Annotated in this window: 31 protein-coding genes and 1 pseudogene (2 of these 32 only partly in view); 25 read left to right on the forward strand and 7 right to left on the reverse strand. The window is 60.7% G+C overall.

Annotated features, from left to right (window positions below; translation table 11 throughout):
• Positions 1–1,521 carry the 3' portion of a cyclic di-GMP receptor LapD gene (gene lapD / locus BLU48_RS29090; protein WP_057025709.1) on the forward strand. Its footprint begins 432 nt before the window's first position, so only the last 1,521 of its 1,953 coding nucleotides appear in the window; the start codon falls outside the window, past its left edge; it ends in the stop codon at positions 1,519–1,521.
• A gap of 36 nt (positions 1,522–1,557) precedes the next feature.
• Here lapD and BLU48_RS29095 read toward each other — a convergent pair whose 3' ends face one another.
• Together BLU48_RS29095 and BLU48_RS29100 are read right to left on the reverse strand one after the other, a co-directional pair.
• Positions 1,558–1,896 carry a hypothetical protein gene (locus tag BLU48_RS29095; RefSeq protein ID WP_057025710.1) on the reverse strand — a complete coding sequence of 113 codons (339 nt, stop codon included), beginning with the start codon at positions 1,894–1,896 and terminating at the stop codon, positions 1,558–1,560.
• Between the two features lie 151 nt (positions 1,897–2,047).
• A complete protein-coding gene (locus BLU48_RS29100; RefSeq protein ID WP_083348208.1) occupies positions 2,048–17,851 on the reverse strand; it encodes a LapA family giant adhesin in 15,804 nt (5,267 codons plus the stop codon).
• A gap of 335 nt (positions 17,852–18,186) precedes the next feature.
• On the opposite strand from BLU48_RS29100, the gene BLU48_RS29105 reads away from it, so the two are divergent.
• The 7 genes from BLU48_RS29105 to BLU48_RS29135 all read left to right on the forward strand — a co-directional run bounded on the left by BLU48_RS29105 (position 18,187) and on the right by BLU48_RS29135 (position 28,526).
• Positions 18,187–19,542 carry a TolC family outer membrane protein gene (locus tag BLU48_RS29105; protein WP_046070313.1) on the forward strand — a complete coding sequence of 452 codons (1,356 nt, stop codon included), beginning with the start codon at positions 18,187–18,189 and terminating at the stop codon, positions 19,540–19,542.
• A 41-nt stretch (positions 19,543–19,583) separates the two neighbouring features.
• Positions 19,584–21,740: a type I secretion system permease/ATPase gene (locus BLU48_RS29110; protein ID WP_057025722.1), complete on the forward strand. Its 2,157-nt coding sequence runs from the start codon at positions 19,584–19,586 to the stop codon at positions 21,738–21,740.
• Positions 21,730–23,094: an HlyD family type I secretion periplasmic adaptor subunit gene (locus tag BLU48_RS29115; protein ID WP_043049191.1), complete on the forward strand. Its 1,365-nt coding sequence runs from the start codon at positions 21,730–21,732 to the stop codon at positions 23,092–23,094. The genes BLU48_RS29110 and BLU48_RS29115 overlap by 11 nt, the downstream gene beginning before the upstream one ends.
• Positions 23,095–23,334: 240 nt before the next feature.
• Positions 23,335–24,255 (forward strand): LysR family transcriptional regulator, encoded by a 921-nt coding sequence (locus tag BLU48_RS29120; RefSeq protein ID WP_057025712.1) that lies wholly within the window; start codon positions 23,335–23,337, stop codon positions 24,253–24,255.
• Between the two features lie 219 nt (positions 24,256–24,474).
• On the forward strand, positions 24,475–26,010 hold the full coding sequence (locus BLU48_RS29125; RefSeq protein WP_057025713.1) for an MFS transporter: 1,536 nt from the start codon (positions 24,475–24,477) through the stop codon (positions 26,008–26,010).
• Between the two features lie 15 nt (positions 26,011–26,025).
• The gene (locus BLU48_RS29130) at positions 26,026–27,084 is read left to right on the forward strand and encodes an HlyD family secretion protein (protein ID WP_057025714.1); all 1,059 of its coding nucleotides are present in this window, start codon (positions 26,026–26,028) and stop codon (positions 27,082–27,084) included.
• A complete protein-coding gene (locus tag BLU48_RS29135) occupies positions 27,081–28,526 on the forward strand; it encodes an efflux transporter outer membrane subunit (RefSeq protein WP_057025715.1) in 1,446 nt (481 codons plus the stop codon). Before BLU48_RS29130 ends, BLU48_RS29135 begins: the two co-directional genes overlap by 4 nt.
• Positions 28,527–28,559: 33 nt before the next feature.
• On the opposite strand, the gene BLU48_RS29140 is transcribed toward BLU48_RS29135, so the two are convergent.
• The 4 genes from BLU48_RS29140 to BLU48_RS29155 form a co-directional block, all read right to left on the reverse strand.
• Positions 28,560–29,858, reverse strand: a complete 1,299-nt coding sequence (locus BLU48_RS29140; RefSeq protein WP_231989003.1) for a type II toxin-antitoxin system HipA family toxin — start codon at positions 29,856–29,858, stop codon at positions 28,560–28,562.
• Entirely contained in the window at positions 29,800–30,159 is a 360-nt protein-coding gene (locus BLU48_RS29145) for a helix-turn-helix domain-containing protein (RefSeq protein ID WP_057025717.1), read from the reverse strand. The genes BLU48_RS29140 and BLU48_RS29145 overlap by 59 nt, the downstream gene beginning before the upstream one ends.
• A 108-nt stretch (positions 30,160–30,267) precedes the next feature.
• Positions 30,268–30,972 carry a DUF3142 domain-containing protein gene (locus BLU48_RS29150; RefSeq protein WP_057025718.1) on the reverse strand — a complete coding sequence of 235 codons (705 nt, stop codon included), beginning with the start codon at positions 30,970–30,972 and terminating at the stop codon, positions 30,268–30,270.
• Entirely contained in the window at positions 30,969–33,131 is a 2,163-nt protein-coding gene (locus BLU48_RS29155) for a PA5441 family protein (protein ID WP_057025719.1), read from the reverse strand. Before BLU48_RS29155 ends, BLU48_RS29150 begins: the two co-directional genes overlap by 4 nt.
• 169 nt (positions 33,132–33,300) lie before the next feature.
• Here BLU48_RS29155 and BLU48_RS29160 point away from each other — a divergent pair, with 169 nt between their 5' ends.
• The 4 genes and pseudogenes from BLU48_RS29160 to BLU48_RS29175 all read left to right on the forward strand — a co-directional run bounded on the left by BLU48_RS29160 (position 33,301) and on the right by BLU48_RS29175 (position 36,459).
• Positions 33,301–34,881: a glycosyltransferase family 39 protein gene (locus tag BLU48_RS29160; protein ID WP_057025720.1), complete on the forward strand. Its 1,581-nt coding sequence runs from the start codon at positions 33,301–33,303 to the stop codon at positions 34,879–34,881.
• Positions 34,882–34,913: 32 nt separating this feature from the next.
• Positions 34,914–35,159 (forward strand): DUF2789 domain-containing protein, encoded by a 246-nt coding sequence (locus BLU48_RS29165; protein ID WP_057025721.1) that lies wholly within the window; start codon positions 34,914–34,916, stop codon positions 35,157–35,159.
• A 178-nt stretch (positions 35,160–35,337) separates the two neighbouring features.
• Positions 35,338–35,962 (forward strand): annotated as a pseudogene (locus BLU48_RS29170) (Fic family protein); the annotation flags it as partial.
• A gap of 74 nt (positions 35,963–36,036) precedes the next feature.
• The gene (locus BLU48_RS29175; RefSeq protein ID WP_169718284.1) at positions 36,037–36,459 is read left to right on the forward strand and encodes a hypothetical protein; all 423 of its coding nucleotides are present in this window, start codon (positions 36,037–36,039) and stop codon (positions 36,457–36,459) included.
• A gap of 334 nt (positions 36,460–36,793) precedes the next feature.
• Here the strand turns inward: BLU48_RS29175 and BLU48_RS29180 are convergent, their stop codons facing one another.
• A complete protein-coding gene (locus BLU48_RS29180; protein WP_057025743.1) occupies positions 36,794–37,918 on the reverse strand; it encodes an IS481 family transposase in 1,125 nt (374 codons plus the stop codon).
• A 589-nt stretch (positions 37,919–38,507) separates the two neighbouring features.
• Here BLU48_RS29180 and BLU48_RS29190 point away from each other — a divergent pair.
• The 13 genes from BLU48_RS29190 to BLU48_RS29255 form a co-directional block, all read left to right on the forward strand.
• Positions 38,508–38,927 carry a MarR family winged helix-turn-helix transcriptional regulator gene (locus BLU48_RS29190; RefSeq protein ID WP_046070329.1) on the forward strand — a complete coding sequence of 140 codons (420 nt, stop codon included), beginning with the start codon at positions 38,508–38,510 and terminating at the stop codon, positions 38,925–38,927.
• Positions 38,924–41,002, forward strand: a complete 2,079-nt coding sequence (locus tag BLU48_RS29195) for an FUSC family protein (protein ID WP_057025566.1) — start codon at positions 38,924–38,926, stop codon at positions 41,000–41,002. Before BLU48_RS29190 ends, BLU48_RS29195 begins: the two co-directional genes overlap by 4 nt.
• Entirely contained in the window at positions 40,999–41,208 is a 210-nt protein-coding gene (locus tag BLU48_RS29200) for a DUF1656 domain-containing protein (protein ID WP_003187469.1), read from the forward strand. The genes BLU48_RS29195 and BLU48_RS29200 overlap by 4 nt, the downstream gene beginning before the upstream one ends.
• Positions 41,205–42,095 carry an efflux RND transporter periplasmic adaptor subunit gene (locus BLU48_RS29205; protein WP_057025565.1) on the forward strand — a complete coding sequence of 297 codons (891 nt, stop codon included), beginning with the start codon at positions 41,205–41,207 and terminating at the stop codon, positions 42,093–42,095. Before BLU48_RS29200 ends, BLU48_RS29205 begins: the two co-directional genes overlap by 4 nt.
• Entirely contained in the window at positions 42,092–43,534 is a 1,443-nt protein-coding gene (locus BLU48_RS29210; protein WP_057025564.1) for an efflux transporter outer membrane subunit, read from the forward strand. The genes BLU48_RS29205 and BLU48_RS29210 overlap by 4 nt, the downstream gene beginning before the upstream one ends.
• 81 nt (positions 43,535–43,615) lie before the next feature.
• The gene (locus tag BLU48_RS29215) at positions 43,616–44,248 is read left to right on the forward strand and encodes a hypothetical protein (protein WP_057010456.1); all 633 of its coding nucleotides are present in this window, start codon (positions 43,616–43,618) and stop codon (positions 44,246–44,248) included.
• 146 nt (positions 44,249–44,394) lie between these two features.
• On the forward strand, positions 44,395–45,891 hold the full coding sequence (locus BLU48_RS29220; protein WP_057025563.1) for a YdgA family protein: 1,497 nt from the start codon (positions 44,395–44,397) through the stop codon (positions 45,889–45,891).
• 302 nt (positions 45,892–46,193) lie between these two features.
• Positions 46,194–48,674 (forward strand): poly-beta-1,6 N-acetyl-D-glucosamine export porin PgaA, encoded by a 2,481-nt coding sequence (gene pgaA / locus BLU48_RS29230; RefSeq protein ID WP_057025561.1) that lies wholly within the window; start codon positions 46,194–46,196, stop codon positions 48,672–48,674.
• Positions 48,675–48,686: 12 nt separating this feature from the next.
• Positions 48,687–50,690, forward strand: a complete 2,004-nt coding sequence (gene pgaB, locus BLU48_RS29235; RefSeq protein WP_057025560.1) for a poly-beta-1,6-N-acetyl-D-glucosamine N-deacetylase PgaB — start codon at positions 48,687–48,689, stop codon at positions 50,688–50,690.
• 3 nt (positions 50,691–50,693) lie between these two features.
• A complete protein-coding gene (gene pgaC / locus BLU48_RS29240) occupies positions 50,694–52,034 on the forward strand; it encodes a poly-beta-1,6-N-acetyl-D-glucosamine synthase (RefSeq protein ID WP_057025559.1) in 1,341 nt (446 codons plus the stop codon).
• Positions 52,035–52,036: 2 nt separating this feature from the next.
• Positions 52,037–52,519 carry a poly-beta-1,6-N-acetyl-D-glucosamine biosynthesis protein PgaD gene (pgaD, locus tag BLU48_RS29245; protein ID WP_043049161.1) on the forward strand — a complete coding sequence of 161 codons (483 nt, stop codon included), beginning with the start codon at positions 52,037–52,039 and terminating at the stop codon, positions 52,517–52,519.
• A gap of 469 nt (positions 52,520–52,988) precedes the next feature.
• Positions 52,989–54,707 carry a ShlB/FhaC/HecB family hemolysin secretion/activation protein gene (locus BLU48_RS29250; protein WP_057025558.1) on the forward strand — a complete coding sequence of 573 codons (1,719 nt, stop codon included), beginning with the start codon at positions 52,989–52,991 and terminating at the stop codon, positions 54,705–54,707.
• Positions 54,708–54,738: 31 nt separating this feature from the next.
• Positions 54,739–57,671: the start of a two-partner secretion domain-containing protein gene (locus tag BLU48_RS29255; RefSeq protein WP_231989004.1), read on the forward strand. It continues 5,173 nt past the right edge of the window; the window shows 2,933 of its 8,106 coding nt (coding positions 1–2,933); it begins with the start codon at positions 54,739–54,741; its stop codon lies off the right edge, out of view.

The following is a 57,671-nucleotide window of genomic DNA, read 5'->3' on the forward strand; positions in this document are numbered from 1 at the left end:
TGGCAGAGCGCGTTGGGTAGCCTTGGCTGGTTGCTGCTGTGCGGCGCGGTGAGCGTGGTGCTAGGTGGGCTGTTGCTGCGCCGGCAATTGAAGCCGTTGGACTATATGGTCAAGCAGTCCCATGCCATTGCCCGCCGGGAGTTCCTCAGCCTGCCTGATTTGCCACGCACGCCGGAACTGCGTCGGGTGGTGCAGGCCATGAACCAGATGGTGGAAAAGCTCAAGGCGCTGTTCCAGGAACAGGCCGAACGCAGCGAAAAACTGCGCACCGAGTCCTATCAGGACAACCTCACCGGCCTCGCCAACCGACGTTATTTCGAGATGCAGCTCAACGCCCGTGTCAGTAACCCGGAAGAGACCAGTTCCGGCTACCTGCTGTTGCTGCGGGTCAAGGACCTGGCGGGCCTCAACCAGCGCCTGGGCGGCCAGCGCACCGACCAGCTGTTGCAAGCGGTGGGCGAACAACTGCTGCGCCAGTGCGAGCCATACCCGGAAACCCATAACCTCGTCACTCGTATCCGCGGCGGCGAGTTCGCCGTGCTGGCGCCGGGTTTGATGCGTGAGGAGGCGCTGCAATTGGCGCAAAACCTCGAAAGCACTTTGCTCAGCCTGCAAGCGACCGGTGCCAGCGATGTTACGCCGGTCGCCTATATTGGCCTGGCGCCGTTCAACCATGGCGACGCGCCCCAAACCCTGCTGACCCTGGCCGACCAGGCCCTGGCCCAGGCCGAAGCGCAGGGTGACAGCAGTTGGGTGTGCCTGGACCACAGCGCCGCCGCCAGCGTCGGTGACGATCATCATGCCTGGCACAGGTTGTTGGACCAGGCCCTGACCCAGCAGCGCTTTGAGCTGTACTTCCAGCCTGTCGTTGCCAGTCAGGACACACAGTTGGTCTTGCACTACAAGGTCCTGTCGCGCCTGCAGGACGAAGACGGCCACACAATACCGGCCGGGCGCTTCCTGCCCTGGTTGGAACGCTTCGGCTGGTCGGCCCGCCTGGACCGCCTGATGCTCGAGCAAGTACTCAAGCAGATGGCCAACCACAGCCATAACCTGGCGCTGAACCTCTCGGCCGCAACCTTGCAGGACACCCAGGCGCTGAACCGGATTTATGACTTGCTACGCCAGCACAGCAACCTGGGCCCGCGCCTCACTCTGGAGATCGGTGAAGAGCAACTGCCTGAACAGCACGTGCTGGAACAGATGACCCAGCGCCTGCGCGAGTTGGGTTTCTCCCTGAGCCTGCAACGTTTCGGTGGGCGCTTCAGCATGATTGGCAACCTGGCGCGCCTGGGCCTGGCGTACTTGAAGATCGATGGCAGCTATATTCGCGCCATCGACCAGGAGAGTGACAAACGCCTGTTTATCGAAGCTATCCAGCGCGCAGCCCACAGCATCGATCTGCCGTTGATTGCCGAGCGTGTGGAGACCGAGGGCGAGTTGAGGGTGATTCGCGAGATGGGGATTTTTGGTGTGCAGGGTCAGCTGTTTGGCGAGCCTGCGCCCTGGAAATCACACTGACATCAGAACATTCAAATGTGGGTTCGGCTCCAGGGCTCAGATAAGTCCTTTCTCGTCATCATCGATCAACTGGCTCAACCCACCCAACGCTTCCCGCGCGTGGCTACGGTCCATCAACTTGGCCTGAGCTGCCGGCGGCAGGTCGGTCACGCTGATTACGCCTTTGCGGGTCAACACCTGGATCAAGTCATCCAGTACCCGGATCATCTCCAAGTCGCTCTGCTTGAGCTGGGCCAGGCTGGTTTCCACCACTTCGTTGGCGTACCAGGCCTGGATCTCATGGTGATCGGCCGGCAGGGTTTCGGTGGACTCGACAAAGGCGGTAGCCTCTACGCGAATCAGCGCGCCCAGCGCATCACGTTGCACGTAAAACATAAGAACCCCTCGAATATGAGCCACATGCGTTCAACAGCATAGGCCAACGCTGCGTGTATGGGCGTGAGTATGCGACGCACCGTCCGCCAGGGCCAGCGGCCCATAAGGCAAAAAAATCGGCCGCCTGGGAAGGCGGCCGATCAATTGCATCTTAGCTATGGTCGATCTTGATGGTTGGGTCGGCGCCAGTGATCAGCGAGTTGATGCTGACATGGGACCAATCATTGCCTTCCAGCTTGATTGTCACATCGGCATTGGCCACGCCACCGGCAGCGTTGAGCTTGCCTTCACTGCTGACTTGCAGGGTCGACACGCCATCTACCGTAGTGATCTTCAGGTAATTGTCGATGGTGCTATCGGTCTCACCTTTCAACAAGTCACGCAGATCAATCCGGTCGCCTTCCGAAGCCTTGAAATCCTTGATCACATCGTTGCCGATGTCACCCGCCTTCCACACAAAGGTGTCGGCACCCGAACCACCGATCAAAATGTCGTTGCCCTGGCCGCCAATCAACGTGTCGTTGCCGGTGCCGCCCAGCAGGATGTCATTGCCTTTGCCGCCGTCCAGGAGGTCGTTGCCGCCCTGGCCGAACAGGATGTCATCGCCAGCGCCACCCAGCAGCGTGTCGTTGGCATCCTTGGCGCCGGACACATCGAAGTCCACGTAGTGCTCGGTAACGTACTGGTGAACGTTGGAGGCGGTCACCGAAGAGACGGCTACGCCGGTCTTCTGCGCCACAAACGCCTGCAGTGCGTTGTAACCCTCACCGTTGATCCCGCTGAAGCTCACCAGGTCGCCGAAGAGGATGTCGTTGCCATCGCCCCCGATGACGGTGTCTGCGCCAGGCAACGTCGCCTCGGTGTGGCCGAGGATCGCGTTGGCCAGGTCCTTCGGATCGATATTGGCTTGCGGTTTACCATCGCTGTCGTACGGTGCCAACTGATTCAGGCTGACCCCGCTGTTGAGGCCGATGGCTTCTACGCCACCTGTGGACAGGCCTTTGAGCAGTGCGAACGCGCTGTTGGAGTTGAGGGTGGTGGAGTAGTCGGTATCGTACCCGAGGCCGCCTTGTACCGATATTTCATAGGTGCCATCCCCTTGGGCATGGATTGTTCCCGGGTTGGACTGCCCCCAGCCCCACCAGTTGTTGGTCCACAGGGTTACCTTGCCAACAGAGTCGATATCAATTAAGTGATTCGAGTCGATGTTGATCCGGGTGGCGGTACCTATGGTGTAGTTGTTCATGGTGACAACATCATCGAGCCTGACGTTGCCGTACAAGTACGGGTTGGTCTGCTCGGCCCCCTGGTAAAACGTCGGCTGACCATCGGTGATGAAGTACGTTGTATTGATCGCGCCGGTGTTGCCAGTCGCCTGGGCACTTTTGAAGAAGTTGGACGCGGCCTTGAACACGTCTTCGTAGTTGGTCCCGCCGGTAGATACCATGGAATCCAGGACTTTCTGCAGCGAATTCAGTGCGCCTGGGTCTTTCAGGTCGACTGTCACCGTGCGATTGACCTGGTCACTGAAGTCCGCCAGGAAGATATTCACGGTGCCAGAGGTGCTGGAGCCGATACTGTTTTTCAGCGAATTGAACGTGGTGGTCAGCGAGGCTTTCGCCGCTGCTATCGAGTTCGAGCCCATACTGCCCGATGTATCGATCATGAACGCAATGTTGTAGTTCTTGCCCTGCACCACGTTCAGGCCGCCGACGTCGGCCACGACGATGTCGTTGCCATCGGTGCCGTTGATGGTGTCGCTGCCCGAGGTGCCGGTAACCGGGTTATAGGTCGCCGGGTGCACCGTGACGGGCAATTGCGCGGTGGTGGTGGCCGAACCACCGATGCTTTCGGTGGAGGTCGAAGTGACCGTCAGGTTGAACTGGCCGCTGTAGTAGGTCGGCGGCTTGATGGTCAGGGTGCCCAGGTCCCAGCCGGTGACGTTGACTTCGCCCGTGGTCTTGCTCGCGGTGAAGGTATGCCCCGACGCGTCGGTGAGTACCGAGCCTGCCGGGATGCCACTGATCTTCACACTCAGGGTTTCCGAACCGTCGGTATCGGTCAGCGCCGTGGTGACCTTGGACAGCTTCACGGTGCCGTTTTCCTGGCCTTCGTTGAGCTTGTAGCCCACGTAGTAACCGTCGCCGTTGCTGCCATGCAGGTCGGACACGGTGACACCGGCGTTGGTCAGGTCGGTGATGCCGGTGTACAACGGCACGGTGCTGGTGCTCAGGTTCTGCACCGCCCCGCCGTTGACCGACAGGTTGACGTCAAAACTGCCAGGCCCCGCCTGGTTGGCCTGGTAGATCTCAAGGCTGTAATAGCCGCTGACCGATGGCGTGAACGAGCCGCTGAACTTGCCGCTGTTGGTGCCCCACAGTCCGCTGGCAATGTCTTTACCGCCAACGTTGACCACTACGCTGTCATCGGCGATGCCGCTGAAGGTGTAGCTCTTGCCGGCTTCCATGTAGATCAGGCCGGAAATCTTGGAGCCAGAGCCAGCATTGACGTTATCGACGGATTCGACATTGGTCACCACAGAAGTGCTGTTCGGTGTACCGGCGTTATCGATGGCTTTTTTCAGTACGTCTGGCGCAGCGCCGTTGCCGTTGTTGCCGAGGCCGGCAATGCTGTTCCAGCCCTGTTTGACCAGGCCGGTCGAGGCGACGTTGTTATCGGCCACGTTCAGGGTCGGTGCGTCGGCCACCGGGGTGATATCGACTTTCACCGTAGCTGTCGTACCCAGGTCCTTGCCGTCGCTAGGCTGGAACTTGAACTGCGCGTAATCGGCCTGTTTGTTGCCAATGCCGGTGCCGCCATAACCATCGGCGCCTGATTCGTTGGCGTTAGGCATAAAGCGCAACTGGCCGCCGTCGATCTGGGCCTTGGTGAAGGTCTGGCCGCTGGACACGTTGGTCCAGGTGCTGCCGTCCGCCGCCAGGAACTGCAGTTTGCCGGCTACCGGCAGTTCGGTGATTTTCACGCTAAGGCTGGCTTGTGGCGAGTCCACATCGGTCACGCCGAAGTTGGCCCAGGTCAAGGCCAGCGCGGTGTCTTCCGTACCGGTCACGGCACCGCCGGTGGCCACTGGCGCATCGTTAACGGCCACCACGTTGACGGTGGTGGTCGCGACGTTGGAGTAGTTGCCACCATCGGTCACGCTCACGGTAATCGTGCGTGGCGTGGTGCTTGGGTCATGGCTGTTATTGGTGAACGTGATGTTCTTGATCTGCTGCATGTAGTCAGCCAGCGACGCCGTGCCGGTCAGGGTCAAGGTGATTTTGCCGGTGACAGGGTCGGTGCTCGGGGTCACGTTGATGCCCGTCACGCCGCTGAAGTTCAGCGAGTCGCCTGGCTGGCTGTTGGTCAGTACCACGGTGGCGCCGGTCAGTTGGGTGCTGTCCGGGTCGGTGATCTTGATGTCAGTGTCAGCAATCGACACGCCAGTGCCGCCTTCGGTGAAGGTGGTTTTGAAGTCAGCTCCGATGGCGCCGCTGGAGTTGTTGGCATCCAGGTCGATGACCGGCGGCGCATCGTTGTCGATGATATCGGTGCTGACGCTGCCATTGCCCACCACCAGGTTTTCGAAGTTGCCCCCGGTGGCCTTGTCGATGGTGATGACGATCTTTTCCGTTGGCTCGGTGATCTTGTCGTCGAGTGTGCGGATATCAAACGGCACGCTGCTGGAGCCGGCCGGGATCTTCACGGTGTACACGCCGTTGAAGTCCGAACCGTCGGTGGCGGTGCCGCTGTACTTGAGCGTCACGGTTACGTCGGTCAGCGGCGGGTTGCTCAGCGTCAGGGTGTAGTGTGCCGTGCCGCCTTCAGTCACCGACGCGTCGCCGGTGATGCCGATGGTGGTGTTGTTGACTACATCCGTCACCTTGGTGACCACGGTGCTGCCATCGAGGATCAAGTGTTCGTACTTGTCGCCACCGCTGACCACGCCGGTGATTTTGGTGGTGACGTCATTGGCGCCGACATACGCATCGTTAGGCGCGGTTGCGGTGATGAAGCTGGTGGACTTGCCATTGCCGATGGTGATGGTCGAGCCGTTATCCAGCCTTACCACCAGGTCGGAGCCAACGTTGTTCACAGCCACGCCGTTCTTGTCGACCAGGGACGCGGTATAGACGATCTGCCCGCCCTCGCTGACCGAGCCAGTGGCCTTGAGTACAACGGTCACGTCATCGATGGTGTCGTTGATCGTGGTGGTCGCGCCGCCCGGGGTGATGCTTACACCCTCGAAATTACCGCCGGTAGTGCCGGTGATCTTGACGGTCTGGGTGCTCTTGTCGATGAACACATCATCGGTAGGTGCAGGGACGGTGACAGTGCCCGCGGTTGCACCCTGCTTGATGGTGATGCTGGAACCGTTATCGAGCTGGACCACCATGTCGCTGCCGGCCTTGTTGCTCAAGGTCGCGTTGTAAGTGATCTGGCCACCTTCGTTGACGGCCGTCGGGGCGGTCAGGGTGACGCTGGTCAGATCGGTGGAGCCCGGGGTGTCGGTCACGGTGGTGCTCACCGCAGTCGTGCCTGGCACCAGATTTTCAAAATGTTCGCTGCCGGTCACGCCTTTGATTGCCGTGGTGACGGTCTGGTCGCCCTTGTAGACATCATTTGGCGCGACGGTGGTGATTGTGCCGCTGGACTGGTTAACGCCGATAGTGATGGTCTTGCCGTTATCCAGGGTGACGGTGAGCGGGTTGGTGATGTTGGTCACCGGCACGCCGTTTTTATCCACAAGGCTGGCGGTATAGACGATATTGCCGCCTTCGCCGACAGTCGTGGTGGCGGTCAGAACCACATCGACCTTATCGATGGTGTCGTTGATCGTGGTGGTTGCGCCGTTGCCTGCAACTTCCAACTTCTCGAAGTTGCCGCCAGTGGTTTCGGTGATCTTGACCGTCTGGGTGCTCTTGTCGATGAACACATCATCGGTCGGTGCAGGTACGGTCACGGTGCCGACGGTGTCGCCAGCCTTGATGGTGATCGAAGAGCCGTTGTCCAGCTTCAAGGTGACGTCGGTGCCGGCCTTGTTGCTCAAGGTGGCGGTGTAGGTGATCTGGCCGCCTTCGTTGACGGCGTTTGGCGCAGTCAGCGTAACCGTCGTGGTGTTATCGGTACCCGGTGTATCCGTAACGGTGGTGTTGACCGCCGTAATACCCGGTACCAGATTTTCGAAATGCTCGCCGCCAGTCACGCCTTTGATGGCGGTGGTGACGGTTTGGTCGCCTTTGTACACATCATCCGGCGCCACAACCGAGACAGAACCGCTGCTTTGGTTCACGCCGATAGTGATGGTCTTGCCGTTATCCAGGGTAACGGTGAGCGGGTTGGTGATGTTAGTCACCGGCACGCCGTTTTTATCCACAAGGCTGGCGGTGTAGACGATATTGCCGCCTTCGCCGACAGTAGATGTGGCGGTGAGCACCACATCGACCTTGTCGATGGTGTCGTTGATCGTGGTGGTTGCGCCGTTGCCTGCAACTTCCAACTTCTCAAAGTTGCCGCCAGAAGCGTCAGTGATCTTGACGGTCTGGGTGCTCTTGTCGATGAACACGTCATCGGTAGGCGCCGGTACGGTCACGGTGCCGACAGTGTCGCCCGCCTTGATCGTGATGCTCGAGCCGTTGTCCAGCTTCAAGGTGACGTCGGTGCCGGCCTTGTTGCTCAAGGTGGCGGTGTAGGTGATCTGTCCACCTTCGTTTGCCTCAGACGGAGCCGTCAGGGTCACGGTGGTGGTGTTGTCGGTACCCGGTGTGTCAGTCACTGTCGTGGTGACTTTATCGGTACCTGGAACCAGATTTTCGAAATGCTCGCCGCCAGTGACACCTTTGATCGCAGTGGTGACGGTCTGGTCACCTTTGTACACATCATCCGGTGCCACAACCGAGACAGAACCGCTGCTTTGGTTCACGCCGATAGTGATGGTCTTGCCGTTATCCAGGGTAACGGTGAGCGGGTTGGTGATGTTAGTCACCGGCACGCCGTTTTTGTCCACAAGGCTGGCGGTGTAGACGATATTGCCGCCTTCGCCGACAGTCGTGGTGGCGGTCAGAACCACGTCCACCTTGTCGATGGTGTCGTTGATCGTGGTGGTTGCGCCGTTGCCTGCGACTTCCAATTTTTCGAAGTTGCCGCCAGTGGTCTCAGTGATCTGGACCGTCTGGGTGCTCTTATCGATGAACACGTCATCGGTGGGTGCAGGGACGGTCACGGTGCCGACGGTGTCGCCAGCCTTGATGGTGATGCTTGAGCCGTTATCGAGTTTGAGCGTTACGTCAGTGCCTGCTTTGTTGGAAAGCGTGGCGGTGTACGTAATTTGACCACCTTCGTTAACGGCGCTCGGCGCAGTCAACGTGACCGTCGTGGTGTTGTCAGTGCCCGGAGTATCCGTAACGGTGGTGTTCACCGCGGTAGTGCCAGGGACCAGGTTTTCGAAATGCTCGCCGCCGGTCACGCCTTTAATGGCGGTGGTGACGGTTTGGTCACCTTTGTACACATCATCCGGTGCCACAACCGAGACAGAACCGCTGCTTTGGTTCACGCCGATAGTGATGGTCTTGCCGTTATCCAGGGTAACGGTGAGCGGGTTGGTGATGTTAGTCACCGGCACGCCGTTTTTGTCCACAAGGCTGGCGGTGTAGACGATATTGCCGCCTTCGCCGACAGTCGTGGTGGCGGTCAGAACCACGTCCACCTTGTCGATGGTGTCGTTGATCGTGGTGGTTGCGCCGTTGCCTGCGACTTCCAATTTTTCGAAGTTGCCGCCAGTGGTCTCAGTGATCTGGACCGTCTGGGTGCTCTTATCGATGAACACGTCATCGGTGGGTGCAGGGACGGTCACGGTGCCGACGGTGTCGCCAGCCTTGATGGTGATGCTTGAGCCGTTATCGAGTTTGAGCGTTACGTCAGTGCCTGCTTTGTTGGAAAGCGTGGCGGTGTACGTAATTTGACCACCTTCGTTAACGGCGCTCGGCGCAGTCAACGTGACCGTCGTGGTGTTGTCAGTGCCCGGAGTATCCGTAACGGTGGTGTTCACCGCGGTAGTGCCAGGGACCAGGTTTTCGAAATGCTCGCCGCCGGTCACGCCTTTAATGGCGGTGGTGACGGTTTGGTCACCTTTGTACACATCATCCGGTGCCACAACCGAGACAGAACCGCTGCTTTGGTTCACGCCGATAGTGATGGTCTTGCCGTTATCCAGGGTAACGGTGAGCGGGTTGGTGATGTTAGTCACCGGCACGCCGTTTTTGTCCACAAGGCTGGCGGTGTAGACGATATTGCCGCCTTCGCCGACAGTCGTGGTGGCGGTCAGAACCACGTCCACCTTGTCGATGGTGTCGTTGATCGTGGTGGTTGCGCCGTTGCCTGCGACTTCCAATTTTTCGAAGTTGCCGCCAGTGGTCTCAGTGATCTGGACCGTCTGGGTGCTCTTATCGATGAACACGTCATCGGTGGGTGCAGGGACGGTCACGGTGCCGACGGTGTCGCCAGCCTTGATGGTGATGCTTGAGCCGTTATCGAGTTTGAGCGTTACGTCAGTGCCTGCTTTGTTGGAAAGCGTGGCGGTGTACGTAATTTGACCACCTTCGTTAACGGCGCTCGGCGCAGTCAACGTGACCGTCGTGGTGTTGTCAGTGCCCGGAGTATCCGTAACGGTGGTGTTCACCGCGGTAGTGCCAGGGACCAGGTTTTCGAAATGCTCGCCGCCGGTCACGCCTTTAATGGCGGTGGTGACGGTTTGGTCACCTTTGTACACATCATCCGGTGCCACAACCGAGACAGAACCGCTGCTTTGGTTCACGCCGATAGTGATGGTCTTGCCGTTATCCAGGGTAACGGTGAGCGGGTTGGTGATGTTAGTCACCGGCACGCCGTTTTTGTCCACAAGGCTGGCGGTGTAGACGATATTGCCGCCTTCGCCGACAGTCGTGGTGGCGGTCAGAACCACGTCCACCTTGTCGATGGTGTCGTTGATCGTGGTGGTTGCGCCGTTGCCTGCGACTTCCAATTTTTCGAAGTTGCCGCCAGTGGTCTCAGTGATCTGGACCGTCTGGGTGCTCTTATCGATGAACACGTCATCGGTGGGTGCAGGGACGGTCACGGTGCCGACGGTGTCGCCAGCCTTGATGGTGATGCTTGAGCCGTTATCGAGTTTGAGCGTTACGTCAGTGCCTGCTTTGTTGGAAAGCGTGGCGGTGTACGTAATTTGACCACCTTCGTTAACGGCGCTCGGCGCAGTCAACGTGACCGTCGTGGTGTTGTCAGTGCCCGGAGTATCCGTAACGGTGGTGTTCACCGCGGTAGTGCCAGGGACCAGGTTTTCGAAATGCTCGCCGCCGGTCACGCCTTTAATGGCGGTGGTGACGGTTTGGTCACCTTTGTACACATCATCCGGTGCCACAACCGAGACAGAACCGCTGCTTTGGTTCACGCCGATAGTGATGGTCTTGCCGTTATCCAGGGTAACGGTGAGCGGGTTGGTGATGTTAGTCACCGGCACGCCGTTTTTGTCCACAAGGCTGGCGGTGTAAACAATATTGCCGCCTTCGCCGACGGTGGTGGTTGCACTCAGGACCACATCGACCTTGTCGATGGTGTCGTTGATGGTGGTGGTTGCGCCGTTGCCTGCAACTTCTAACTTCTCAAAGTTGCCGCCAGAAGCGTCAGTGATCTTGACGGTCTGGGTGCTCTTGTCGATGAACACGTCATCGGTCGGTGCAGGGACCGTCACAGTGCCGACGGTGTCACCGGCCTTGATGGTGATGCTCGAACCGTTGTCGAGTTTCAGCGTTACATCAGTGCCCGCTTTATTGGAGAGCGTAGCGGTATAGGTGATCTGGCCGCCTTCGTTAACGGTATTTGGCGCAGTCAGCGTCACGGTAGTGGTGTTATCGGTGCCTGGGGTGTCAGTCACAGTCGTCGTGACTTTATCGGTCCCCGGAACCAGATTTTCGAAATGCTCGCCGCCAGTGACGCCTTTGATGGTGGTGGTGACGGTTTGGTCGCCTTTGTAGACATCATCTGGCGCCAAGACGGAAACAGTGCCGCTCGACTGATTCACGCCGATGGTAATGCTCTGGCCGTTATCCAAGGTTACGGTCAACGGGTTGGTGATGTTAGTCACCGGCACGCCGTTTTTATCCACAAGGCTGGCGGTGTAAACGATATTGCCGCCTTCGCCGACGGTGGTGGTTGCACTCAAGACCACATCGACCTTGTCGATGGTGTCGTTGATGGTGGTGGTTGCGCCGTTGCCTGCAACTTCTAACTTCTCAAAGTTGCCGCCAGAAGCGTCAGTGATCTTGACGGTCTGGGTGCTCTTGTCGATGAACACGTCATCGGTCGGTGCAGGGACCGTCACAGTGCCGACGGTGTCACCGGCCTTGATGGTGATGCTCGAACCGTTGTCGAGTTTCAGCGTTACATCAGTGCCCGCTTTATTGGAGAGCGTAGCGGTATAGGTGATCTGGCCGCCTTCGTTAACGGTATTTGGCGCAGTCAGCGTCACGGTAGTGGTGTTATCGGTGCCTGGGGTGTCAGTCACAGTCGTCGTGACTTTATCGGTCCCCGGAACCAGATTTTCGAAATGCTCGCCGCCAGTGACGCCTTTGATGGTGGTGGTGACGGTTTGGTCGCCTTTGTAGACATCATCTGGCGCCAAGACGGAAATAGTGCCGCTCGACTGATTCACGCCGATGGTAATGCTCTGGCCGTTATCCAAGGTTACGGTCAACGGGTTGGTGATGTTAGTCACCGGCACGCCGTTTTTATCCACAAAGCTGGCGGTGTAAACGATATTGCCGCCTTCGCCGACGGTGGTGGTTGCACTCAGGACCACATCGACCTTGTCGATGGTGTCGTTGATGGTGGTGGTTGCGCCGTTGCCTGCAACTTCTAACTTCTCAAAGTTGCCGCCAGAAGCGCCAGTGATCTTGACGGTCTGGGTGCTCTTGTCGATGAACACGTCATCGGTCGGTGCAGGGACGGTCACGGTGCCGACAGTGTCGCCCGCCTTGATCGTGATGCTCGAACCATTGTCGAGTTTTAGCGTGACGTCAGTGCCTGCTTTGTTGGAAAGCGTGGCGGTGTACGTAATTTGACCACCTTCGTTAACGGCACTCGGCGCAGTCAGCGTCACGGTAGTGGTGTTATCGGTGCCTGGGGTGTCAGTCACAGTCGTGGTGACTTTATCGGCCCCTGGAACCAGGTTCTCAAAGTGCTCGCCGCCGGTCACGCCTTTGATGGCGGTGGTGACGGTTTGATCGCCTTTGTAGACGTCATCAGGTGCAACAACCGAAACGCTAGCGCTCGATTCGTTAACACCGATGGTGATGGTCTTTCCGTTATCCAGGGTGACAGTCAGTGGGTTGGTGATGTTAGTCACCGGCGCGCCGTTCTTATCCACAAGGCTGGCGGTGTAGACGATGTTGCCGCCTTCGCCGACGGTGGTGGTAGCGGTCAGAACCACATCGACCTTATCGATGGTGTCGTTGATCGTGGTGGTCGCACCGTTGCCTGCCACTTCCAGTTTCTCGAAGTTGCCACCAGAAGCGTCAGTGATCTTGACGGTCTGGGTGCTCTTGTCGATGAACACGTCATCGGTCGGTGCAGGGACGGTCACGGTGCCGACAGTGTCGCCCGCCTTGATCGTGATGCTCGAGCCGTTGTCCAGCTTCAAGGTGACGTCGGTACCGGCCTTGTTGCTCAAGGTCGCGGTGTAGGTGATCTGGCCACCTTCGTTAACAGCACTTGGTGCAGTCAACGTCACCGTCGTCGTGTTATCGGTACCCGGAGTATCGGTGACGGTGGTGTTCACCGCCGCAGTACCTGGAACCAGATTTTCAAAGTGTTCGCCGCCGGTTACGTCTTTGATAGCGGTGGTGACGGTTTGGTCGCCTTTGTACACATCATCCGGAGCCACAACAGTAGCGGTGCCGCTCGACTGGTTCACACCAATGGTGATGGTCTGGCCATTATCCAAAGTGACGGTCAGCGGGTTGGTGATGTTAGCCACCGGCGCGCCGTTTTTATCCACAAGGCTGGCGGTATAAACGATATTGCCGCCTTCGCCGACGGTGGTGGTTGCACTCAGGACCACATCGACCTTGTCGATGGTGTCGTTGATCGTCGTGGTCGCACCATTGCCCGCAACTTCCAACTTCTCGAAGTTGCCGCCAGTGGTCTCAGTGATCTTGACCGTCTGGGTGCTCTTGTCGATGAACACGTCATCGGTAGGCGCAGGGACGGTCACGGTGCCGACAGTGTCGCCCGCCTTGATCGTGATGCTCGAGCCGTTGTCCAGCTTCAAGGTGACGTCGGTACCGGCCTTGTTGCTCAAGGTCGCGGTGTAGGTGATCTGGCCGCCTTCGTTAACGGCGTTTGGCGCAGTCAGCGTGACAGTCGTGGTGTTGTCAGTGCCCGGGGTATCTGTAACGGTGGTGTTAACCGCCGCAGTACCTGGAACCAGATTTTCAAAGTGTTCGCCGCCGGTTACGCCTTTGATAGCGGTAGTGACGGTCTGATCGCCTTTGTACACATCATCCGGAGCCACAACAGTAGCGGTGCCGCTCGACTGGTTCACACCAATGGTGATGGTCTGGCCATTATCCAAAGTGACGGTCAGCGGGTTGGTGATGTTAGCCACCGGCGCGCCGTTTTTATCCACAAGGCTGGCGGTGTAGACGATGTTGCCGCCTTCGCCGACGGTGGTGGTTGCACTCAGGACCACATCGACCTTGTCGATGGTGTCGTTGATGGTGGTGGTCGCGCCGTTACCTGCAACTTCCAGTTTCTCGAAGTTGCCACCAGAAGCGTCAGTGATCTTGACGGTCTGGGTGCTCTTGTCGATGAACACGTCATCGGTCGGTGCAGGGACGGTCACGGTGCCGACAGTGTCGCCCGCCTTGATCGTGATGCTCGAGCCGTTGTCCAGCTTCAAGGTGACGTCGGTGCCGGCCTTGTTGCTCAAGGTGGCGGTGTAGGTGATCTGGCCACCTTCGTTAACAGCGCTTGGTGCAGTCAGTGTGACGGTGGTGGTGTTATCGGTACCCGGAGTGTCAGTCACAGTTGTGGTGACTTTATCAGTCCCTGGGACCAAGTTCTCAAAGTGCTCGCCGCCAGCCACGCCTTTGATGGTGGTGGTGACGGTTTGGTCGCCTTTGTAGACGTCATCTGGCGCCAAGACCGAAACAGTGCCGCTCGACTGATTCACGCCGATGGTAATGCTCTGGCCGTTATCCAAGGTTACGGTCAACGGGTTGGTGATGTTGGTCACCGGTGCGCCGTTTTTATCCACAAGGCTGGCGGTGTAAACGATATTGCCGCCTTCGCCGACAGTCGTGGTAGCGCTCAGAACCACATCGACCTTGTCGATGGTGTCGTTGATCGTGGTGGTTGCGCCGTTGCCTGCAACTTCCAACTTCTCGAAGTTACCGCCAGTGGTCTCAGTGATCTGGACGGTCTGGGTACTCTTGTCGACGAACACGTCATCGGTAGGCGCCGGAACAGTCACCGTTCCAACGGTATCGCCGGCCTTGATGGTGATCGACGAACCGTTATCCAACTTCAAGGTGACGTCAGTACCGGCCTTGTTGCTCAAGGTCGCGGTATAGGTGATCTGGCCACCTTCGTTAACGGCATTTGGCGCAGTCAACGTGACAGTCGTGGTGTTGTCGGTGCCTGGAGTATCAGTCACAGTCGTAGTGACTTTGTCGGTCCCTGGAACCAAATTCTCGAAGTGCTCACCGCCAGTGACGCCTGTGATAGCGGTGGTGACGGTTTGGTCGCCTTTGTACACATCATCCGGAGCCACAACAGTAGCGGTGCCGCTCGACTGGTTCACACCAATGGTGATGGTCTGGCCATTATCCAAAGTGACGGTCAGCGGGTTGGTGATGTTAGCCACCGGCGCGCCGTTTTTATCCACAAGGCTGGCGGTGTAGACGATGTTGCCGCCTTCGCCCACGGTGGTGGTGGCGGTCAGCACCACATCGACCTTGTCGATGGTGTCGTTGATCGTGGTAGTCGCGCCGTTGCCTGCAACTTCCAACTTCTCGAAGTTACCGCCAGTGGTCTCAGTGATCTGGACGGTCTGGGTACTCTTGTCGACGAACACGTCATCGGTAGGCGCCGGAACAGTCACCGTTCCAACGGTATCGCCGGCCTTGATGGTGATCGACGAACCGTTATCCAACTTCAAGGTGACGTCAGTACCGGCCTTGTTGCTCAAGGTCGCGGTGTAGGTGATTTGGCCACCTTCGTTCACCGCGCTAGGCGCGGTCAGCGTGACAGTCGTGGTGTTATCAGTATCGGGAGTATCGGTAACGGTGGTGTTAACCGCCGCAGTACCTGGAACCAGATTTTCAAAGTGTTCGCCGCCGGTTACGCCTTTGATAGCGGTAGTGACGGTTTGATCGCCTTTGTACACATCATCTGGCGCCAAGACGGAAACACTGCCGCTCGACTGATTCACGCCGATGGTAATGCTCTGGCCGTTATCCAGAGTGACAGTCAATGGATTGGTGATGTTAGTCACCGGCACGCCGTTTTTATCCACAAGGCTGGCGGTGTAGACGATATTGCCGCCTTCTCCGACAGTCGTGGTAGCGCTCAGAACCACATCGACCTTGTCGATGGTGTCATTGATCGTCGTGGTTGCGCCGTTGCCTGCCACTTCCAATTTTTCGAAGTTGCCGCCAGTAGTCTCGGTGATCTGGACGGTCTGGGTGCTCTTATCGATGAACACGTCATCGGTCGGTGCACGCACAGTCACGGAGCCCACGGTATCGCCCGCTTTAATGGTGATCGACGAGCCGTTGTCGAGTTTCAACGTTACGTCAGTGCCCGCTTTATTGGAAAGCGTAGCGGTATACGTAACCTGTCCACCCTCGTTCGCCTCGGTCGGTGCCGTCAGCGTCACGGTGGTGGTGTCGATCGAATCAGTAACCGTAGTGACCGCCGGTGTGGTACTCGGCACCAGGCTTTCAAAATTGCCGCCGGTCGCGCCGGTGATGGTCGTGCTGACGGTGCTGCCATTGACGTAGACGTCATTGGGCGGCGTGTCCACGACCACGCTGCCGACGGACTCGCCCGCCTTGATAGTGATCACCGAGCCATTGCTCAAGGTGACAGTTACAGGCGTCTGCGCCGGGTTGGTCAAGGTCGCGGTGTAGGTGATCTGCCCGCCTTCGGTCACGGTTTCGCCAGCGGTCAGCGTGACGGTGGTGGTATCGACCGAATCAGTAATGGTGGTGACCGCAGGCGTGGTGCTCGGCACCAGGTTTTCAAAATTGCCGCCGGTTGCACCGGTAATGGTGGTGCTGACGGTCGAACCATTGTTGTAGACGTCGTTCGCCGCAGTATCGACAACCACGGTGCCCGCCGACTCGCCGGCCTTGATGGTAATCACCGAGCCATTGCTCAAGGTGACGGTCACAGGCGTCTGCGCCGGGTTGGTCAGGGTGGCGGTGTAGGTGATCTGGCCGCCTTCAGTGACGTTGCCGTCGGCTGTCAGGGTAACGGTGGTGGTATCGACCGAATCAGTAATGGTGGTGACCGCAGGCGTGGTGCTCGGCACCAGGTTTTCAAAGTTGCCGCCGGTTGCACCGGTAATGGTGGCGCTGACAGTCGAACCGTTGTTGTAGACGTCGTTCGCCGGGGTGTCGACCACCACGGTGCCCGTTGACTCGCCCGCCTTGATGGTAATCACCGAGCCATTGCTCAAGGTCACGGTGACAGGCGTTTGTGCCGGATTGGTAAGGGTTGCGGTGTAGGTGATCTGCCCACCTTCGGTCACCGTATCGCCAGCGCTCAGCGTGACGGTAGTGGTGTCGACCGAATCAGTAATGGTGGTGACCGCAGGCGTGGTGCTCGGCACCAGGTTTTCGAAATTACCGCCGCTTGCACCAGTAATGGTGGTGCTGACAGTCGAACCGTTGTTGTAGACGTCGTTCGCCGGGGTGTCGACCACCACGGTGCCCGTTGACTCGCCCGCCTTGATGGTAATCACCGAGCCATTGCTCAAGGTGACGGTGACAGGCGTCTGCGCCGGGTTGGTCAAGGTGGCGGTGTAGGTGATCTGCCCACCTTCGGTCACCGTATCGCCTGCGGTCAGCGTCACGGTGGTGGTGTCGATGGTGTCGGTGATCTGCGTCACGGCCGGGTTAGGGTCGAGGGTCAACACCAGGTTGCCGCCGCCGCTGGTACCGGTAACGCTGACGCTGATCTGGCTTGGATCGATGTAGGGGCTGTCGTTGGGGGCCAGGGGCACATTAACGGTGCCGGTCAGTTGGCCCGACGGGATGGTGATCACCGCGCCATTGGACAAGGTCACGGTCAGGTCGCTGGTGGAGGGCCGCGTAACGGTGGCGGTATAGGTCAGCACACCGCCGGCTTCGGTGATGGTGGGGGTTGCGCTCAGGGACAGGGTCGCGGGCTGCAGCGCCAAGCCGGAATCAGCAGTGCCTGGTGCGCCGGCCAACGCGTTGAGTGTCGAGGTGCCCTGGCCGAGAGGGCCGGTTGGGAAACCGATGGTCGGGTCGACACGGCCGGCGGTAGCGTCCAGCACCACGAAGCTGTGACCACCCCCCGCGGCGCCATTACCGGCAGCGGTTGCCCCTGCGGCCGTGGCTTCCAGCTCGGTGGTCGGGTCGGCACCGGCGGCGATGGCTTGTTGCAGCTCGGCCACCGACGGCGCAGCCTGCTCCGTGGCAGCGGCCAGGTCGACGCTGGAGTCCGGTAGATCGGCGCTCCACTGAGTGTCCCGGCCCAGGTCCAGGATACGGCCGTCGGCCAGTTCCAGGCTCACTGCGCCCGACATGCCAGTGTCGACCTGGTCGCCTGCGAACAAGCGATCACCTTCAATAAGGACGCGACGAGTGCCTTCCGGAGAAATAACGAAAACTTGACCAACAATGCTTTTGACGATGGCAACAACACTGCTCATTAAAATTTTCTCCGGCGATTCGTTCGAAATTCCATTTTGCAGCGCGCAATTAGGGCTGCCAATTGGAGGACGTAGTCTATAAAGCGATTGACGTCAAATATTTGGCTAGATTTTTTAGTGATCTAGTTTGTGCCAAACTATTGACCTTATGGCCGCCATCCTAAACAATCGCTTCCGTAATGTCACATTGATATTTAAGCGGCGAACCGTCCTACATGTGTGAAGCAGTTCCGTTTTTTGAACTTTCCGACGTACGGTCATTACGGTAGCCATTATCCGACGCAGCGGTGCTAATCGCTGTGATTTGAGACAAGAAGTCTTGGGGAAATTTTTAAATGCGCCTGCACCTGTTCAAGGCAATTCCGTTCGTTCTCGCCGCCAGTTTCGTACAAGCCCAGACGCTGCCCCAAGCCATGCAACAGGCCTTGGATGTGCACCCGGAAATCCAGGCAGGTGTTAACAGCCGCATCGCTGCTGACTATCAACTGCGCGCCGCACAAGGTGGCTACCTGCCGCGAGTCGACCTGAACGCCGGCTATGGCCGCCAAGGGACCGACAACGCCACCTCCCGCGCCAACAACCCCAGCGGCAACCACTGGGACACGCTCAACCGCGGTGAATCCAGCCTGCGCCTGCAGCAAATGATTTTTGACGGTTTCGCCACCTCCAGCGAAGTCGGGCGTCAACAAGCCAACGTTAATGCCCGTGCCTACTCCTTGCTGGGTACGTCCGAGCGTACGGCGTTGACCGTTGCCCAGGTCTACCTGGAAGTGTTGACCCGCCGTGAGTTCGTGCGCCTGGCTGAAGACAACCTGCGCAATCACGAACGCATCTACGATCAGATCAAGTTGCGCACGCAGCGCGGCGTCGGCAACGGTGCCGACCAGGACCAAGCCGAAGCGCGCCTGGCCCAGGCCCGCAACAACCTGATCACCGAGCAGACCAACCTGGCAGACGCGCAAACCAACTACCTCAGCGCCGTCGGCCAGATGCCCGACCAGCTCGAGCGCCCGGCGCCGTTCATGGCCATGCTGCCGGCGGACCTGAATGAAGCCCGTCGCCAGATGCTCGACAACAGCCCTGTCCTGCGTTCGGCCGAGTCGGATATCTCCGCCGCCGAAAAACAGTACGAAGCCGCCAAATCCAGCTTCTACCCACGCTTTGACGCTGAGCTTGGCACCAACGCCGACAACAACGTCTCCGGTGATCCGAACCACAGCAACGGCTGGGAAGCCATGGTGCGCATGCGCTTCAACCTGTTCGCCGGCGGTAGCAACAAGGCCGACCTGCAATCGAAGTCCTACCAGGCCAACCAGGCCCTGGATATCCGCAACAACGCCTTGCGCCAACTCAATGAAGAGCTAGGCTTGGCCTGGAACGCGTTGAACAACGCCAATGCGCAATTGCCAGTGGCTCAGCAATATGTGGACCATAGCTCCCGTGTACGCACCTCCTACCAGCAACAGTTCAGCCTCGGTCAACGCACCCTGCTGGATTTGCTCGACAGCGAAAATGAATTGTTCACCGCTTCCCGCCGCCTGGAAGAAATCAAGAACATTCAGTTATTTACTCAGTATCGAATCAAGGCGACCATGGGTGAATTGCTCAAGAGCCAGGGAGTGGTCGCACCAATGGCTTCCGTCGTACAGAACGACGTGAAACCTAAAGTCCAACTGCCTGGGATGAATTGAGCCACCCCAATAGCCCCATCTGTTAGTCGAGAGTGCACCGCGTGGAACCTGAAAGCAGTCGAGTTCATCTCAGTCATGATCCACGCGCCCTGCATGACGACCCGTTGCTCGACGGGCTGTTGGCGCTCTGCGCCCTGCATCAGAAACCGGCCAGCGCGGCCATGCTCACTACCGGCCTGCCGCTGCCCTCGCAACGCTTGAGCGCCGAGTTGTTGCCGCGTGCCGCTGCACGGGCCGGGCTGCAAGGCCGGCTGCTGCAACGCAAGCTGGAGCAGATCCCCACGATTGCATTGCCGGCGCTGCTGTTGCTCAAGGACGGTCGCAGTACCGTGCTGGTCGGCTGGGAAGGCGAGGATGAAGCACGGATCCTGCTCAGCGAAAGCGACGGCGGCGAAGTGCTGATCAAACGCGAAGCATTGGTCGACGATTACATCGGCAAGGTCTTCTTCGCCCAGCCGCAACACAAATTCGACGTCAACCACGGCAGCCTGATTCCACGGGCGCGGTCGTGGTTCCGTGACACCCTCATGCGTTCGCGCTGGCTCTACACCGACGCCATCGCCGCCAGTTTCCTGATCAACATCATCGCCATGGCTGCGCCGCTGTTCGTGATGAACGTATACGACCGCGTCGTGCCGAACCAGGCCACCGCCACCCTGTGGGTGCTGGCCGTGGGCATCTGCGGCGCGTACCTGTTCGACCTTGTCCTCAAGAGTCTGCGCAGCCTGTGCCTGGACCTGGCCGGCAAGAAAACCGACTTGATCATCTCGGCCACGCTGTTCGAACGCATCGTCGGCATGTCCATGAAGTACCGCCCGGCACGGGTCGGCAGCTTCGCCCAGAACATCCATGAGTTTCAAAGCCTGCGCGACTTCCTTGCGTCGCTGACCCTCACCAGCCTGATCGACCTGCCGTTTACCTTGCTGATCTTCCTGGTGATCGCCATCCTCGGCGGGCATCTGGTGTGGGTGCCGGTGCTGGCGTTCCCGCTTGCCCTGGGCATCGGCTATGCCCTGCAAAAGCCCTTGGTGGCAACCATGGAACGCACCATGGCCCTGGCCGCCGAGCGCCAGTCGAGCCTGATCGAGACCCTCGCCGGGCTCGATGCGGTCAAGGTCAACAATGCCGAGAGCGAGCGCCAATACGGCTGGGAACAGACCATCGGTACCCTGAGCCGGCTGGAGCTGCGGGTGAAGTTGCTGTCGGGCCTGTCGATGAACATGACCCTGCTGATCCAGCAATTGGCCGGCGTGATCATGATCGTGTTCGGCGTGTACCAGATCATCGACGGCAACCTCAGCATGGGCGGCCTGATTGCCTGCTACATGCTCAGTGGCCGCGCCCTGAGCCCATTGGCCTCGCTGTCGGGCCTGCTGACGCGCTACCAGCAAGCCAAGGTCACCATGACCTCGGTGGACCAGATGATGGAGCTGCCCCAGGAGCGCAATTTCGACGAGCGCCCCATGAGCCGCCGTACCCTGCAAGGCGCCATCGAATGCCGGGGCCTGAATTTCACCTACCCGAACCAACAGAACCCGGCGCTGAAAAACATCAACCTGGTGATCAAGCCCGGGGAAAAAATCGGCATCATCGGCCGCAGCGGCTCGGGCAAAAGCTCCCTGGCCAAATTGATCGTCGGCCTGTACCAGCCCGACTCCGGCGCCCTGCTGGTGGACGGCGTGGACGTACGCCAGATCGACGTCAGCGAACTGCGCCACAACATTGGCTACGTTGCCCAAGACATCCAATTGCTCGCCGGCACCTTGCGCGACAACCTGGTATCGGGGGCGCGCTACGTCGAGGACGAAATGGTCCTGCAAGCCGCCGAACTGGCCGGCGTGCACGAATTCGCCCGCCTGCACCCCCAAGGTTACGAGCTGCAAGTCGGCGAGCGTGGGCAGAACTTGTCCGGCGGCCAGCGCCAGAACGTCGCCCTGGCCCGAGCGCTGCTGCTCAACCCGCCCATGCTGCTGCTGGATGAGCCCACCAGCGCCATGGACAACACCGGTGAAGAACGCTTGAAGCAACGCCTGCAGGCCGTGGTGCAAAACAAGACCGTGGTTCTGGTCACGCACCGCGCCTCACTGCTCTCCCTGGTGGACCGCCTGCTGGTGGTCGACCGTGGACAGATTCTCGCGGACGGCCCGAAAGCCGTGGTCATGGAAGCGTTGAAAAAGGGGCAGATCAGTGTTGCTTAACTCCATCAAGAGTGCGGTCGGGCGCTATTTCAAAGGTTCCGACTCGCTGCAGGGTCAGCCCTTGCCCGAGGTCAACAAAGCCCTGATCGAAGATGCGCCGCGGGTCATCCGCCTGACCATCTGGGCGATCATCGGGTTCTTCGTGTTCCTGGTGGTGTGGGCAGGGTTTTCCCAGATCGACGAGGTGACCCGTGGCGACGGCAAGGCGATTCCGTCGTCCAAGTTGCAGAAAATCCAGAACCTGGAAGGCGGTATCGTCGCCGAGCTGTACGTCAAGGAAGGCCAGATCGTCGAAGCCGGTGCGCCATTGATCCGCCTCGACGATACGCGGTTTGTCTCCAACGCTGGGGAAACCGAAGCCCTGCGCCTGGCCATGCAACTGCGCGTGGAGCGCCTCAGTGCACAGGTGGACGATCGCCCGCTGAACATCCCCGACGACGTGCTCAAGGCTGCGCCGAGCCAGGCCGCCAACGAGCGCTCCCTGTATGAAAGCCGGCGCCAGCAATTGAAAGACGAAGTCGGCGGTCTGCAGGAGCAACTGGTACAGCGCCAGCAAGAACTGCGCGAGTTCACCTCCAAGCAGGGCCAGTACCGCAGCCAGTTGTCCCTGCAACGCCAGGAAATCAACATGTCCGAGCCGCTGGTGGCCCAGGGCGCGGTGTCCCCGGTGGAAGTGCTGCGCCTCAAGCGCGCCGAAATGGAAACCCGCGGCCAGTTGGACGCCACCACCCTGGCGATCCCTCGCGCCGAGTCGGCGATCAAGGAAGTGCAGCGCAAGATCGACGAAACCCGCGGCAAATTCCGCAGTGAAGCCCTGACCCAGCTCAACGAAGCCCGTACCGAGCTGAACAAGGCCGAATCCACCGGTCGCGCCCTGGAAGACCGCGTCAGTCGCACCCTGGTTACCTCGCCGGTACGTGGGATCGTCAAGCAGCTGTTGGTCAACACCGTCGGTGGCGTCATCCAACCAGGCAGCGACATGGTCGAAATCGTGCCGTTGAACGACACCTTGCTGGTGGAAGCCAAGATCCGTCCGCAAGACATCGCCTTCCTGCACCCAGGGCAGGAAGCGGTGGTCAAGTTTACTGCCTATGACTACACCATTTACGGCGGCCTCAAGGCCAAGCTCGAACGCATCGGTGCCGACACCATCACCGATGAAGACAAGAAAACCACCTATTACATGATCACCCTGCGCACCGACCGCAGCCACCTGGGCACCGATGAGAAGCCGCTGCTGATCATCCCGGGCATGGTTGCCTCGGTGGACATCATCACCGGCAAGAAAAGCATCCTCAGTTACCTGCTCAAGCCAATCATCAAGGCGCGGGCCGAGGCGTTGCACGAGCGGTAGATCTCCAGCGCCTGTGCCGGCCTCATCGGGGGCAAGCCCCCTCCCACATTTGACTGCGTTCACAATTCAAGTGTGGGAGGGGGCTTGCCCCCGATAGGGCCATCAGCATCACCTTGGAGCCCGAGCCATCTGCGCCGCAAGCTGTACCGCACCACTATCCAGGGGGATGCGCCTTTCTGAACCGGTAAAGCCTGCTAGGATTGCGCCCAGTTCACTCCCAATTGATCACGAGTGCTTGGCATGCAACTACCGGACATGAACCTGCTGGTCGCGCTCGACGCCTTGCTCGACGAGGGCAGCGTGGTTGGCGCTGCGCGGCGGATGAACCTGAGCCCGGCGGCCATGAGCCGCACCCTCACGCGTATCCGCGAGGCTGTAGGCGACCCGATCCTGGTGCGTGCCGGTCGGGGCCTGGTGCCGACCCCCAAGGCCCTGGAGCTGCAAGGCCAGGTGCGCAACGTGGTGGAGCAGGCGGCGTTGCTGTTTCGTTCGGCCGATCAAGTGGACTTGAGCACCTTGCGCCGTCGCTTCAGCGTACGCGCCAATGACTTCTTCATCGGCGTGTATGGCGGTCGGCTGTTCGACACCATGGAGCGCGTGGCCCCCCTGTGCGAACTGCGCTTCGTGCCCGAAGGCGACACCGACGACGAAGCCCTGCGCGAAGGGCGCCTGGATCTGCGGGTGAGCAACACCATGCCGGCCAGCCCGGAAGTGAAGGTGCAGAACCTGTTTTCCACCACCTTTGTCGGCCTGGCGCGGCAAGACCACCCGTTGTTCGACGAAGAAATCACCGCGGCACGCTTTGCCAGCTATTCCCACATCAGCATTTCACGGCGTGGCATTGCCCGTGGGCCGATCGACACCGCGCTGAATGAGCAGGGCCTGGAGCGTCGTGTGGCGATGATCGCGCCGGGCTTTCACGGTGCGATGTTCATGTTGCCGGAATCCGACCTGATCATGCCGGTGCCCAAGGAAGCGCTGCTAAGCGCCAAACGCCTGAACCTGCCACTGCGCGCGTTCCCGTTGCCGATCTCCTTGCCGACACTGGTATTGGCCCAGTCCTGGCACCCACGCTTCGACAAAGACCCGGCGCACAAATGGCTGCGCGAGACCATGCGAGAGAGTTGCCACGCCACCTGGCTCGAAGCCCAACCCACCTAAGTCTAAAGCCCTGCGCGGTCAAAAATGTGGGAGGGGGCTTGCCCCCGATAGCAAAGTGTCAGCTAGAAATTAGCTACCTGACACCCTGCAATCGGGGGCGAGCCCCCTCCCACATTTGGATTGCGCCTGGCGCACTTATAAGCTTCCGATAAGTAACTTTTTTGCAGGGTATAGCCTGATTAAACTGCTCAGGTATTTATCATTCCGAGTTACCTGTTCATGACATCCCTCGCTGCCCCCGCTTTCCAGGCCGCAGCCCAACCTGTTGCTCCAAGCCCGCCCGTGTTCGGCCCACGCATCATCATCGGCCTGATCGGCGTGCTGCTGGCGGTGCTGGTGTCCGGTCTCAACGAGATGGTCACCAAGGTCGCCCTCGCCGATATCCGCGGTGCGCTGTATATCGGTTTTGACGAAGGTACCTGGCTAGTCGCGGCCTACACGGCGACGTCCGTGGCGGCCATGGCCTTTGCACCGTGGTGTTCGGTGACGTTTTCGCTGCGCCGTTTCACGCTGTGCGCCATCGGTTTGTTCACCGTGCTGGGTATTCTCTGCCCGTTCGCGCCGAACTACGAAAGCCTGCTGCTGCTACGCACCGTGCAAGGTTTGGCCGGTGGCGCGCTGCCGCCGATGCTGATGACCGTGGCGCTACGTTTCCTGCCGGCCAACGTCAAGCTGTATGGCCTGGCCGGCTATGCCCTGACCGCCACCTTCGGCCCGAGCCTGGGTACGCCCCTGGCGGCGTTGTGGACCGAATACGTCGGCTGGCAATGGGCATTCTGGCAGATCGTCGCGCCGTGCCTGCTGTCGATGGCGGCTGTCGCTTATGGCCTGCCGCAAGACCCGCTGCGCCTGGAGCGCTTCAGGCAGTTCAACTGGCGCGGTCTGCTGCTAGGGTTCCCGGCGATCTGCATGCTGGTGATCGGTTTGTTGCAAGGCAATCGCCTGGATTGGTTCGAGTCGGGCCTGATCACCTTTCTGCTGAGTGGCGGCACCGTGTTGCTGGTGTTGTTCCTGCTCAACGAATGGTCGCAGCCAATACCCTTCTTCAAATTGCAGATGCTCGGCCTGCGCAACCTGGCCTTTGCCCTGATCGTGCTGGCCGGTGTGTTGATGGTGCTGACTTCGGTGATCATCATCCCGTCGAGTTTTCTCGCCCAGGTCCAGGGCTACCGGCCGCTGCAAACCGCGCCGGTGATGCTGCTGATGGCACTGCCGCAGTTGATCGCGTTGCCGCTGGTGGCGGCGCTGTGCAACCTGCGCTGGGTCGATTGCCGCTGGGTGCTGGGGATCGGCCTGGGCATGTTGGTGCTGTGCTGCATCGGCAGTTCACACCTGACCTCGGCGTGGATCCGCGATGATTTTTATGGCTGGTACCTGCTGCAGATTTTCGGCCAGCCGATGGCCGTGTTGCCGCTGCTGATGCTGTCCACCGGCAGCATCCAACCCATCGAAGGGCCGTTCGCCTCGGCCTGGTTCAATACCGTCAAGGGCCTGGCCGCTGTGATCGCCACCGCGGTGCTGGATACATTGACCACCCAGCGCGGGCATTTCCATTCAACCATGTTGGTGGACCGCCTCGGCAACTCGCCCCTGGCCGACACGCAGGCGCAGGGCCTCGCCCACCGCTTGCACGAGCAGACCGTGGTGCTGACCTCTTCGGATCTTTACGTCGTCATGGCCGGTGTCGCGGTGGCGTTGATCCTGCTGATTTTCTGGATGCCCACGCGGATCTATCCGCCTCGCGCTCCAACCTGACCACAAGGACTTTCCATGAAACGCAAAGACAAAATTGCCGTCGCCGTTATTGCTGTATTTGCCGTCGGCGTACTGGTTTACCTGGTCGCGCCGGGTGTGCTGGGCAGCAAGCGCCAGACTACCAACGACGCTTTCGTTGCTGCTGATTTCACCCTGGTAGCGCCGCGGGTGGCCGGCTTTATCAAGGAGGTGTTGGTGGAAGACAACCAGCGCGTCAAGGCCGGCCAGCTGTTGGCGTTGATCGACGACCGCGACTTTCGCGCCGCCGCCCAGGCTGCCGACGCCGATACCCTGGTGGCCCGGGCCCAACTGAAAAACGCCACTGCGACCCTGGAGCGTCAAAGCTCGGTGATCGCCCAGGCCCAGGCCACCGTGGCGGCTGATCGCGCCGAAGTGGCCTTCGCCGAACATGAACTGAATCGCTACAACCACCTTGCCGGCGTCGGCGCGGGCACGGTGCAGAACGCCCAGCAAGCCAAGACCCGCATCGACCAGGCCACCGCCCGGCTGGCCAAATCCACCGCGGTACTGGCGGCCGAGCGCAAGCAGATAGAAATCCTTACCGCCCAGCGTGATGCGGCCGAAGGTGGCCTCAAGCGTGCCCAGGCGGCGTTGGAAATGGCCAGTTATCAGCTGTCCTACACACGCATCGTCGCGCCGGTGGATGGCATGGTCGGCGAGCGCGCCGTGCGAGTTGGCGCCTATGTGACACCGGGCAGCAAGATCCTCGCGGTCGTGCCGCTGGCCGAGGCCTATGTGGTGGCCAATTTCCAAGAGACCCAACTGTCCCATATGCACGCCGGCCAAGCTGTGCAGGTCAGCGTCGACAGTCTTGACGGTGAGCTGCTCAAAGGCCATCTGGAAAGCCTGGCGCCGGCCACGGGGGTGACCTTTGCCTCGGTCAAGCCGGACAACGCCACCGGCAACTTCACCAAGGTGGTACAGCGTATTCCGGTGAAGATCGTGCTTGAGCCGAACCAGCCACTGACCGAGCGTTTGCGCGTTGGCATGTCGGTGGAAGCCAGCGTCGATACCCGGCCGGCCGCGCAACAGCGTGAGGTGGCCCAGCAATGAAACACGTCGCCTGGCTCACCTTGAGCCTCATCAGCCTGAGCGCCTGCACCGTCGGCCCGGATTTCCAACGGCCCCAAGGTCCACAGGTCAGCCAATGGAGCGAGCCCCAGGGTCGCCAAGCCGCAAGCCGTGCCGTCAGTGACCCCTTGCAGGAGCGCTGGTGGGACGTATTCCACGACGAGCAACTTTCAGCACTCACGCGCCGCGCCCTCAGCGATAACCTCGACCTGAAACTGGCCAGCAGCCGCCTGCAACAAAGTCGCGCCGTACGCCAAGTGACCACCGCCGAACGCTACCCCAACGTCGATGCCGACGGCGGTTACCAGCGCAAGCGCAACAGCGGCAAAGGCTTGAACGACCCCTCCGGCGAGAGCGGCCGCTCGGCCTTCAACCAATGGGACATGGGCTTCTCGGCCTCATGGGAACTGGACTTCTGGGGCCGGGTCAAGCGTGAAACCGAAGCAGCCGACGCCACCCTGGAGGTCGCCGAAAACGACCGCCGCGCCGTGTTGTTGTCGGTACTGGCCGAGACTGCCCAGGACTACATCCAACTGCGCGGCGTGCAGAGCACCCGTGCCGTTACCGAGCAAAACCTCGACGTGGCCCGTCACAGCCTCAAGCTCTCGCAATTGCGCCTGGCTGATGGCGTAGCGACCGACCTCGACGTGGCCGAAGCCGCCGCCCAGGTCGCGGCGATTGAAGCGCGCCTGCCGGACTTGCAACAGCGCCAGGACCAACTGATCAACGCCCTGAGCCTGCTGATGGGCGAACCGCCCCAGGCCCTGCAAGCACAGCTGTCCAAGGACGCGGCCGTACCGCAAACCCAACGCCAGGTCGCCATCGGCCTGCCCTCGGAGCTGGCTGAACGCCGTCCCGACATCCGCCAGGCAGAAGCGCGCTTGCACGCCGCCACCGCCAGCATCGGCGTGGCCAAGGGCGACTTCTACCCGCGCATCACCCTGTCCGGCAGCCTCGGCTCCCAGGCCATGCAGCTGTCGGACTTCGGCTCCTGGGGTTCCCGCGCATTTGCCCTCGGCCCGCAATTGAGCCTGCCGCTGTTCAACGGTGGGCGCCTGCAAGGCATGGTGGATTTGCGCGAAGCCCAGCAACAGGAAGCGGCCCTTGCCTACCAGCAAACCGTGCTGCGCGCCTGGCATGAAATCGACGACCAACTGACCCGCTACAACGCCAGCCAACTACGCCGCGACAGCCTCGCCGAAGCCGTGCGCCAGAACCAGATCGCGCTGACCACCGCGCAACATCAGTACGTCGAAGGTGTGGTGGATTTTGTCAACGTCCTCACCGTGCAAAGCGCATTGCTGGCGACGCAGGAGCAATGGGTGGAAAGCTCTACCAGCGTGTCCTTGGCCATGGTCGGTTTGTACAAGGCGCTGGGAGGAGGGTGGGAGTCGGTGTATCCGTTGCAGACCGCTGGGCGCTGAGAGACGAAGGTTTTTTTGTCAGTTCGACACCTGTCACCCTAAGCGAGGTTTGCTGCTGACCGCGATGGGTGGCCTTGCCATGAGCTCCGATTCAAACCTGGTACATACATTGGAAAGCATGCTGACATCGGCACCGCTACAGCCTGCCGCCTCAAAAAAACCGGAGGCTTCTCGCACCACAGCATAAATATCAGTGACGATTGATCTTGCTTCATCCATTCCCAACCCAAAGCGCTCGGGGGTACTGAGCAAATTGCTGACCGACGATACCCTGCCCTCATTCCCGATGATCAGTGCCTGCAGGCCTAGCTGCGTCGGGTGGGGCAACACGTCAAATACTGGCGCAAGGGAATAGCCCGAAGCGCTGGTCAACAGCAGTCCGGTTTGTTTCAGGTGATCGTCGCTATTGCCGATGAGCACATTGAAAGCCATGCGCTTGTAAAGCTCACGCATATCTAACGTTGCATCGTCGCTGACCTTCTTCAAAACGTCTGCGATTCTGGAATAGGAAACGGCACTCTCCACCGCGTCAACTCGCATTCGCGGCTTCTCAGTGCTGACTAACGAATTGCAGCTGACATAGTGCTCGCGCCCAGCCCCCTCATGCCGGTCAAAACGCTCGACCATCAAAACCGGTTTGCCGGCGACCTCTACCAACTTGTGCCCGGCTGCGGGTAGACCTGCCGCATCCGCCATTTGAAGGCTGGCGAATTCAGCACGTGGTTGATCGAAAACATCGTCGCTACGGCCGAATTTAGCAATCCATTCCTTACCTTCGTGAGTCACGGTGACCTTCGGCCTGGCGCCGCCCATGGAGCTTCCAAACTCGAATAGCCGTGCGATTTCCACGGGCAGGTCGACGTCACCCTTCTCGACTCGATCAAGGCCCACCATGATTTTCTCAAGGTCTTCAAATTGCGGCGGTTGGTGCAGAGTCGGCAGCAGATTTCTTGACGCACTGAACAGCAGGCAGCCCACTCCCGCACCCCGCGAAGCAAGGAGCCATTCAACTTCGTTTTGTGGATGCTGTTTGTGGGTCGCCAGTAGAACACGCCGACCCCAATTGTCGGGCGTTGCGTCGTCGAGCACACCAAACATGCGTGTCGAGGAATACTGGTTAGGGGTCAGTGGCAGGCTAAGCGGGTCGATCGCAAATGCTTTGGGGCGCGCAAGCCAGCTGTTGGCGTAGCGAAAAACGAATCCGCTTGCGTGCATGGCCACCTCACCAACAGGGACCGGATCACCGACTGAGTGAGCTGAAAAAACGAATGCGTTACCAATCGGCTTCCAAGACATCAGGTTCCCCTTCTGTGCGAATTCGGTCGGGCTCACGGGCGAGGCTCATGGTAATCCCAACCAGGTCAAGTTCTGGTGACGCAATGCTCGCCATACCTTCTTCCAGGTCCATCGCGCTAAGCACATTCATCAGCACGCCGAGGGATACGCCGGCCTCGCCCTGTCTCAGCCGCTGATACGTCTGTCGTGTAATGCCCGCCCGGCTGCATATGGTCGAGATTTTCAAACGGCGACGAATGCGGGCTATTTCGATACCGTTCCCGATACCTCTCATCAGTTCAGCGCTTCTCTCTGAGATATACCCTTTGTGGGGGTATGGCTTGCCTGTTTCATGCATGATATATCACCCCTTAAGGCTGTAAGGGCAACTTATATCATTCAAGTCGCTAAGGCCACACGCAAAAAAACCGGTTTGATAGACGGTTTTTTTCCATGTTTGGAAGATTCAAGGATTCTGCAAAAACACCACATACCCCCGAAACCACTCACTCCCTTGCAAATATCCTGGCGCCTCCCACTCGCCGCCTTGAATCAAACCGATCTTGAACGGAACTCCCATTCTGTTCATCCGTGGCAGGTACGCCGCGTAATCCGGGATGCTGTGCCGCCCTTGATACGTCTGCACCACCACCTCATCCACCACACCCTTGAGCTGGGCGATGGCGGCCGGGTCGGCGTTGCTGCTCCAGTCCATCAGGCCGGTGATGCTCAGGCGCAGGTCGGCAGGCAAGCGTCGGCGCAGGTCGCGCAGGAAGTTCGCGTATTCGTGCAGGTATTGGGTGCGGGCGTCGAAGTCGATCTGGATGCCAACCACAGGGTTGCCAGCGTCACGCCAGCGTTGCACCTGGCCGAGCAGTTGGATGTAGACCTGTTCCGGCCAGTGCAGGGTGTGGGCGCGGTACACCACCCAGATTTCGCCTTGGGTAATGCGCGGTACGCTGATGCCCTGGGCGATCAGTTGCACGCCGCGTTGGGGCGCGCGGCGAATAGAGTTGATCTGGCCCTGGAGGATGTACAGTGTCCGGGCCTGCTTGATCACCGGCTGGGGTGTGACGCCGCTCCACAGCCAGAAGGCGTCGTAGTCGCGGGCGTCGACCGCACCGAAAGCCGGGCCTGCCAGCAACAGCAAACCCAGCCACAGCGACTTCACCAGTAGTACTGCAGCGATTTGCCCCACTGGGTGTCGGCGAAACCGGTCTTGAGCTGGCGGAACCAGGCTTTGCGTACCGCGGGCGCGACGTCTTCGCCACCGCAGCTGTTGTAGCCGGCCGGCGCGTAGCAATTGATGGCGCGGAACAGTGCATAAGCCTTGTCGGTTTTCGGTGCCTTGGCATTGGCGATCACCTGTTTGTAGCCATCCAGGCGCGAGAAGGTTTCACCCTTGAACTGCGATTCGGTGCTGCCCAGGCTGCCGGCGGCGCGGGGTTGTTCCAGGGGCATGCCGTCCAGGCCGTTGCGCAGGATGAACTCACCGAAGCAGTTCAAGGCGTGCGGGTTTTTGGTCTCATCCTGCAAGGTCGCGGCGGTTTGCGCGATGCTTGGGCAGGCGTAGCCCGATTCGGCCTTGTCACCGTTCCACTGGAACAGCTTCAAGGTCTGGCCGCTGGTGTAGGTGTAGCCCAGGCTGGTGCCGAGTTTGTCTTCGGAGAACGAGGCTTGCTTGAGGTCGTCGGCAAAGGTCGCGAACTGGCGGTGCAGCAGGTCTTTGTACAGCAGCACGAATTGCGCACTCTGGCGCTCGGTCGGGTCGCTGGCCTTGGCGATCTGCTGGCGCAGCAGGTCGGGGCCGGCGACGTTGCGCAGCAGGATGTAGCGCACCTGCTTGGCGCTGATCGGCGAGTCGGCGGAGAACACCTTGGCCAGTTGGCCGCTGCGCTCATAGTTCATCGCCAGGGCCAGCTCCAGCTGGTCGCGTTGCAGCGGTTGTTTGGCCAGGGGCAGCAGTTGCAGCCACAGGGCTTCTGCGCCTTGCCAGTCTTGCTTGGCTTCCAGGGCCAGGGCGCGCAGGGTCTGCTGGCTGAAGGCAAAATAGTCGAGGCTCGACGGCACGCTGTCGGGCAGATGCTTCAACGCGTTGTCGGGCTGATGCTCGACGTACAGGGCATACGCCGCTTGCAGGTAGTCGAACAAGGCCGGCTCGTTGGCGAAGGTGCTCTTTTGCTTGTCAAGGTCCTCTCGGCTCAGGAGCGGCGGCGTATGAGCACGCATCGCCATCAGGTCGCTGACCACCTGCAGCATCGGGCTGTTTGCCGACTTGTTGCCGACCATCAGCAACTTGAGGTCAGCTTCTTCGACCAACTCGTCGACGCTCACATTGCGCTGGGCGTTGGTTGCCTCGGTAAATTGCCAGGTAAAGTCTTCTGCAAGCTTGGCGTCGTCGTTCGCCAACCAATGCACGCGGCGCAGCAGGCCACGGGCGGACGCAACGTAATCGCCCTGTGGAAAATGTTTCAGGTAACCGAGAAAGCCTTCTTCGGCGTCGCTCAAGGCAGACTTATCCACATGCTCGCGTTGCGGCATACCGTACTCATCGAAGGCTTCGGCCTGGGCCCGGTTCAACGAGGTGCGTGCGGTCATGTACAGCGCGGTCTCTTTCAGCCAGGGCACCTCGCTGGTCGCGGCGGCGGCGAAACCGCGCTCGGCGTAAACGAAGCGACCGCCGTAGAAATCGGCGGCGGCCTGCAGGTAGGTGCGAAACAGCTGGGCGTTGGTCGAGGGCGTCAACTGCGCGTCCACCACCTGGCCAGTGAACTCACAGGTCGTCAGCAACTGTAAGCGCGCTTTCACCAGCAAATCGCGTTCGGCGGGCGGCATATCGGCCTTGATCACCTGGCTGATAAACGCGGTGGCGCTGTCATCGCTGTTGCTGCGGCAGCGGCTGCCTTCGCCGTTGAGGAAGGCTTCGCCGGCGGTTTTGTATTCCTCACGCTTGATGCCCAGCGGTTGCAGCAGGGCGTCGAGTTCGGCTGTGCGTGAATCGTCCGGCTGGTTGTCAGGCTCATCACCGGTGGTTGGTGGGGGTACAAGGCGATACACCGGGAAGGGCACCGGGCCAAAACCCTGGGCCAGGTCATCTTCACCCAAGGCATTGGGCGTCAGCGGCGCGGCTTTTTTGTCGGCCAGCAACAGGCGCAGGTTGACCCGGCTGTCGTTGCCCGGGCTGAGAAAGGGCTGGTTGCTGCAGGGTTCGAGGCTGTCACGCGAGACCCGCCAATCTGGGTAGCACGAGTCGTCGGAACTGGCCTGGGCCTGGAGAGAAATACCGGCCAGCAGGGCCAGTGCCAGAGGTGACATAAAACCGATGCGCATGACGTGTCCTTGATCCTTGGTCCTTGGAGGGCGCCAATAATAGCCTGATCCTGACGCGCGCTTCGGTGAAGGCCTACACAAAATGCTGATTTGTCCGATTCCAGCAGCGAAGCCGGGGCTTTTGTCCTAGAGTGGCGGTGTTTGCGCTTAGGCAAGCAGGGGAATTCAAGTGCGTCGGTCTGTGGTAGAGCAAAACGAAAAAGCCGGGGTGCTGCCTGGCTCCCATCGCCTGACCTGGGAGGGTGCTGCTTGGCTCAGCCGTCTCTGGTGGGTGCCGATCCTGGCGCTGGCCATGGCCCTGCGGTTTTACCATCTAACGTCGGCGGCGATCTGGGGCGACGAAGGGTCAAGCCTGTTGCTTAGCGAATACGCCGCGGCCGACCTGTGGTTTCACGCGGCCCATGATGTGCATCCGCCGCTGTATTTCTTCCTGCTGCGCGGCTGGATCGAAATGTTCGGCGACAGCATCGGGTCGATTCGCAGCATGAGTGCGCTGCCAGGTGTGGCCGTGGTTGGATTGGGCATTTGGCTGACGCGGCAACTGTCTACCCGACGCGCGGCAGTATTGGCGGGGATCCTGCTGGCGCTGCTGCCCACGGCGGTGCGCTACAGCCAGGAAGTGCGCATGTATTCGCTGCTGGGCATGTGGCTGCTAGGCGCGACGCTGGCGCTGGTGTACTGGATGCGCCAACCCGAACGCACGCGCTATCTAGCGGCGTATGTGCTGTTGATGAGCGCCGGTTTCTATACCCATTATTTCACCGCGTTGTGCGTACTGGTGCATTGGGCCTACCTGGGGTGGCCGGCGCCGGGCCAACGCTTGATCACGCGCCCTGCATGGTGGCTGGCCAACACCATGATTGTGCTGCTGTACCTGCCTTGGCTGCCGAACCTGTTGGATTTGGTGCAACACGTCGACCAGCTCAAAGTGGGCGGGGACATTGGCTGGGAGGATCCGGTCGACCTGCTATCCCTGCCGTCGATGATCTGGCAGTTCGTGCTTCAGGATGAAGGCGTGGATTTCTGGCCGCCGCTGTTCTGGTTCTTTCCCCTGCTATTGATAGTGGTTGTGTTGATGACGGCCTGGCACTATCGGCCGGCGCGCCTGCTGGCACTGTTTTTCCTGCTGCCGCTGTTGCTGGTATATGGCGTTTCGCTTATCTCGCCGGTGTTTATCGAGCGTTACCTCACCGTCTACGCCCTGGGCTTGCCGATCCTCGTGGCTCTGGCTATCGACCGCCTGCCTTCACGTTGGTCATGGTTGGGGGCGGCGCTGTTCGTGCTGTTTGTCGGCGTGGAGTCCGTGGGGTTGAAGAACACCTTCGCTGTGGATGAACACGACCAATTCAATGTGCCGGTGGAGTTCGTCAATCGCAATTATCAGGAAGGCGACCGCATCGTCCTCAGCGACATGATGTGGTACCTCAGCTACGTGTACTACGACCAGACCGACGCACAGCTGCAGCTCTACACCCCGCCCAAACCCGACGGCACGCCGACCCGGCCGAATGCCTACGGCTTCGGCACCCTGGTGGACCAGGATGGTGGGCGCATCTATCTCGATTCTTTGGCGGCGTTACCGGCCAATACCCGGCGCGTATGGTTGATCAGCAGCAACGAAACACCGGACGACTTTGCCCCGCTGCCCGCAGGCTGGCGCGAACTCAGTCGCCAGGACGGTGGCGGAGCGCGGGCGCGCCTGTTCGTGCTGTGCAACGCACTGGCGCCGCAACCTGAAGGCTGCCGCTAGACTCTCTTGAACAGGCTTATGAGGAACATTCCATGGAATCGCCAGTACACAGCTTGCCGGCTTTGTTCAAACAGCTTGGCCTGCCAGACGATCCGGTCAGCATTGAGCAATTTGTCGCCTCTCATTCGCCCCTCAAGCCGGATTTGAAACTCGCCGATGCGTTTTTTTGGAGCAACGCCCAGAAGGCGTTTTTGCGTGAGGAGATTCTGGACGATGCGGATTGGGCGGTGGTGGTGGATGAGTTGAATCTGATGTTGCGGGGTGGGCGAGGGGTGTAAAAAAATATCCCAATAAAAGCGAGCATGTAAAAAAAATGGTGAGCGGTAAAAAAACTGGGTTTTAATCGCTTAAGTGAATTTTTTCTGGAAAAGCTCTCCATGCCAACAGTCGGATACGCTCATCTCTGTGAGGCGCTGGATCTAAGGTTATCGCACCGTTGCGGGCTGCGATGATCAAGCCAACCAGCCCGTGCGAGACGTCGATCCCTTGGTCGCCGCGGCCGTCACCGCCTTCGGCTTCGTGTCCCTGCACCTGTTCATGGACGGTAATGGCCGGCTGTCTCGCTTCCTGATCCAGCAGACGCTTTGCCACTATGGCGCACTGGGAAATGGCTTGTTGCTACCGGTCTCCGTAGCCACGAAGCACGAAGAGCAAGCCTACCTGGAGGCACTCAAGACTTTCTCCCAGCCGACGCGGAAATTTTGGGAATGTCACCTGGCTGGACGCCGACCACATGGCCTTCGACTTTATCGGCCACCCCTCGATCTACCGCTACTGGGACGCCACCCGCTGCGTCGAATTCACCCTGCAAATGGCCCGCCGCGCACTGGAAGTAGAACTGCGCGAAGAAACCGAATTCCTCGACCGCTACGACCGCGTGATCAAGGCCGTGAACCAACGCTATGACGTGCGTGGCAGTGATCTGTGGAAGCTGGTGATGATGTGCCTGGATAACGCGGGCAAGCTTTCCAAACATCGGCGCAAGCAGTTTCAGTACAGCGTGTCGGAGGAGGTGTTTGGGTTTATTGAGAAGGAGGCGGGGCGTACTCTGCGCGAAATCGGGAAATTTCCTATCGACTAAACAGAAACGGGCGATAGTTGCCAGCGTGAGGAGATCGTTATTAACAGGTGCTGGCTACCTGTTCTGGACACAACATGAAACTGACGCGCATGCATGTTTTTTGGTTTTGGGGAGCCATGGATGCCCTTTATCTAATTCGGTATGCAGTAGCAAGCGCAATGGAGGGAAGGATTCCCTATTTAAGTGATATTGAAAGTGCTTTATGGGTGCTGCGTGATCACAGTCGTGAGCAGTTATACATGTTCGGCATTGCCATGCTGCTGCAAGTTTCCATCCTGATCTCCTGCGTACTGCTCTTCCTCGGACGTGAACAGGTGAGGTGGGTTACTTACCTTCAAACACCCTTGCGATTGGCTTTTATCGTGCCTTCTGTTTCGCTGTTGCTGGTAGGCGCTCAGCTTGTTCCTAACTACAACCTGGTGTTGATGGCTGTGCTAGTGGTTATCTCTGAAGTCGTTAAGGTCTGGAGCGTATGGCGTTGGTGCGAAAAATCCTGACCGGCCAATAGGCTTGGCAACCAAAACTCCATCATCTAATCACGTGCGCATGGGTCTCGCTGCGCGATGGCCTTGACATGATGGCCGAGATCCAGCGTCGCCTGGAGTGTCAGGCTGAAAAATAGCCCCCACATCCGACGCTGATCCAAATGTGGGAGGGGGCTTGCTCCCGATGGCGGCCTTCGGGCCGACCAGGATCTTGGATCAGACCGAGTACATATCCATTGCTGCGGTAACGGCCACTTAGGGTTCCGCTTTTACAGCGGCTCACTTTTGAAAAGCGTGTACGGACCGGACACATGGTTGACACCTGTGCGGGGACATAGTGGACACATTATGCCCCGTAGTCAGGGTTGTTTACGTCGAAGGTCCGTAGAAATTGATGGCAGAAATAGACGTCAAACAAGCCATCTCTTTCAGCGTTAGGGCGTATTGCTATGTGTTGCCCACGCAGGCCTTTGGCGATGCTGAAGTAGCGTTTCTGAAAGCGAAATCGACTGTCATAAACCTTTGCCAATACATCATCTGGGCCATATTCAAAGTCCGACAGTTGCTGTGGATATGCCCAGGGGCTACTCCGATAGCGGTCCATCGGCACCTTGTAGCCCAGCGCCTGATGAGGGCGCTGCAGGTTATAAACCTCACGCCATTGATCAAAAGCCGATTGAGCGTCCATCAGTGTGGAAAAGTACCGTCCATCAAGTACTTCTGCTTTGAGCGAGCGGTGGAAACGTTCGATCTTTCCATTGGTTTGAGGGTGGCGAGGACGGCTGAAGCTGATCCGGATTCCCAGGCGAATCAGCCAGATACTCAACTCTGAAACCTCACCTGGATTGCGTGGCGAGCCCCAGGGAGCACCGTTATCAACGTTGATCCGAACCGGCAAGCCATAGCGCTGGAAAACCTCAATCATCTTCTCCTTCACCGTGGCTCCCCGTTCGTTATCACAGGCCTCAATGGCTAGGCTGAACCGGGAGTGGTCGTCCAACAGAGTCAGGGGGTGGCATCGACCTTGCTGCAGTGCGAAATGCCCTTTGAAATCCATCTGCCAAAGATCATTAGGCGCGTCGTGTTCAAATCGCAGCGTCGCCGAATGCTCCTTCAGAGACGGTTGAATCAGGTCATGCCGGTGCAAGATATTGGTGACGGTGCTGGGGGCGATGCGCTTTTCCAACAGGCTACTAATTGTGCGTCCGCCCCATGCTGGATGGGCCTGTCTAAGTGTGATGACTTGTGCTTCCAAGGCCGTCTGGGTCAGTTTGGGACTGCTCGCTGGTCTGCGGGATTTCTCTTGCAGACCAGGCTGACCCAGCGCCTCGTAGCGTTTGAGCCACTTGTACGCTGTTTGTGGGCTGATACCGAATCGTCGACACAGCTCACGTTTGTTGCTGCCGGGTTGCCGTGCTAAGGCAACGAACTCTTCTTTCAGGCTCATGGTGTCTCTCGTAGTCCAAGGCATGATGGCTTCCCGGCGAAGTTAGTTCGCCGCAAAGTGTCCACCATGTCCCCGCACACCCGTCAACCATGTGTCCGGTCCGTACAAAAAGCGCAAAAGTAAGCAAAACGCTCTTGCCCCACCACTCGGCACCTCGCCCAGGCTCGGTGTGCCCGTAATCCGCCATTGATTTGGGGGGCCGCCGCCACGCGCCATCCATGGCGCGGGGCGGCTAAACCGGCATCCCTGCCGGTTTACCCCCCAAATCCATGGCGAATTCCGGCCAGCGTGGTTTAACGGGGCGCCTGAGATCAAAAGCAGATCAAGATCAAGAGCGGCTCGCTTCGCATCGTGGTTACCGTCGGCTGCTACACAGTTGTGTAGATACCTATGCCCCGATGAGGGCGTGTCAGTAAACGCATCTGTGACTGACCCATCCCCATCGGGAGCAAGCCCCCTCCCACCTTCGTCCTGCGGTGATGCCGCTGAATCGCTCCATCCATCGAGAAATTGTTTCAAAACTTGACGACGCCTCATCCCTCCACCATATTAATAGTTAGCAAACTAACTGTATGCGAACTATCCAGTGCCTCTATCCCTCGAACAACTCCAGATGAACCTCAGCAGCAGCATGGTGGTGGGCGCCCGTAACTGGCGCAAAATCTGCCAGACCACGCTGGTGAGCTATGGCATCTCCGAAGCCTGCGCCGTGCCGTTGTTGATGATCGGCCGCCTGGGCGACGGTGTACACCAGGTCAAGGTGGCCCAGGCCTCCGGCATGGAGAGCCCGTCGCTGGTGCGCCTGCTCGACCGGCTGTGCAGCGACGGCTATGTGTGTCGCGCCGAAGACATCCACGACCGCCGCGCCAAGGCCCTGAGTCTTACCGAGCGTGGCCGTGAGCTGGTGCAGGCGGTGGAGGCGCAACTGGTGCGCCTGCGTAATGAAGTCCTGGCGGATATCGCCACCCCGGATCTGGAAGCCGCATTGCGCGTGCTGCGGGCCTTCGAGGCGGCCGAGGCTGTGTCATCTTGAGCGGATTTTTTACCGGCTTCCCGCCTGCCCGCGACTGGTTCTATGGGGTCCGTACATTCGCTGCGTCGATGATCGCGCTGTACATCGCCATGCTGATGCAAATGCCGCGTCCATACTGGGCGATGGCCACGGTGTATATCGTCTCCAGCCCGTTTGTCGGCCCCACCAGTTCCAAAGCCCTGTACCGCGCCATCGGCACCTTCATGGGGGCGGCGGCGGCGGTGCTGTTCGTGCCCATGTTCGTGCAGTCACCTTACCTGTTGGTGGTGGTCATCGCGTTGTGGACGGGCACCTTGCTGTTCCTCTCCATGCACCTGCGCACCGCGAATAACTACGCCTTGATGCTGGCCGGCTACACCTTGCCGCTGATTGCCTTGCCGGTGGTGGATAACCCGCTGGCGGTATGGGATGTGGCCGAGGCGCGTACCGAGGAAATCTTCCTGGGCATCGCGGTCGCGGCGGTGGTGGGGGCGATGTTCTGGCCGCGGCGCCTGATGCCGGTGTTCGATGGCTCGGTGGCCAAGTGGTTCAGCGACGCCCAGGTCTACAGCCAGCGTTTTCTCACCCGCCAGGTCGACCCTGAAGCCGTCAGCAACCTGCGCGGCGGCATGGTCGCCACCTTCAACACCCTCGAGTTGATGATCGGCCAGTTGCCCCACGAAGGCGCTCGCCCGCAAACGGTGCGCAACACCAAAGAACTGCGCGGGCGCATGATTCACCTGCTGCCGGTGATCGACGCGCTGGATGACGCGGTGTATGCCATCGAACACCGTGCGCCTGAGTTTCTTGATCAGCTCACGCCGCTGCTGGAAGAGGCCAATGCCTGGCTCCAAAGCACCACCGAACAAGCGCCCTTGGATCGCTGGCGCGTGCTGCGCGACAAGATCGACGCCGCGCAACCCCAGGGCGAAGCGCTGGATGACCGTCACACGCTGCTGTTCTCCAACGCCCTGTACCGCCTGGGCGAATGGATCGACCTGTGGCAGGACTGCCGCAGCCTGCAATCCGCCATCCAGTGCGAAAGTCAGGACACCTGGCGCGCCGTCTACCGCCACTGGCGCCTGGGCCGGCTCACGCCGTTCCTCGACCGTGGCCTGATGTTCTACTCGGCGTTTTCCACCGTCACCGCGATCATCGTCGCCTCGGTGCTGTGGATTCTGCTGGGCTGGACCGATGGCGGCAGCGCCGTGATCCTGGCCGCCGTCGCTTGCAGCTTCTTCGCCTCGATGGACGACCCGGCGCCGCAGATCTACCGGTTCTTTTTCTGGACCGCCATGTCGGTGCTGTTCGCCAGTCTGTACCTGTTCCTGGTGCTGCCCAACCTGCACGATTTTCCCATGCTGGTGCTGGCTTTTGCCGTGCCGTTTATCTGCATCGGCACGCTTACCGTGCAGCCACGGTTCTACCTGGGCATGCTGCTGACGCTGGTGAACACCTCGTCGTTTATCAGCATCCAGGGCGCCTATGACGCGGATTTTCTCAACTTCGCCAACGTCAACCTGGCTGGGCCCGTGGGCCTGCTGTTCGCATTTGTGTGGACCTTGATCGCCCGGCCCTTCGGCGCCGAACTGGCGGCCAAGCGTCTGACCCGTTTCAGCTGGCGTGACATCGTTGGCCTGACCGAGCCCGCAACCCTGAACGAACACCGGCACATGGCCGCGCAAATGCTCGACCGCCTGATGCAGCACCTGCCGCGCCTGGCTCTCACCGGCCAGGACACCGGCAGCGCCCTGCGCGACCTGCGCGTAGCGCTGAACCTGCTCGACCTGCTGGCCTACTCGCCGCGCATCCTCGGTGTGCCACGGGTGTTGCTCAACCAGGTGGTGGAAGGCGTGGGCGGTTACTTCAAGGCGTGCCTCAAGGCCGGTGAACGCTTACCCGCGCCCAGCGGTCTGCTGATGACCCTGGACCGCACGCGCCGTGCCCTCAACGGCCAGGGCCTGCAAGACGAAGACGACACCCGCCTGCACCTGCTGCATGCCTTGGCCGGCCTGCGCCTGGCGCTGTTGCCCGGCGTGGAATTCATTGGCGGCACGGAAATGGAAGCGCCGCTACCCGATGGAGCGCCTTTATGATCGGTGATCTGGATATCAGCGGGGTGTTCCTGCCCACGCTGCTGGTGCTGATGGGCATTACCTATGTGTTGTTTCTGGTGGTGCACGGGCTGTTGACGCGCATGCACTTCTATCGCTTGGTCTGGCACCGGGCATTGTTCAATGTGGGGCTGTACGCGCTGTTGCTGGGCGCGGTGGACTCACTCAGTCGATATTTGATGACATGAAAAAACCTTTTTTGACTATCGGCCGTGTCGTCCTGACGTTGTTGATCGTGAGTTTCGCGGTCGTCGTTGTGTGGCGCATGGTCATGTACTACATGTTTGCGCCCTGGACCCGTGACGGCCACATCCGCGCCGACATCGTGCAGATCGCCCCGGACGTGTCCGGGCTGATCCAGCGCGTCGACGTGCGCGACAACCAGTTGGTGACCAAGGGCCAGGTGCTCTTTGCCGTCGACCAGGACCGCTTCAAGCTGGCCTTGCGCCAAGCCCAGGCCGCCGTGGCCGACCGCCAGGAAACCCTGGCCCAGGCCCAGCGCGAGTACAAGCGTAACCGTGGCCTCGGCAACCTGGTGCCCAGCGAGCAACTGGAAGAAAGCCAGTCCCGCGTCGCCCGCGCCCAATCGGCCCTGGCCGAAGCCCAGGTGACGGTAGACTCTGCCCAACTCAACCTCGACCGCTCGGTGATCCGCAGCCCCGTGGACGGCTACGTCAACGACCGCGCGCCGCGCACCCAGGAATTCGTCACCGCCGGGCGCCCGGTGCTGTCGGTGGTGGACAGCAATTCCTTCCACATCGACGGCTACTTCGAAGAGACCAAGCTCGACGGTATCCATGTCGGTATGGGCGTAGACATCCGCGTGATCGGCGACAACGCCCGCCTGCATGGGCATGTACAAAGCATCGTCGCCGGTATCGAAGACCGCGACCGCAGCAGCGGCTCCAACCTGTTGCCCAACGTCAATCCGGCGTTCAGCTGGGTGCGCCTGGCCCAGCGGATCCCGGTGCGCATCGCCTTTGATGATGTGCCGGCGGACTTTCGCATGATCGCCGGGCGTACGGCGACGGTGTCGATCATCGGCGATAAGGTCAAAGACGGAGAGCAGCCATGAAGCGGCTGTTGCCAACCGCTGCCCTGGGGTTGTTGCTGTCGGCCTGCCAAGTGGTGGGCCCGGATTACAAACTGCCGGAACAGGCTGCAGTCAACCGTGGCGACCTGCAAGGGCCGATCATGGGCGAGGGCAGCAACGTGGTCTCGGCGCCGGTGCCGACCGATTGGTGGAAGCTGTACAACGACCCACGCCTGGACCAACTGGTGCAGCAGGCCATGGCCTCCAACACCGACCTGCGCGTGGCCGCCGCCAACCTGCAGCGTTCGCGTTACCAGGTGCAGCAAGCCGAATCCGCCGGCGGCTGGAGTGCCGGCGCCAAGGCTGAGGCCCAGCGCTTGCAGGAATCTGGCGAAGCATTCTTGCTGCCGGACAAAGTCCCGGTCGGCAATATCGGCAGCGTCGGCATCACCACCTCCTATCAATTCGACCTGTTCGGCACCTTGCAGCGCGGCATCGAAAGCGCCAAGGCCAGTGCCGACGCAACCCAGGCCGCTGCCGATATCGCCCGCATCACCCTGGTGGCTGATGTGGTGCGCTCCTACACCCAGGTGTGCGCGGCCAACGAAGAGCTGGCAATTGCCAACCAGTCCCTCGACCTGCAAGCCCAGAGCACCAAACTGACCCAGCGCCTGCGCGATGCCGGGCGCGGCGATGAAACCCAGGTGACCCGTTCGCAAACCCAATACAAATCCCTGCGTGCCGAGATGCCGCGCTACGAAGCCTCGCGCCAGGCCGGGCTGTTCCGCTTGTCGATGCTGCTGGCCAAACCGGTGGACCAGCTGCCGGCCGGCACCAATAGCTGCGCCGAGCTGCCGCATATTGCCCAACTGCTGCCGGTAGGCGACGGCGCCACGTTGCTCAAGCGCCGCCCCGACGTGCGCCAGGCCGAACGCCAACTGGCCGCCGCCACCGCGCGCATCGGCGTGGCGACCGGCGCGCTGTACCCGGATATCAGCATCGGCGCCACGGTAGGCACCGTGGGCCTGCTGGAAAACCTCGGCACCCCGGCCACCAACCGCTGGGGCTTTGGCCCGATGATCAGTTGGACCCTACCGACCAACGGTGCCCGCGCACGTATCCATGAAGCCGAAGCCGCGACCCAGGGTGCCCTGGCCCACTTCGATGGCGTGGTACTCAACGCCATCCGCGAAACCCAGACCGGGCTGGCGCAATACACCGCCGTATTGCAGCGCCGCGACGCCCTGGCCGAAGCCGAACAATCGGCGCGGCAGGCAGCGGACCAGACCCACCGCTTCTTCCAGGCCGGCCGCGAATCGTTCCTGGCCGACCTGCAAGCCACGCGCACCTACACCGAGATGCGTGCGCAGCTGGCGGCGGCCAACACCCAGGTTGCCATGAGCCAGATCGATCTGTTCCTGGCCTTGGGCGGCGGTTGGGAAAGCGGACGAACGCAAGGTACAAAACCCGGCAAACCGTGAGGTGATTGCTATGCTTTGTCAGGGGAGGCGCCGTGACGCTTCACCCGACAAAGTCTGCGTTTGCTCATGGGGATTCCAATAATGAAAAACCCTTATGCTCCCGCTTTCTGGTGCGTGCTCTTCGCACTGGTCCTGTTATCGGCCGCGTATTTCTATGGCGTCATGCTCGCCCATCAACTCGACAAGGCCATGGTGTTCCTCGACAGCGCCTGCCTGGTGATCGGCACCTTGTCCATCGGCGTCGTTGCCTGGGCCTCCTACCAAAATCAACGGGTGAAGAAAAAGCTCCTCGAGCAAGGCAAGACCCGCGTCGCGATCTGGGACACCAAGGTCGCCCTGCGCCGGGTCGAAACCGTGTTCGACCGCTATTTCTGGGGCAGCTACTGGCAGCCCGGGCGCACCTTCCAGGAAGTCATGGGCGATCTCACCGGCACCCCGCTGGAAAAAAGCCTCGAAGTCCTGAAAAAACAATGCGTACTGCTGGATCGACAGGTAGACGACGGTAGGCACTGGCTGAATAACGCGCGGGAATTGTCCGACGTGGCCACGCAAATGGCCCGCGAGCGTTATCAGCTGGATTTCTGCGACCCCAAGGCCGACACCCCCGGCAATGCCGTGATACACCGCGAGTTTGAGGTGTTGGTGTACACCTGGACCGCACGCTTGAAGAGTTTTGATCACCAGTTGGATGAAATCGAGCTGGAGTACTCCTGAACTACGCCTGAACTGATCCCTCTGAAAGGTTGGGCCGTTTGCGCCCGCCAGTGCTAATCTTCCCCCGTTTTCGGCGGGCTTGAGCCAACCCCTTCGGGGTTCAAGGAAGACAGCCCACTTCTCACAGGATTTGATCAGGTCACTTCATGAATAAGCCAGCCGTTGTTTTCTTGGGTTTTGTTGTCGCCATCGGCGCCGTCAGTGCGGGCGGTGCCTGGTACACCGGCAAGCAACTGGAGCCGGTCTTGCAGACCGCGATCCAGAACGCCAACAAAGAGCTGCAGACCTCCATGGCCGGCGTCGACGGCACCCTGGCCCTGGAGCTGGTGTCCCTGGACCGTGGCGTGTTCAGCAGCACCGCGCACTACCGCCTCAAGGGCCAGGGCAGCGTTTTCGGTGAAGACAACCCGAACCCCGAGTTGCTGTTCGTCGACCACATCGAGCACGGCCCGCTGCCATTCTCGCGCCTGGTGACCCTCAAATGGCTGCCGGTCATGGCCACCAGTCACTACGAACTGGAAAAGAACCCCACCACGGAAAAATGGTTCGCCGCCAGCAAAGACGTGTCGCCGCTCAAAGGCGTGGCGAATATCGGCTATAGCCGCTCGGTCACCGGCAACATCGAACTGCTGCCCCTGGAGTTCAAGGACGACACCTCCTCGGTGAGCTTCTCCGGCGCCAACCTGGACTTCGACAGCAGCGCCGAAGGCCAGAAGGTCAAGGCTGACGGTTTCATGAACAGCCTCAAGATTGCAGCGGTGGATGCCAACGGCGCGCCGTTCGAAGCCGAACTGGCCGGTCTGACCGTGGCCAGCAACCTGGAGAAATCCACCTTCGGTTTCTACACCGGCCAGAACACCGTGGAGCTGACCGACACCAAGGTCACCTTTGGCCCGCAGAAAGCTGTGCTGACCCTCAAGGGCTTCGAGCAGAAAGACTCCACCCAAGCCAAGGACAACAACCTGGCCGGCCGCGTCGACTACAAGATCGACGAGATCGGTTACCAGGGTAAGCCTGTCGGTTCGGCCGCCATGGCCGTGAGCATGAAGAACGTCGATATCCCGGCGATGCTGGTGCTGACCAAGCTCTACCAGGACAAGATGCAACCGGTGCAAGCCGCGGCCGCCGCTGGCCAACCGGTGCCGGAACTGCAATTGACCGAAGCCGAGCAGACCCTTGCCGAAGCCAATGTCAACCAGGTGCTGGCCGCCAAGCCGCAACTGGCCGTGGAAAACCTGTCGTTGAAAACCACCCACGGCGAAAGCAAATTCAACCTGGTGGTCGACCTGGCCAAGCCAACGTCCATGGAACTGCCGCCGGTTGAACTGGGCAAGCAAATGGTCGCGCTGCTGGATGCCAACCTGACCCTGTCCAAGCCGATGATCAGCGACGTGGCGGCCCTGCAAGCCCAGGTCGGTGGCGTGACTGACCCAAAGGCCATCGAGCAGCAGTCGCAGATGGCGGCCGATATGGTCAGCAGCATGGCGGTCGGCACCCAAATGGCGACTCTGGTGGGCACCGATGTGGTTTCCAAGCTGCACTACGCCAACAACGAAGTGACCTTCAACGGCCAGAAGATGACTGTTGAGCAGTTCATCAGCTTTGTGATGTCCAAGGTCGGTGCAGTAAGCGGCGCCCAGTAAGCGTTGAAAATGCGGTAATTAATGTGGGAGGGGGCTTGCCCCCGATGGCGGAGTGTCAGTCAGTATATTTTTACTGACCCACCGCTATCGGGAGCAAGCCCCCTCCCACATTTGTTTGTGTGCCTGGCAAGAAATCTCTGTCAGCCAATTCTGAACAATTGTTCTGAATTGCCCTTCCCCTGACATCGCTAAGGGATAGTTCGCCCAGGAAAGCTAGGTCGGGTCCCGAGACGCCGACACCCTGATGCACATCGCTCAGGATCACCCATCGTTGCAGCTTTCCTTGTAAGGAAGCCGACGACATGTTGCGAATCCATCCACTCAGTGCATCAGGCCAGTTGCGACTGCTCATTGGAGCAGCCTTGTGCGGCCCATTGCTGATGCCGGCCTATGCCGTGGCTGACCCTGCCTACGACGCCCTGATCATCCAGGCCCGCAACGGTCACTTCACGCCCGCCTTGACCCAGTTGCGCCAACTGTCCGCCGAACGCCAGAGCCCAGGCCAGGTCAGCGACCACCTGGTGATCGCCGGCTGGGCCGGGCAAGACGCCGAAGTACTGAAGGTGTACGAGGCACAAGGCAAGTATCGCAACCTCACCACCCAGGCGCTCGCCACGGTAGCGCGCACCTATCGTAATCAAAAGCAGTGGGCCCAGGCCGAGGCGGTCTATCGCCAGGCGTTGCTGCGTGAACCGAATAACGTCGACCTGCAACTGGGCCAGGCCCTGACCCAGGCCGATGGCGGCAAAGCCAATGAGGCGGTGCAACGCCTGCGCACGATGGTGGCAGCACAACCCAATGACCCCAACCGCCGCATGGCCCTGGGTTATGCGCTGACGCGTGCCGGCTTGAACTACGACGCGCTGTTTGAGTTCGACCAAGCCTTTATCCGCGCCGGCGACAAGCCGGAAGTGGCCCGCGAATACATCGTCGCCCTGCAAAAAGCCCGCATGCCGGAGCCTGCCCTGCGCCTGTCGGCCAAGCGCCCCGGCCTTGTGGATGCGGTCACCCAGCGCCGCCTGGAAGGCGACCTCGCCGCCGAGCGCGTACGCATGGCCGAGTTCGCCACGCGCACTGAGAAGGAGCGCTATGTCATCGCTGATCGCGCCCTGCAGGATTACGACAAATTGATCAGCCGCTGGGGCCCGGACACCACTGCCCACGACGACGTGGTGGGCTGGCGCATTGACCGTCTGGGCGCACTCAAGGCGCGGGCGCGCACGGCTGAGGTGATCCGCGAGTACGAAACCCTCACGGCCGAGGGCGTGCAATTGCCGACCTATGCCGTGCGCTGGGTGGCCGCGTCCTACCTCGATCAGCGCCTGCCGGAAAAAGCCGCGCCGCTGTACCGCCAGGCGCTGACCGCAGCGGACGCCGACGTTGGTGATCACGTCAAAGACAGCACGGCCCTGTTCTACGCCCTGTTGGAAAACGACCAGGTCGATGAGGCGCGTGCGGTCGCCACGCAGTTGGCCAGCACCGAGAAGCCTCGGGTCGAACTCAAGGGCCTGCCCATTGGCAACCCCAACGACGAGTGGATGGACGCCCAGCAATTGGCGGCCCAGGCCGGCACCTATGGGGCTGACCTGGATGCCAGCGAACAGAGCCTGGAAGACCTGGGCAGCAAAGCCCCCGGCAGCATCGGTGTGCGCCTGGCACAGGCGGAAATGTACCGGGCCCGTGAATGGCCAAGGCGCGCTGAAGACTCCCTCAAGGAGACTGAAAACCAGAGCCCCCGCGACATCGGTGTAGAAATGTCCCAAGGCTTCACCGCGCTGGACCTGCAGGAATGGCGGCAACTGGATCTGCTCACCGATGATGTCGTCGCCCGTGCCCCGGACAACCGCCAGGTACAGCGCCTCAAGCGCCTGCGCGATGTGCACGACATGGCCGAAGTGCGGGTGGAAGCCTACACCGGTAAAAGCTTCGGTGGCGGCAATAACCAAGAAGCCGGCGCGGTGTCGGGTAGCCGTGACTGGGGCATAGAAAGTGTGATCTACACCCCGCCCATCGACGAAGACTGGCGCGTGTTTGCCGGCGTCGGCTATGGCACTGCCGATTTTGCCGAAGGCACCGGCCATCACCGCTGGCAGCGTGTGGGTGTGGAGCGGCGCACCCGCGACATGACCATCGAAGCGGAGGTGTCCAACCATTCCTATGGCGATGGCTCAAAGCAAGGCGCGAGCGTGTCGATCGCCCGCGACATCAACGACCACTGGCAGTACGGCGGCAGCCTTGGCTACCTGCTCAACACCACGCCACTGCGGGCGTTGAATGATGGGGTCACGGCCAACGGCGGCAGCGGTTTTATCCGCTGGCGTGCGAATGAAAGCCGCGAGTGGAAACTGACTGTCAGCCCGTCCCATTTCAGCGATGGCAACGACCGAGTGGAAGCCTTGCTCACGGGCCGCGAAGGCATCTATAGCTCTCCGAAAGTACAAGTGGAGCTGGGCCTGGACGTCGGTGCCAGCCGCAACAGCAAGGAAGACACGATCTACTTCAACCCCAAGTCCGACTTCAGCGTGTTGCCCACCGTCAACGTCAACCATGTGCTGTATCACCGCTACGAAACCCAGTGGAGTCAGCAGTTCCAGGTCGGCGCAGGCACCTATAGCCAGAAGGATTACTCCACCGGTGGCGTTGGCTTGATCGGCTACGGCCAACGCTTTCGCTGGAATGACGTGCTGGAAGCCGGCGCCAACCTGAGCCTGGTCGGCCGACCTTATGACGGCGAGCGCGAACGTGATCTGCGCCTGCTCCTCGACCTCACTTACCGTTTCTAGAAGAGCCTGACCATGACCCTCCTCAGCCGTTGCTTACTGGTCCTGGGTGTAATGCTGGCCGCCGCCTGCGCCCAGCAACCCGCGCCATTCGTTCCACCTGCCGAGCGGCCGATACTGGCCAGCGAAGCGCCGTGGCCGAAGAACCATTTCCTGGGCATTGCCTACCACGACGTCTCGGACAACGACCCCGACCAGGCCGTGGTGGCGGTGCGTACCGAACGTTTGATCGAGCAACTGGCCTGGCTGCGAGAGAACGGCTACCAGGCGGTCAGCGTCGACCAAGTGCTCGCTGCGCGCCGGGGCGGGCCGACGCTGCCGCCCAAGGCCGTGATGCTCAGCTTCGATGACGGCTATTCCAGCTTCTACACCCGCGTGATGCCGATCCTACGGGCCTACAACTGGCCTGCCGTGCTGGCGCCGGTGGGCAGTTGGATCGATACGCCGCTGAACCAGCCGGTGGACTTCGCCGGCACACCACGGGCACGGGGCGACTTCCTGACCTGGCAGCAGATCCGCGAAGTGTCCCAGTCGGGCCTGGTGGAAATCGCCGCCCATACCGACGCCAATCACAAAGGCATTCTCGCCAACCCCCAGGGCAACCTGGAGCCGGCCGCCACCACGCGTCGCTATGACCCGGCGACCCGTCGCTACGAAACCGAAGCACAGTTCCAGGCACGGATGCGCACGGACGTCGCGGCCATCTCCAACAAGATCCGTACCGTCACCGGCAAGTCGCCGCGGGTGTGGGTGTGGCCTTACGGCGCGGCCGACGGCACCACCCTGGCCGTGGTGGGTGAACACGGCTATGAGATGGCGCTGACGCTCGACGACGGCCTGGATGATTCGAACAAGCTGATGAACAGCCCGCGCTTCCTGGTGGCCTCCGACCCGGATGGCGAACACTTCGCCAGCAGCATGGTCGCGGTGCAGGCCAAGGCGCCGCTGCGCGTGCTGCACGTGGACCTGGATCATGTCTATGACCCCGACCCGGTCCAGCAGGCGCACAATCTCGACGTACTGGTGCAGCGCGTGGTGGATATGGGCGCTGTCACCGTGTTCCTGCAAGCCTACGCCGACCCCAAGGGCGATGGCCTGGTGCATTCGCTGTACTTCCCGAACCGCCACCTGCCGATGCGTGCCGACCTGTTCAACCGTGTCTCCTGGCAGCTGCATACCCGTGCCCACGCCAGCGTGTTTGCATGGATGCCGGTGCTCAGTTTCGCCCTCGATTCCAAGCTGCCACGCGTCACCCGTTGGGACCCGCAAACCGGCAAGGTCGGCACCGATCCGGATCAATACCAGCGCCTGTCACCCTTCGACCCAAAAGTGCGCCAGATGATTGGCGAGATCTATGAAGACCTGGCGCGCACCAGCAACAGTGCCATCGACGGCGTGCTCTACCACGACGATGCGCTGCTCAGCGACTTTGAAGACGCCAGCCCCGCCGCACTCAAGGCCTACGCCGCACAGGGCCTGCCGGACAACATCGCCGCGCTGCGTGCCGACCCTGCGCTGATGCAACGTTGGACGCGCTTCAAGAGCCGCTACCTGATCGACTTCACCAACGAGTTGACCGTCAAAGTCCGTGCTATTCGCGGCCCGCAGATACTCACTGCGCGCAATATCTTCGCCGAGCCGATGCTCAACCCTGGCAGTGAAGCCTGGTTCGCGCAGAACCTTGATGACTTCCTCCAGACCTATGACTGGACGGCGCCCATGGCCATGCCGTTGATGGAAGGCCAGTCGCTCAAAGACTCCAATGCCTGGCTGGAAAAACTGGTAGCCACGGTCAAGGCGCGCCCCGGCGCCCTGGATAAAACCATCTTCGAGCTGCAAGCCAAAGACTGGCGCACCAAGGCCGCGCCGGATATCAGCGCTACGCAATTGGCGCAATGGATGGGTGTACTCAAACGCCAGGGCGTCACCAGTTTCGGCTACTACCCGGACAACTTCCTGGAGAACTCCCCGGACTTGAAGACCATACGTCCGGCTCTTTCCAACCAGTGGAATCCTTAGATCATGATCGACAGAATCCTGGCTATATTCGTGTTGGCACTGGTGTTGGGCTTGCCCCTGGGCCTGATCTTCCTGGTGACCGGGCAGTTCCTGATGGACTTCGTGTTCTTCTACCCGCTGTTCATGTCGGCGCTGTGGATCGCCGGCGGGCTGTACTTCTGGCTGCACTGGGAGCGCCATTGGCCGTGGGAGGCAGACACGCCTGCGCCGATCCTGGCCGGCGAGCCGCTGATCTCGATCATCATTCCTTGCTACAACGAGGGCGATAACGTCGCCGACACCATGGCGGCCGCATTGGCCCAGGTGTACCCGAATATCGAAGTGATCGCCGTCAACGATGGCTCCAGCGACAACACTGCTGCAGTGCTTGACGCCCTGGCGCTGCAACACCCGCGCCTGCGCGTGCTGCACCTGGCGCAGAACCAGGGCAAGGCCGTGGCCCTGCGCATGGGTGCCGTGGCTGCGCGCAGCGAATACCTGGTGTGCATCGATGGCGATGCCTTGCTCGACAAAAACGCGGCGGCCTACATGGTCGCGCCGATGCTCGAGAACCCGCGCCTGGGCGCCGTCACCGGCAACCCGCGCATTCGTACGCGCTCGACCCTGATCGGCCGGGTGCAGGTGGGCGAGTTCTCCTCGATCATCGGCTTGATCAAGCGCACCCAGCGGGTGTTCGGACGGATCTTCACGGTCTCCGGTGTGGTGGTGGCGTTTCGCAAGAAGGCGCTGGACCGCATCGACTACTGGAGCACCGACATGATCACCGAAGACATCGATGTCAGTTGGAAGCTGCAACTGGATCACTGGTCGATCTTCTACGAGCCGCGTGCACTGTGCTGGATCCTCATGCCCGAGACCGTCGGCGGCCTGTGGAAGCAGCGGCTGCGCTGGGCCCAGGGCGGCGCAGAAGTATTGTTCAAGAACATCCGTGGCATCTGGCAATGGCGCCATCGCTACCTGTGGCCGCTGCTGTTCGAATACTGCCTGTCCACCGGTTGGGCGTTCACCTTCCTGCTCTCGGTGGTCTTCTGGGCCATGGGTAAATTCGTCACCCTGCCGGCGGCCATTACCGTCGACTCCCTGGTGCCGCCCGCGTTCACCGGCCTGGTGTTGGCGATGGTGTGCCTGCTGCAGTTTGCGGTGAGTATCCTGATCGACCGGCGCTACGAAAAAGACCTGTGGAAAACCCTGTTCTGGACCGTGTGGTACCCGATGGTGTTCTGGCTGGTGAGCCTGTTCACCACGCTGGTGAGCTTTCCCAAGGTGTTGTTCAACCAGCATCAGAAGCGCGCACGCTGGGTCAGCCCGGATCGCGGTATCAAACCTGTCCGAGAGGAGGCGTGAGCATGAAACTGGTCAGAACTCGCCAAAGCCCTGTGATGTGGATCATCGATGTGTTGCTGACCCTGCTGGCCTGGGGCGGGCTGGTCTGGTTGCTGGCACGTGGTATCGGCGCCATGCTCGAGACCCATGGCGGCCCACGCATCGAAGCGCCGATCTTTGCCGCGCTCAACACCTTGCAGATCTACCTGTGGATCGCCTTGTTCAATGCCTTGATCCTGATCGGCTGGGCACGCTATCAACAACGCCGCGGCCGCCAGTTTGCCCAGCGCCGCGCCGAGGCCAATGCCCTGAGCGACAAGCACCTGAGTGAAAGCTTCAACCTGGGCGATGGCCACCTGGAGCAGTTTCGCAAACCCGGCGTGCTGGTGATCCACAATAACGAGGAGGGCGGTGTGGAAGACGTGAAGTCCCACGTCTCTCGCGACGTCGAACGCCCCGGCCTGGCCCTGGTGCCCGGCACTGACAAAGACAAGGGCATTGGCTGACCTAGGAGTACCCAATGTGGGAGGAGGCTTGCTCCCGATAGCAGAGTGTCAGTCACCCTATATATGACTGACACACCGCGATCGGGAGCAAGCCCCCTCCCACATGTAAGATTTCCAGCCCATTAATTGCAGTGGTTCAGCCTCCCTCCCTGGAATTCCGATAAATGGGATCCAATTCACAAAACCCTCGCGAACTTTTCTCCCTTCCTCGGTACTAACCTATCTCGACGCAACTTGATGGCTAAATAATGGCAATCAAAAATTCATTCGTCGAATCGCCATCAAAATAGTCGCCACTTGTCGGAATAATCACTCCGTGTGCCCGGCCAAGACTCTTTTGATGAAAATTTATTATTAATAATCAATAGGTTAAAAGACTAACCCATCGAAAGACCCAACTTCGCCAGTTTCTAGGCTAGCGGGAAGTTCGATGTTAGTTTGCCGGCCCTTGATTTTCGATGGATCGAACATGTCTTCACTATCGCCACGGACTCGGTTTCTTCTATGCGCCCTGCTCACATGCCTGAGCCTGGACAGCGCATTCGCCGCCCCCACGCCTGGTGACCAGGACCTGATCCGCGACCGGCAAAACCGCCTGCTCGAAGAGCAACAGCGGCGCCTCCAGGAACTCCAGGACCTGCCCGGTAAAGCGGACAAGCCCCAAGCCCCGGCAACGCCCGCCGACACCCGCTGCTTCCCGATCAAAGACATCGAGCTCAAAGGCGCCGACAGCCTGCCGGCCTCCGACCGCGAACGCCTGCTCAAGCCTTATATCGGCCAGTGCCTGGGCGTGTCCCAGCTCAACGAACTGCTCAAGGCCATCACCGACTACTACCTCGGCAAAGGCCGCGTCACCAGCCGCGCCTACCTGCCGCAACAAGACCTCTCCAGCGGCCACCTGCAAGTGCTGGTGGTCGAAGGCAAGCTCGAAGCCCTGCGCAGCGCCGAAGACAGCACAGTGACCGAGCGCGAACTGGCCATGGCCTTTCCCGGTAAGGTCGGCGAGGCGTTGAACCTGCGCGAGATCGAGCAACTGGTGGACCAGCTCAACCGCCTGCCGTCCAAACAAGCGCAGATGGAACTCACCCCTGGCAAGCAGATCGGCGGTAGCGACGTGGTGGTCAAGAACACTGCGCAAAAGCCCTGGCGCGCCAGCCTGTCGCGCAATAACGACGGGCAGAAAAGCACCGGCGAACAGCAATGGGGCGCCGGCCTTGAGTGGGACAGCCCGCTGGGCCTGGGCGACCAGTTGATGCTGCGCGGCGGCCACGATGCGATCAGCGACCACCAGAAAAACTCGAAAAACACCATGCTCTACTACAACGTGCCGTGGGGCTGGTGGAACTTCAGCTACACCTACAGCGAAAGCGACTACCGCACCTACGGCAGGACCGACGACTACAAATACAAGCAGGACGGCGACAACCAGAACCACCAACTGCGCGCCGAGCGGGTAATCCACCGCGATGACGTGAGCAAGACCTCGGTCAACGTCGGCCTGGCGCACCTGCGCACCAACAACTACGTCCTCGACGTGCGCACCGCGCCTAGCAGCAACCGCCTCAGCGAACTGCAACTGGGCATCAACCACGGGCGGCGTATCGGCAGTGCCTTCGTCAACCTCGACCTCGGCATGCAGAACGGTATCGGCTTGTTCGACGCCCAGTCTCAGGAAGAGCGTGACCCCATTGGCCGGCGCCAGCCCAATTCGCGCTACCGCAAATACACCGCCACCGTCAGCTACCTGCAACCCTTCAGCCTGTGGGGCGAGTCTTTCAGCTTCAGCAGCCTGGCCACCGGGCAACGCAGCGAAGACCCGCTGTTCTCGCCCCAACGCATGAGCCTCGGCGGCTCGGCGTCGGTGCGCGGCTTCAAGGACCAACTGTTGACCGGCGACAGCGGCGGCTACTGGCGCAACGAAGTGCGCTGGGCGCGCCCGGTGACCCTCGACTGGATGCGCCCGGCCTTCTTCGAATACGGCGCCAGCGTCGGCTATGACCAGGGCGTGATCCGCAACGACCGTTACAACGACAACGTGCATGGCCGGGTGTCCAGCAACTCCCTGGAGCTGTTCGCCCGCGGCAAAAACGTCAGCACCAGCGTGACCTTTGCCCACTCGCTGGAAAGACCCGGTGTAGTCACCGAGCGCGAAGCGCCGATCTACTTCCGCATGGATTTCTTCCTGTAATTCAACGCCCCGCTGCAACGAGAAACTGACAATGGATGTTCGCCAATTTGCCTTCCTGGCCCGCCAACCTTCTGCTGCCCTGAAGCCGCGCAACTCGTTCTTCGGCCTGCCTAAGCGCGGGCTGGTGCTGATCCTGGCCAATGCGCTGTTCTGGCAGCCGCTGCTGGCCCAGGCCGAGGGCATCGTGGTCAGTGCGCCGGGCACCACCGTGGGTGCGGCGGGCAATGGCGTGCCCGTGGTGAACATCGCCACGCCCAACGGCGCGGGCTTGTCCCATAACCAGTTCAAGGACTACAACGTCGGCCCCAATGGCGTGATCCTCAACAACGCCAACGGCGCGATGGTCAACACCCAGTTGGGCGGCTACATCGTCGGCAACCCCAACCTCAAGGGCGGCACGGCCAGCGTCATTCTTAACGAAGTCAACGGCGGTAGCCGCAGCCAGTTGCGCGGCTATACCGAAGTGGCGGGGCAGTCGGCCAAGGTCATCGTCGCCAACCCCTACGGCATCACCTGCAGCGGCTGCGGCTTTATCAACACCCCCAACGTCACCTTGACCACCGGCAAACCGGTGATCGACCAGAACGGCCAACTGCAGCGCTACCAGGTCGATGGCGGCGCCGTGACCATCGACGGCGAGGGCTTGAACGCCAGCAACGTCGAACGCTTCGACATCATCACCCGCTCGGCCAAGATCAACGCACAGATCAACGCCCGCGAACTCAACGTGATCGCCGGCCGTAACGACGTCGATGCGCAAACCCTGAAGGCCACGCCCCGCGCCGACGACGGCAGCGCCAAGCCGGAGCTGGCGATTGACTCCTCGGCCCTGGGCGGCATGTATGCTGGCGCGATCAAACTGGTGGGCACCGAAGCCGGTGTGGGCGTGAAGCTCGACGGCACCCTGGCGGCCAGTGGCGGCGACATCCAGCTCGATGCCAATGGGCGCTTGAGCATGGCGCAAACGGTGGCCACCGGTAACGTCAAGGTCACCGCACAGAACGTCGACCTCACCGACAAGGTCTACGCCAACGGCAACGTGCAGGTCACCAGCGCCCAAGCCTTGGTCAACCAGAAAAGCGTGGCCGCCGGCCAACGCATCGAACTCAACGCGGCCACGCTGACTAACGCTGGCATCATCGAAGCCGGCGTTGCCCCCGACAACAGCCGCAACACCACCGGCGACCTGGTGGTGAATGCGCAGACCGTCAACACCAGCGGCAACCTGCTGGCCAGCCGCGCACTGGCGATCACCGCCGCACAGGCGCTGACCAACCAGGGTGCGATCATCCAGGCCAAGACCGTCGAGGTCAGCAGCGCCAAACTGACCAACCAGGGCGCCAGCGCACGCTTGTTCGGCGAACAAACCCTGGCGATCAGCTCGCCGGCCATCGTCAACCTTGGCGGCCTGATTCGCTTCGGTGAAGGCCAGGCCGCCACGCTCAACAGCGCCTCTCTGGACAACCGCCAGGGCCGTATCGAAATGGCCGGTGGCAGCCTGGTGCTGACCAGTGCCGACCTGAACAACAGCGGCGGCCAAGTCATCGCCAACGACCTGACGGTCAACGCCGGCAAGCTCAATAACCAGAACGGCGTGCTGGTGGCCAAGACCGCCACCGTCAATGCCAGCGACCTCGACAACAGCCTCAAGGGCCTGATCCAGGCCGACGGCGGCGCGCTCAACCTCGCCGTCACCAATGGCTTCAACAATGCCCAGGGTTTCGCCCAGGCCAGCACCGACCTCAACGTCACTGCCGGCACCCTCAGCAGCAATGCAGGCGGCGTACTGAGCGCCGACACCGGCAAGCTGACCCTCACCGCCGCGCAACAGCTCAACAACGCCCAGGGCCGCTTACAGGCCGGGCAGGGCAATATCGAACTGCACGCCGCGAACCTGGATAACCGGAACGGCGTGATCGTCGGCAAACAACTGCTGCTCGACGTGGCTGGCGGCGATATCGACAACCGCGCCGGGCGCGTATTGGGTGACCAACTCGACGTGCGCGCCTCCGGCCTCGACAACCGCAACGCCGGCCTGCTGGCCGGTGGCGCCCAGGGCGTAAGCCTGCTGCTCAAAGGCCCGGGCCAGTTGCTCAATGCCCAGGGCCGCATTCAGAGCGAAGGCCTGCTGCAACTGCGCGGCGAACGTTTCGACAACAGCGCTGGCATCCTGCTCGGCCAAACCGTCGATGTGACGGCGAAAAGCTTCAACAACAGCAACAAAGGCGCGCTGGTCAGCGATGGCGGCGACGTGGTGCTCAACGTCAGCGACCTGCTGACCAACGTCGGCGGCCAGATCGACGCGGGCGAAAGCAGTGTATTGGTCAAGCAACTCACCACCCTCAACAACAACGGCGGCACCTTGCGCGGCAAGCGCCTGGACATCACCGCCCAGCACCTGAATAACAACGACGACGGCCAACTGCTGGCCGGCGCCGGGGGCTTGAACTACAGCGGCCAGGATGTGAGCAACCGCAAGGGCCTGATCCTCAGCGGCGGCGCGCTTACCGAGTTGAATACCACCCGCCTGGATAACCAGGGCGGCACCGTGCAAGGTGACAGCCTGACCGTCACCGCGAACACCGTCGACAACGGCAGCGGCGGCCTGATGGCAAGCCTGGTCGGCAACCTGCAACTGACCGTCGAAGCCCTCGCCAACCGTGGCGGCAAACTGTTCGGCAAAGAACAAGTGACCGTCAGCGGCGCCAGCCTCGATAACAGTGCGGGTGGCCAGATCAGCGGCAACCAGCTCAACCTGACCTCACGCGCCACCCTCACCAACCAGGGCGGCCTGATCGAAGCCAACCAGGGCCTGAGCCTCAACGGCGGCAGCCTGGATAACAGCGCCAACGGGCAACTGCGCGCCCTCGGTGGCGCCACCAGCAGCCTCAACCTCAGCGGCGCGCTGAACAACCAGAACGGCACCCTCGAATTCGGTAGCCAGGCCTTCAGCCTCGACGCCGC

It is taken from the genome of Pseudomonas synxantha, assembly GCF_900105675.1.
Lineage (GTDB): Bacteria > Pseudomonadota > Gammaproteobacteria > Pseudomonadales > Pseudomonadaceae > Aquipseudomonas > Aquipseudomonas synxantha.

Coding starts and splice junctions, on each gene's coding strand:
- BLU48_RS29095 (WP_057025710.1), bottom strand. CDS start 1,896: ATGTTTTACGTGCAACGTGATGCGCTGGGCGCGCTGATTCGCGTAGAG.
- BLU48_RS29100 (WP_083348208.1), bottom strand. CDS start 17,851: ATGAGCAGTGTTGTTGCCATCGTCAAAAGCATTGTTGGTCAAGTTTTC.
- BLU48_RS29105 (WP_046070313.1), top strand. CDS start 18,187: ATGCGCCTGCACCTGTTCAAGGCAATTCCGTTCGTTCTCGCCGCCAGT.
- BLU48_RS29120 (WP_057025712.1), top strand. CDS start 23,335: ATGCAACTACCGGACATGAACCTGCTGGTCGCGCTCGACGCCTTGCTC.
- BLU48_RS29125 (WP_057025713.1), top strand. CDS start 24,475: ATGACATCCCTCGCTGCCCCCGCTTTCCAGGCCGCAGCCCAACCTGTT.
- BLU48_RS29130 (WP_057025714.1), top strand. CDS start 26,026: ATGAAACGCAAAGACAAAATTGCCGTCGCCGTTATTGCTGTATTTGCC.
- BLU48_RS29135 (WP_057025715.1), top strand. CDS start 27,081: ATGAAACACGTCGCCTGGCTCACCTTGAGCCTCATCAGCCTGAGCGCC.
- BLU48_RS29145 (WP_057025717.1), bottom strand. CDS start 30,159: ATGCATGAAACAGGCAAGCCATACCCCCACAAAGGGTATATCTCAGAG.
- BLU48_RS29155 (WP_057025719.1), bottom strand. CDS start 33,131: ATGCGCATCGGTTTTATGTCACCTCTGGCACTGGCCCTGCTGGCCGGT.
- BLU48_RS29165 (WP_057025721.1), top strand. CDS start 34,914: ATGGAATCGCCAGTACACAGCTTGCCGGCTTTGTTCAAACAGCTTGGC.
- BLU48_RS29175 (WP_169718284.1), top strand. CDS start 36,037: ATGAAACTGACGCGCATGCATGTTTTTTGGTTTTGGGGAGCCATGGAT.
- BLU48_RS29180 (WP_057025743.1), bottom strand. CDS start 37,918: ATGCCTTGGACTACGAGAGACACCATGAGCCTGAAAGAAGAGTTCGTT.
- BLU48_RS29190 (WP_046070329.1), top strand. CDS start 38,508: ATGAACCTCAGCAGCAGCATGGTGGTGGGCGCCCGTAACTGGCGCAAA.
- BLU48_RS29200 (WP_003187469.1), top strand. CDS start 40,999: ATGATCGGTGATCTGGATATCAGCGGGGTGTTCCTGCCCACGCTGCTG.
- BLU48_RS29205 (WP_057025565.1), top strand. CDS start 41,205: ATGAAAAAACCTTTTTTGACTATCGGCCGTGTCGTCCTGACGTTGTTG.
- BLU48_RS29210 (WP_057025564.1), top strand. CDS start 42,092: ATGAAGCGGCTGTTGCCAACCGCTGCCCTGGGGTTGTTGCTGTCGGCC.
- BLU48_RS29215 (WP_057010456.1), top strand. CDS start 43,616: ATGAAAAACCCTTATGCTCCCGCTTTCTGGTGCGTGCTCTTCGCACTG.
- BLU48_RS29220 (WP_057025563.1), top strand. CDS start 44,395: ATGAATAAGCCAGCCGTTGTTTTCTTGGGTTTTGTTGTCGCCATCGGC.
- pgaA (WP_057025561.1), top strand. CDS start 46,194: ATGTTGCGAATCCATCCACTCAGTGCATCAGGCCAGTTGCGACTGCTC.
- pgaB (WP_057025560.1), top strand. CDS start 48,687: ATGACCCTCCTCAGCCGTTGCTTACTGGTCCTGGGTGTAATGCTGGCC.
- pgaC (WP_057025559.1), top strand. CDS start 50,694: ATGATCGACAGAATCCTGGCTATATTCGTGTTGGCACTGGTGTTGGGC.
- pgaD (WP_043049161.1), top strand. CDS start 52,037: ATGAAACTGGTCAGAACTCGCCAAAGCCCTGTGATGTGGATCATCGAT.
- BLU48_RS29250 (WP_057025558.1), top strand. CDS start 52,989: ATGTCTTCACTATCGCCACGGACTCGGTTTCTTCTATGCGCCCTGCTC.